General features: G+C 73.5%; 48 protein-coding genes and 2 pseudogenes. 24 read left to right on the top strand and 26 right to left on the bottom strand.

Annotation, left to right across the window (positions count from 1 at the left end; translation table 11 throughout):
• Window positions 1-231, top strand: a pseudogene (locus tag AB0L29_RS21660) (heavy metal translocating P-type ATPase); the annotation flags it as partial.
• Between the two features lie 443 nt (window positions 232-674).
• Window positions 675-1,367: a phosphatase PAP2 family protein gene (locus AB0L29_RS21655; protein ID WP_365829330.1), complete on the top strand. Its 693-nt coding sequence runs from the start codon at window positions 675-677 to the stop codon at window positions 1,365-1,367.
• Window positions 1,368-1,558: 191 nt separating this feature from the next.
• Here the strand turns inward: AB0L29_RS21655 and AB0L29_RS21650 are convergent, their stop codons facing one another.
• A complete protein-coding gene (locus AB0L29_RS21650; RefSeq protein WP_365829329.1) occupies window positions 1,559-2,011 on the bottom strand; it encodes a phospholipase in 453 nt (150 codons plus the stop codon).
• A 327-nt stretch (window positions 2,012-2,338) separates the two neighbouring features.
• Here AB0L29_RS21650 and AB0L29_RS21645 point away from each other — a divergent pair.
• Window positions 2,339-2,554, top strand: a pseudogene (locus AB0L29_RS21645) (hypothetical protein); the annotation flags it as partial.
• 49 nt (window positions 2,555-2,603) lie between these two features.
• Here the strand turns inward: AB0L29_RS21645 and htpG are convergent.
• The 3 genes from htpG to AB0L29_RS21630 form a co-directional block, all read right to left on the bottom strand.
• The gene (htpG, locus tag AB0L29_RS21640; protein ID WP_365829328.1) at window positions 2,604-4,502 is read right to left on the bottom strand and encodes a molecular chaperone HtpG; all 1,899 of its coding nucleotides are present in this window, start codon (window positions 4,500-4,502) and stop codon (window positions 2,604-2,606) included.
• Between the two features lie 174 nt (window positions 4,503-4,676).
• Entirely contained in the window at window positions 4,677-5,369 is a 693-nt protein-coding gene (locus AB0L29_RS21635; RefSeq protein WP_365829327.1) for a class F sortase, read from the bottom strand.
• Window positions 5,370-5,488: 119 nt separating this feature from the next.
• A complete protein-coding gene (locus AB0L29_RS21630; RefSeq protein ID WP_365829326.1) occupies window positions 5,489-6,442 on the bottom strand; it encodes a hypothetical protein in 954 nt (317 codons plus the stop codon).
• 486 nt (window positions 6,443-6,928) lie between these two features.
• On the opposite strand from AB0L29_RS21630, the gene AB0L29_RS21625 reads away from it, so the two are divergent.
• Window positions 6,929-8,380: a glyceraldehyde-3-phosphate dehydrogenase gene (locus tag AB0L29_RS21625; RefSeq protein WP_365829325.1), complete on the top strand. Its 1,452-nt coding sequence runs from the start codon at window positions 6,929-6,931 to the stop codon at window positions 8,378-8,380.
• A gap of 192 nt (window positions 8,381-8,572) precedes the next feature.
• On the opposite strand, the gene AB0L29_RS21620 is transcribed toward AB0L29_RS21625, so the two are convergent.
• The 6 genes from AB0L29_RS21620 to AB0L29_RS21595 all read right to left on the bottom strand — a co-directional run bounded on the left by AB0L29_RS21620 (window position 8,573) and on the right by AB0L29_RS21595 (window position 13,930).
• A complete protein-coding gene (locus tag AB0L29_RS21620) occupies window positions 8,573-9,031 on the bottom strand; it encodes an Rrf2 family transcriptional regulator (protein ID WP_365829324.1) in 459 nt (152 codons plus the stop codon).
• A 53-nt stretch (window positions 9,032-9,084) separates the two neighbouring features.
• Window positions 9,085-10,308, bottom strand: a complete 1,224-nt coding sequence (locus tag AB0L29_RS21615; protein ID WP_365829323.1) for an acyl-CoA dehydrogenase family protein — start codon at window positions 10,306-10,308, stop codon at window positions 9,085-9,087.
• Window positions 10,309-10,516: 208 nt separating this feature from the next.
• Entirely contained in the window at window positions 10,517-11,506 is a 990-nt protein-coding gene (locus tag AB0L29_RS21610; RefSeq protein ID WP_365829322.1) for an ABC transporter substrate-binding protein, read from the bottom strand.
• A gap of 34 nt (window positions 11,507-11,540) precedes the next feature.
• Window positions 11,541-12,293, bottom strand: a complete 753-nt coding sequence (locus AB0L29_RS21605; RefSeq protein WP_365829341.1) for an amino acid ABC transporter ATP-binding protein — start codon at window positions 12,291-12,293, stop codon at window positions 11,541-11,543.
• 8 nt (window positions 12,294-12,301) lie between these two features.
• The gene (locus tag AB0L29_RS21600; RefSeq protein WP_365829321.1) at window positions 12,302-13,318 is read right to left on the bottom strand and encodes an amino acid ABC transporter permease; all 1,017 of its coding nucleotides are present in this window, start codon (window positions 13,316-13,318) and stop codon (window positions 12,302-12,304) included.
• 12 nt (window positions 13,319-13,330) lie between these two features.
• On the bottom strand, window positions 13,331-13,930 hold the full coding sequence (locus AB0L29_RS21595) for a GNAT family N-acetyltransferase (protein WP_365829320.1): 600 nt from the start codon (window positions 13,928-13,930) through the stop codon (window positions 13,331-13,333).
• A 437-nt stretch (window positions 13,931-14,367) separates the two neighbouring features.
• Between AB0L29_RS21595 and AB0L29_RS21590 the strand changes: the two genes are divergently transcribed.
• Together AB0L29_RS21590 and AB0L29_RS21585 are read left to right on the top strand one after the other, a co-directional pair.
• On the top strand, window positions 14,368-15,537 hold the full coding sequence (locus AB0L29_RS21590; RefSeq protein WP_365829340.1) for an MFS transporter: 1,170 nt from the start codon (window positions 14,368-14,370) through the stop codon (window positions 15,535-15,537).
• 361 nt (window positions 15,538-15,898) lie between these two features.
• Entirely contained in the window at window positions 15,899-16,777 is an 879-nt protein-coding gene (locus AB0L29_RS21585; RefSeq protein ID WP_365829319.1) for an SDR family oxidoreductase, read from the top strand.
• Between the two features lie 748 nt (window positions 16,778-17,525).
• Here the strand turns inward: AB0L29_RS21585 and AB0L29_RS21580 are convergent.
• The gene (locus AB0L29_RS21580; protein WP_365829318.1) at window positions 17,526-17,915 is read right to left on the bottom strand and encodes a MarR family transcriptional regulator; all 390 of its coding nucleotides are present in this window, start codon (window positions 17,913-17,915) and stop codon (window positions 17,526-17,528) included.
• Between the two features lie 85 nt (window positions 17,916-18,000).
• Between AB0L29_RS21580 and AB0L29_RS21575 the strand changes: the two genes are divergently transcribed.
• Complete coding sequence (locus tag AB0L29_RS21575; protein ID WP_365829317.1) at window positions 18,001-19,491, top strand: MFS transporter; 1,491 nt, start codon at window positions 18,001-18,003, stop codon at window positions 19,489-19,491.
• Between the two features lie 178 nt (window positions 19,492-19,669).
• Window positions 19,670-19,948 (top strand): DUF6332 family protein, encoded by a 279-nt coding sequence (locus AB0L29_RS21570; RefSeq protein ID WP_365829316.1) that lies wholly within the window; start codon window positions 19,670-19,672, stop codon window positions 19,946-19,948.
• Between the two features lie 281 nt (window positions 19,949-20,229).
• Here AB0L29_RS21570 and AB0L29_RS21565 read toward each other — a convergent pair whose 3' ends face one another.
• The gene (locus tag AB0L29_RS21565; protein WP_365829315.1) at window positions 20,230-21,465 is read right to left on the bottom strand and encodes a geranylgeranyl reductase family protein; all 1,236 of its coding nucleotides are present in this window, start codon (window positions 21,463-21,465) and stop codon (window positions 20,230-20,232) included.
• Window positions 21,466-21,692: 227 nt separating this feature from the next.
• Here AB0L29_RS21565 and AB0L29_RS21560 point away from each other — a divergent pair, with 227 nt between their 5' ends.
• Both AB0L29_RS21560 and AB0L29_RS21555 read left to right on the top strand, forming a co-directional pair.
• Complete coding sequence (locus tag AB0L29_RS21560; RefSeq protein ID WP_365829314.1) at window positions 21,693-23,048, top strand: dipeptidase; 1,356 nt, start codon at window positions 21,693-21,695, stop codon at window positions 23,046-23,048.
• A gap of 63 nt (window positions 23,049-23,111) precedes the next feature.
• Window positions 23,112-23,822, top strand: a complete 711-nt coding sequence (locus AB0L29_RS21555; RefSeq protein ID WP_365829313.1) for an MBL fold metallo-hydrolase — start codon at window positions 23,112-23,114, stop codon at window positions 23,820-23,822.
• A gap of 94 nt (window positions 23,823-23,916) precedes the next feature.
• On the opposite strand, the gene AB0L29_RS21550 is transcribed toward AB0L29_RS21555, so the two are convergent.
• The 3 genes from AB0L29_RS21550 to AB0L29_RS21540 form a co-directional block, all read right to left on the bottom strand.
• Complete coding sequence (locus AB0L29_RS21550; protein ID WP_365829312.1) at window positions 23,917-24,960, bottom strand: NUDIX domain-containing protein; 1,044 nt, start codon at window positions 24,958-24,960, stop codon at window positions 23,917-23,919.
• Between the two features lie 142 nt (window positions 24,961-25,102).
• On the bottom strand, window positions 25,103-25,345 hold the full coding sequence (locus tag AB0L29_RS21545; protein ID WP_365829311.1) for a hypothetical protein: 243 nt from the start codon (window positions 25,343-25,345) through the stop codon (window positions 25,103-25,105).
• Window positions 25,346-25,559: 214 nt separating this feature from the next.
• Complete coding sequence (locus tag AB0L29_RS21540) at window positions 25,560-26,513, bottom strand: ROK family protein (protein WP_365829310.1); 954 nt, start codon at window positions 26,511-26,513, stop codon at window positions 25,560-25,562.
• A 206-nt stretch (window positions 26,514-26,719) separates the two neighbouring features.
• Between AB0L29_RS21540 and AB0L29_RS21535 the strand changes: the two genes are divergently transcribed.
• On the top strand, window positions 26,720-27,769 hold the full coding sequence (locus tag AB0L29_RS21535; RefSeq protein WP_365829309.1) for a LacI family DNA-binding transcriptional regulator: 1,050 nt from the start codon (window positions 26,720-26,722) through the stop codon (window positions 27,767-27,769).
• Between the two features lie 89 nt (window positions 27,770-27,858).
• On the opposite strand, the gene AB0L29_RS21530 is transcribed toward AB0L29_RS21535, so the two are convergent.
• Window positions 27,859-29,154: an aldolase/citrate lyase family protein gene (locus AB0L29_RS21530; protein ID WP_365829308.1), complete on the bottom strand. Its 1,296-nt coding sequence runs from the start codon at window positions 29,152-29,154 to the stop codon at window positions 27,859-27,861.
• Between the two features lie 221 nt (window positions 29,155-29,375).
• Here AB0L29_RS21530 and AB0L29_RS21525 point away from each other — a divergent pair, with 221 nt between their 5' ends.
• On the top strand, window positions 29,376-30,278 hold the full coding sequence (locus AB0L29_RS21525; protein ID WP_365829307.1) for an endonuclease/exonuclease/phosphatase family protein: 903 nt from the start codon (window positions 29,376-29,378) through the stop codon (window positions 30,276-30,278).
• 60 nt (window positions 30,279-30,338) lie between these two features.
• Here the strand turns inward: AB0L29_RS21525 and AB0L29_RS21520 are convergent, their stop codons facing one another.
• The 4 genes from AB0L29_RS21520 to AB0L29_RS21505 form a co-directional block, all read right to left on the bottom strand.
• The gene (locus AB0L29_RS21520; RefSeq protein WP_365829306.1) at window positions 30,339-31,301 is read right to left on the bottom strand and encodes an electron transfer flavoprotein subunit alpha/FixB family protein; all 963 of its coding nucleotides are present in this window, start codon (window positions 31,299-31,301) and stop codon (window positions 30,339-30,341) included.
• 75 nt (window positions 31,302-31,376) lie between these two features.
• Window positions 31,377-32,165, bottom strand: a complete 789-nt coding sequence (locus AB0L29_RS21515; protein ID WP_365829305.1) for an electron transfer flavoprotein subunit beta/FixA family protein — start codon at window positions 32,163-32,165, stop codon at window positions 31,377-31,379.
• Window positions 32,166-32,382: 217 nt separating this feature from the next.
• Window positions 32,383-32,892 carry a flavin reductase family protein gene (locus AB0L29_RS21510; protein WP_365829304.1) on the bottom strand — a complete coding sequence of 170 codons (510 nt, stop codon included), beginning with the start codon at window positions 32,890-32,892 and terminating at the stop codon, window positions 32,383-32,385.
• A gap of 109 nt (window positions 32,893-33,001) precedes the next feature.
• A complete protein-coding gene (locus tag AB0L29_RS21505; protein WP_365829339.1) occupies window positions 33,002-33,421 on the bottom strand; it encodes a thioredoxin family protein in 420 nt (139 codons plus the stop codon).
• A gap of 397 nt (window positions 33,422-33,818) precedes the next feature.
• Here AB0L29_RS21505 and AB0L29_RS21500 point away from each other — a divergent pair, with 397 nt between their 5' ends.
• Window positions 33,819-34,547, top strand: a complete 729-nt coding sequence (locus AB0L29_RS21500; RefSeq protein WP_365829303.1) for a lysophospholipid acyltransferase family protein — start codon at window positions 33,819-33,821, stop codon at window positions 34,545-34,547.
• A gap of 914 nt (window positions 34,548-35,461) precedes the next feature.
• Here the strand turns inward: AB0L29_RS21500 and AB0L29_RS21495 are convergent.
• From AB0L29_RS21495 to AB0L29_RS21485, 3 genes are read right to left on the bottom strand one after another with little or no spacing between them, the layout of a single operon-like run.
• Entirely contained in the window at window positions 35,462-36,532 is a 1,071-nt protein-coding gene (locus AB0L29_RS21495; RefSeq protein WP_365829302.1) for a low specificity L-threonine aldolase, read from the bottom strand.
• On the bottom strand, window positions 36,529-37,278 hold the full coding sequence (locus AB0L29_RS21490; RefSeq protein ID WP_365829338.1) for an SDR family oxidoreductase: 750 nt from the start codon (window positions 37,276-37,278) through the stop codon (window positions 36,529-36,531). The genes AB0L29_RS21495 and AB0L29_RS21490 overlap by 4 nt, the downstream gene beginning before the upstream one ends.
• A gap of 38 nt (window positions 37,279-37,316) precedes the next feature.
• Window positions 37,317-38,714, bottom strand: a complete 1,398-nt coding sequence (locus AB0L29_RS21485) for a DUF6421 family protein (RefSeq protein WP_365829301.1) — start codon at window positions 38,712-38,714, stop codon at window positions 37,317-37,319.
• A gap of 255 nt (window positions 38,715-38,969) precedes the next feature.
• On the opposite strand from AB0L29_RS21485, the gene AB0L29_RS21480 reads away from it, so the two are divergent.
• Window positions 38,970-39,659, top strand: a complete 690-nt coding sequence (locus AB0L29_RS21480) for a glycerophosphodiester phosphodiesterase family protein (protein WP_365829300.1) — start codon at window positions 38,970-38,972, stop codon at window positions 39,657-39,659.
• Between the two features lie 179 nt (window positions 39,660-39,838).
• Here AB0L29_RS21480 and AB0L29_RS21475 read toward each other — a convergent pair whose 3' ends face one another.
• Window positions 39,839-40,375: a GNAT family N-acetyltransferase gene (locus tag AB0L29_RS21475; protein ID WP_365829299.1), complete on the bottom strand. Its 537-nt coding sequence runs from the start codon at window positions 40,373-40,375 to the stop codon at window positions 39,839-39,841.
• A 72-nt stretch (window positions 40,376-40,447) separates the two neighbouring features.
• On the opposite strand from AB0L29_RS21475, the gene AB0L29_RS21470 reads away from it, so the two are divergent.
• The 6 genes from AB0L29_RS21470 to AB0L29_RS21445 all read left to right on the top strand — a co-directional run bounded on the left by AB0L29_RS21470 (window position 40,448) and on the right by AB0L29_RS21445 (window position 45,054).
• Window positions 40,448-40,840 carry a VOC family protein gene (locus tag AB0L29_RS21470; RefSeq protein WP_365829298.1) on the top strand — a complete coding sequence of 131 codons (393 nt, stop codon included), beginning with the start codon at window positions 40,448-40,450 and terminating at the stop codon, window positions 40,838-40,840.
• A 176-nt stretch (window positions 40,841-41,016) separates the two neighbouring features.
• Complete coding sequence (locus AB0L29_RS21465; protein ID WP_365829297.1) at window positions 41,017-41,559, top strand: DUF5134 domain-containing protein; 543 nt, start codon at window positions 41,017-41,019, stop codon at window positions 41,557-41,559.
• 98 nt (window positions 41,560-41,657) lie between these two features.
• Window positions 41,658-42,590, top strand: coding sequence for a M56 family metallopeptidase (locus AB0L29_RS21460; protein ID WP_365829296.1), 933 nt, complete (start codon window positions 41,658-41,660; stop codon window positions 42,588-42,590).
• Between the two features lie 192 nt (window positions 42,591-42,782).
• Window positions 42,783-43,454, top strand: a complete 672-nt coding sequence (locus tag AB0L29_RS21455) for a phosphatase PAP2 family protein (RefSeq protein ID WP_365829295.1) — start codon at window positions 42,783-42,785, stop codon at window positions 43,452-43,454.
• 49 nt (window positions 43,455-43,503) lie between these two features.
• Window positions 43,504-44,193 carry an HAD-IA family hydrolase gene (locus AB0L29_RS21450; RefSeq protein ID WP_365829294.1) on the top strand — a complete coding sequence of 230 codons (690 nt, stop codon included), beginning with the start codon at window positions 43,504-43,506 and terminating at the stop codon, window positions 44,191-44,193.
• 174 nt (window positions 44,194-44,367) lie between these two features.
• Window positions 44,368-45,054 carry a helix-turn-helix domain-containing protein gene (locus AB0L29_RS21445; RefSeq protein WP_365829293.1) on the top strand — a complete coding sequence of 229 codons (687 nt, stop codon included), beginning with the start codon at window positions 44,368-44,370 and terminating at the stop codon, window positions 45,052-45,054.
• On the opposite strand, the gene AB0L29_RS21440 is transcribed toward AB0L29_RS21445, so the two are convergent.
• A complete protein-coding gene (locus AB0L29_RS21440; RefSeq protein WP_365829292.1) occupies window positions 45,042-46,544 on the bottom strand; it encodes a hypothetical protein in 1,503 nt (500 codons plus the stop codon). The genes AB0L29_RS21445 and AB0L29_RS21440 overlap by 13 nt on opposite strands.
• 191 nt (window positions 46,545-46,735) lie before the next feature.
• Between AB0L29_RS21440 and AB0L29_RS21435 the strand changes: the two genes are divergently transcribed.
• From AB0L29_RS21435 to AB0L29_RS21425, 3 genes are all read left to right on the top strand, one after another.
• Complete coding sequence (locus AB0L29_RS21435; RefSeq protein ID WP_365829291.1) at window positions 46,736-47,395, top strand: DUF305 domain-containing protein; 660 nt, start codon at window positions 46,736-46,738, stop codon at window positions 47,393-47,395.
• 92 nt (window positions 47,396-47,487) lie between these two features.
• On the top strand, window positions 47,488-47,880 hold the full coding sequence (locus AB0L29_RS21430) for a VOC family protein (protein WP_365829290.1): 393 nt from the start codon (window positions 47,488-47,490) through the stop codon (window positions 47,878-47,880).
• Window positions 47,881-48,480: 600 nt separating this feature from the next.
• Window positions 48,481-49,827 (top strand): FAD-dependent oxidoreductase, encoded by a 1,347-nt coding sequence (locus tag AB0L29_RS21425; protein ID WP_365829289.1) that lies wholly within the window; start codon window positions 48,481-48,483, stop codon window positions 49,825-49,827.
• A 221-nt stretch (window positions 49,828-50,048) separates the two neighbouring features.
• Here AB0L29_RS21425 and AB0L29_RS21420 read toward each other — a convergent pair whose 3' ends face one another.
• Window positions 50,049-50,405 carry a helix-turn-helix domain-containing protein gene (locus tag AB0L29_RS21420; protein ID WP_365829288.1) on the bottom strand — a complete coding sequence of 119 codons (357 nt, stop codon included), beginning with the start codon at window positions 50,403-50,405 and terminating at the stop codon, window positions 50,049-50,051.
• A gap of 158 nt (window positions 50,406-50,563) precedes the next feature.
• Here AB0L29_RS21420 and AB0L29_RS21415 point away from each other — a divergent pair, with 158 nt between their 5' ends.
• Window positions 50,564-51,643, top strand: coding sequence for an NADH:flavin oxidoreductase/NADH oxidase (locus AB0L29_RS21415; protein ID WP_365829287.1), 1,080 nt, complete (start codon window positions 50,564-50,566; stop codon window positions 51,641-51,643).
• Window positions 51,644-51,682: the final 39 nt, after the last annotated feature.

Here is a 51,682-nt window from a genome sequence, read left to right as displayed (position 1 = left end):
CTCGTACGGGGCGACCTGCGTGCCGCGGCGGACGCCATCCGGCTCGCCCGCCGCACCCTCGGCACGATCCGCTCCAACCTCTTCTGGGCCTTCGCGTACAACGTCGCCGCGCTGCCGCTCGCGGCGGCGGGCCTGCTCAACCCGATGATCGCGGGGGCCGCCATGGCGTTCTCCTCGGTGTTCGTCGTCGGCAACTCGCTGCGGCTGCGCACCTTCCGCGCCGCGGACTGATCCGCCGGGCGGGAACGCGGGGGCACCGCCGGTGAGGCGCACCGGCGGTGCCCCCTCACCGGTGCGCGGCGCCGGAAGAGGTGGCGCGGCCGTGCTCCGGGCAGGACGGCACGGGCCTCGCGGGCGATGCGGAAAGGCCCGTGCTCGTCGTCCCGGCCGCCGGGACGTGCCGGGGCGCGGCACGGTCCCGTTCCCCGGCAACGCCATGGGGGCGCCGGTCCCGGGCGAGACCGGCCGCCACCAGGGTGCCGTCGAGGTAAGGCGTTCTCGCCGGCGGGACGGACCGGGCCCGGCCGCAGGCCTGCGGAGTCCGTTCCGCCGTCACCGTGACCGGAGCCACCGGGTGGGAAGACGCCGGGTGGGGCACTCATTGCCTCCCGGCCCACGGCGGGGCGTGCCCCGCCGTGGGCCCGTGCTCCGGATCGCCACCGCAGGAGAAGCACATGACCGAACCCACTCCGGACGAGGCCACCGCCCGCCCCCTCGCCACGGCCGAGGCCCCCGCCACCGGACCGGGGCGGGCCCTGGCCGCCGTCCTGCACGATCTGCGGGCCGTGGACGGCGCCCTCTACGCCGCGGTGGCCGCCACGCCCACGCCGACCCTGGACCGGGCGCTGCGCCGCCTGTCCCACACGGCCGACCACTCGAAGATCTCGTTCGCCGTCGCCGCCGCTCTGGCCCTGGGCGGATCACGGCCGCGAAGGGCCGCGCTCGCCGGGGTCGGGGCGATCGGCGTGGCCTCGGCCTCGGCCAACCTGCTGGGCAAGCGCCTGGTGCGCCGGGCGCGGCCGGACCGGGAGGCGGCCCGGGTGACCGTGGACCGGCACGTCCCGATGCCGACGTCGGCGTCGTTCCCGTCCGGGCACACCGCGTCGGCGGTCGCGTTCGCCACCGCCGTCGGGGTGGTCCTGCCACCGGCGGCGGTGCCGCTCGGGGTCCTGGCGGGCGCCGTCGGCTACTCGCGCGTGCACACGGGCGTGCACTATCCGGGCGACGTCGCCGCGGGTGCCGTGCTCGGCATCGCGAGCGCCGCGACCGCCCTGGCGGCGGCCGCGGCGGCGGCCGCTCCGTCGTCGAGGTGGCGGGCGGCCCTGGCGTCGAGCGGCGCGCGGCTGCGGGGCGGCTCGGTGAGGTGAGCCCCGGCCGGGGGGGGGGGGGGGCGGGGGCGCGGGGGCGGGGCCGCCCCCGGCGGGGGGGGGGGGGGGGCCCTCGACCGCCGGCGGCCGGGGCCGGCGGGGGTCGGCGCCCCGGGGCGGGGGGGGCCCCGGCCGGGGGCCACGCCCGGTGCCCGGCCCGCGGGCTGCCGGGCGGCGGACCCGCCGGTCCGTCAGCCGAAGGCCTTGACGGCCTGGTAGTACGTCCACGCCGTGCTGTTGCAGGTGGTCCTGGTGGCGCCGCCGTAGCCGGCGCAGACCCTCTTGAGGTCCTCGTAGAAGGCGCTGTCGATGCGGGACTTGTTGGCGCTGAAGGTGCCCGCGGCCTTGTAGTTGCGGTAGCCGAAGTCGTGGCGGGCGCAGGAGGTGGAGAAGGGGAAGCCGAGCGGGTTGTCCGGCGAGGAGGAGCACAGGTCGGTGGACCAGTCGAACCCGTACGCGGCCCACGCGGCCTGGTTCCCGCGGGCGGCGACCCACAGGTTGTAGCTCGACGCGCTGGTCTGCGTCCAGCTCGCGAGGACCTGGGCCTTGTCGGCCGGCGCGGCGTTCGCGGCCGTGGCGGTGCCGACGACGGTGACCAGGGTCAGGGCCGAGGCCGCCAGGCCGGTGGCGAGTCTGCGGTGCATCCCACACCTCCATGAGGCTGCGGCCCGCCCATCGGGCCGCAGGTTCATGACAAAAAAATCACAGGCGGCCTCCAAGGAACCTTCAATTCCCGGTTATTAGGGGGCGTCGAGTATTAGGGGGCGTCGAGGGGTGGACATCCCCGGGCGGCGCGGTCCCCGGCAGCGCTCACCCGTCCCGCCGGCCGCGCCTTGCGAAGAGGCCGAGCCCGGCGGGCGCGGCCTCGCACGCGGTCGCCCCGCCCAGGCGGCCGGGCCCGCCCGCCTCCGGCACGGCGAGTCGGGCGCCGGTGCGTCCGAGACGGCGTCCCCGGCCTTCACGGACGCCGGGTCATCCGCGTCGTCCTCGGCCCGGACGCCGGGCAGCAGCTTCGGCGCGCCCTGCGGATCAGCGACGGCAGCGTCACGGGACTGGCCGGCCCGCCGTTCGCGGTGACCGGGTACGCGGTGGCCGCGCTGATGCCGGCCCGGCCGCTGCCGGGGAAGCCGCCGGCGCGGGGCCGCGCCCGCGTCCGGAGCCCGGCACGAGCGGGGCGCGGGCGGTGACCGAGCCGCCGGCCGTGCGGTGCGGGCGCCGCACAGCCGGCGTGCGCGTCTACAGCGTGCGCTCCAGGCGGTCCGTCACCAGCCTGACGAACCGGGCGGGCTCCTTGGGCTGACCGCCCTCGGCGAGCACCGCCAGGGCGTGGAGCAGTTCGGCGGTCTCGGTGAGCTCCGCCTTGTCCTCGCGCTCCCGGTAGGCCTGGTTCAGGCCCTTCACCAGCGGGTGGCCGGGGTTGAGTTCGAGGATCCGCTTGGTGCGCGGCACCTCCTGGCCCATCGCCCGGTACATGTTCTCCAGGGCCGGGGTGAGGTCCTGCGCGTCGGACACCAGGCAGGCGGGGGACGTCGTCAGGCGCGAGGAGAGCCGGACCTCCTTGACGTCCTCGTCCAGCTGCTCCTTCATCCAGCCGAGCAGGGCGCCGTACTCCTCGGTCTGCTTCTCCCGCTCCTCCCCGGTGTTCTCCTCGTCCTTCGCGTCGAGGTCGATCTCGCCCTTGGCGACGGACCGCAGCCGCTTGCCCTCGTACTCGCCGACGGCGTCGACCCACACCTCGTCGACCGGGTCGGTGAGCAGCAGCACCTCGATGCCCTTGGCCCGGAAGGCCTCCATGTGCGGGGAGTTCTCGATGCTCTGCCGGGACTCGCCGGTCAGGTAGTAGATGTCCTCCTGCCCGTCCTTCATCCGCTCGACGTACTGCTTCAGCGTGGTCGGCTCGTCGCCGTGCGTGCCGGCGAAGGACGCGACGGCGAGGATGGCGTCACGGTTCTCGGCGTCGGTGACCAGGCCCTCCTTCAGGACGGCGCCGAACTCCCGCCAGAACGTGGCGTACCGCTCCGGGTCCTTGGTCATCATGTCCTTGACCGTGGACAGGACCTTCTTCGTCAGCCGCCGCTGCATCATCCGGATGTGCCGGTCCTGCTGCAGGATCTCCCGGGAGACGTTGAGCGAGAGGTCCTGCGCGTCGACGACACCCTTGACGAAGCGCAGGTACGGCGGCAGCAGCGCCTCGCAGTCGTCCATGATGAAGACGCGCTTGACGTACAGCTGCACACCGCGCTGGTAGCCCTGGGTGAACAGGTCGTGCGGGGCGTGCGACGGGAGGAACAGCAGGGCCTGGTACTCGAAGGTGCCCTCGGCCTGGAGCCGGATGGTCTCCAGCGGGTCGCGCCAGTCGTGGCTGATGTGCTTGTACAGCTCGTGGTACTCGTCGTCGGACACCTCCTCGCGCGAGCGCGCCCACAGGGCCTTCTGCGAGTTCAGCGTCTCCGGTTCGGAGGCCTTCCCGCCGTCGTCCGGCTTGTGCGGGACGAGCCGGACCGGCCAGGTGATGAAGTCCGAGTACCGCTTGACGATCTCCTTGATCTTCCACGTCGAGGTGTAGTCGTGGAGCTGGTTCTCCGGGTCCGCGGGCTTGAGGTGCAGCGTGACGGCGGTGCCCTGCGGGGCGTCGTCGACGCTCTCCAGCGTGTACGTGCCCTCGCCGCGCGACGACCAGCGGGTGCCCCGGCTCTCTCCGGCGCGGCGGGTCACCAGGGTCACCTCGTCCGCGACCATGAAGGCGGAGTAGAAGCCCACGCCGAACTGGCCGATCAGCTGGTCGGCTCCGGCCGCGTCCTTGGCCTCCTTGAGCTCCTGGAGGAACTTGGCCGTGCCCGAGTTGGCGATGGTGCCGATGAGCTGCCCGACCTCGTCGTACGACATCCCGATGCCGTTGTCCCGCACGGTGAGGGTGCGGGCGTCCTCGTCGATCTCGATCTCGACGTGCAGGTCGGACACGTCGGCGTCGAGCGTGTCGTCGCGCAGCTTCTCCAGGCGCAGCTTGTCCAGCGCGTCGGAGGCGTTGGAGACGAGTTCGCGCAGGAACACGTCCTTGTTCGAGTAGACCGAGTGGATCATCAGCTGCAGCAGCTGACGGGCCTCTACCTGGAACTCAAACGTTTCGGTCGGCATGGTTCGCGATTACCTCACGGGTCCGTAAGTCGCCGGAACTGGTGTCAGTCACTGTAAAACACCATGTCAGGGCGAGGATGCCGACTTTGGTCAGGAGGCGGCGGGAAATGACGGCCGGCGCACGGGTGTGCCGCGGCCGGTCCGCACACCGGCCGCGGCACACCCGTGCCCGCCTCAGACCAGGTGGGCGAAGACCACCAGGTTCTCCGTGTAGTCCCGGGCCTCGCGGTCGTAGTCGCCCGCGCAGGTGATCAGGCGGACCTCGGCCCGCGGGCCGTCGGCGTACACGCGCTCGTCGGGGAAGCGGTCCTTCTCGAACGACTCCGCTTCGTCCACCACGAAGGTGGCCTTGCGCCCGTCGGCGCGCAGCACGTGGAACCGGTCGCCCTTCTCCAGCACGCTCAGGCCCGCGAACACGGCCGGGGACGTCGCCGTGTCCACGTGCCCGGCGATGATCGACGTACCCACCTCGCCGGGGGAGGCGCCCTTGGCGTACCAGCCGACCAGGTTGGTGTCGTCGGCCGGCGGGGGTTCGAGCTGGCCCGTACTGCCGATGGCCAGGTCGGTGAAGGGAGCGTCGACGGCGATCTTGGGGATGAGCAGGCGGACGGGCTTGGACCGCGGCAGGTGCTTACCCGGGCGGGCGGCGTCCGCCCGGCCGGTCCCCTCCTTCAGGGGCGGAAGGACCGACACGGCGCCCGCCCGCGGTGCCGGGCCGGTGTCCGGCGGCTCGGCACGGCCGCCGATCAGGCTCACCACCAGCCACAGGGCAGCCGTGCTCCAGAAGAGCACCGTCACGCTTCGGTGGGATCTGCGCTGCGGAGGCACCGGGTCGGGAGCGGGAGCGGTAGGAGGGTTGGCTGCCATCGGACACCACCTCACTCGGGCACGGCAGCGGACACGACACGCGGAAGGATGCGCCGGGCCGCCGCCGCGCGAGGGGCGCGTGCGGCGGCGGCCACGGCCGTCAGGAGACCGGACAGCGGTCAGGCCACGCCTTCCGCCGCCTTCTTGCGCCGCAGCGCGTAGATGCCGGTACCGGCCACCGCGAGGGCGGCCAGCCCACCGGCGGTCACGCCCGGCGTGCCGGCGAGCGCGCCGCCACCGGTGTGCATGCCGCCGCTCGGCTTGTCGTGGTTCCAGGACTCCTTGTCGTGCTTGCCGTTCCCGGACTCCTCGGACTTCTCGCCGTCCTTCTTGTAGGTCTCCGAGTCGTACTTCGAGTCCTTCTCGCTGCTCCAGTCGTCCCCGATCAGCGCCGCGAGCGCGCCGCCACCGGTGTGCACGCCGCCGTGCGGCTTGTCGTACTCCTTCTTGTCGGAGTCCTCCTTCTTGTAGGAGTCCTCCTCCTTCTTGTCGTAGGACTCGTCCTTCTTGTCGTAGGACTCGTCCTCCTTCTTGTCGTAGGACTCGTCCTCCTTCTTGCCGTAGGAGTCCTCTTCCTTCTTGTCGTAGGACTCCTCGTCCTTCTTGTGGGAGTCCTCCTCCTTGTAGGAGTCCTCCTCCTTCTTGTCGTAGGACTCCTCCTCCTTGCCGTGGGAGTCCTCTTCCTTCTTGTCGGAGTCCCAGTCGCCCCCGGTCACCGTCGTGAGCGCGCCGCCACCGGTGTGCACGCCGCCGTGCGGCTTGTCGTGCTTGCTGCCCTTGTCGTGCTCCTTGCCGTAGGAGTCCTCCTCCTTCTTGTAGGAGTCCTCCTCCTTCTTGTCGTGCGAGGAGTCCTCCTCCTTCTTGCCGTAGGACTCGTCCTTCTTGTCGTAGGACTCCTCCTTCTTGTCGTGCGAGGAGTCCTCCTCCTTCTTGCCGTGTGAGGAGTCCTCGTGCTCCTTGCTGTAGGAGGAGTCCTCGTGGTCCCCCCCGGCGTAGGCGAGCGGCGCGGTGAGCGCGAGCGCGGCCGCGGCCGTGGCCGTTGCGGTGGCGAGCAACATGCGGGCAGAGCGCATCTGAGAATCCTTCCGTCATAGCCGCGCTGCTGACGCTTTATCAGCTGATCTGTTCGCGGCCCCGACGTGATCCACCGTCAGCCCTTCCGACGGTTCGCACCATTCGAGACGTTCACTCGGGTTACGAAGCCACTCCTACGGCGGTATCCGGCGCTCCTCACAAGCCCCTCCGGCATCGGCCGGATCGGCCCGCGAGCAGATGAAAACGCCTGCTCACACCGCTCGTCCCGGCCTTCGGCACGAGAATGGGGACGATCTTCACCCCGGCATCCCCCGCAGGGACGCCGCAGCCCTCGACGAGAGGCAGGGGTGCTGCCGCCGGCGGTCGGGCGACACGTACGGCACTCCGGCGCTCCCCCGGCGCGGGCGCGGGCCGCACCGCGGGCGACGAGGCGCCGGGCCCGCGCCCGCACCCGCACCCCCTACAACCGGCCCGGAGAGGGCATGGTTATCATATGAGCGCCGACTAGCTCGAAAGATGGACCCGTGACTGTCAACGACGACTCGTTCACCAACTGGAAGAACCGCGAGGAGATCGCGGAGTCGATGATCCCGATCATCGGGAGGCTGCACCGGGAGCGGGACGTCACCGTCCTCCTCCACAGCCGCTCCCTGGTGAACAAGTCGGTGGTCAGCATCCTGAAGACCCACCGGTTCGCCCGGCAGATCGCCGGTGAGGAGCTCTCCGTCACCGAGACGATGCCGTTCCTCCAGGCGCTCACCGCGCTCGACCTGGGCCCGTCCCAGATCGACATCGGCATGCTGGCCGCGACGTACCGCAGCGACGACCGCGGACTGACGGTGCACGAGTTCACCGCCGAGGCCGTCGCCGGCGCCACGGGAGCCAACAAGATCGAGCGCCGGGAGCCGCGCGACGTCGTCCTGTACGGCTTCGGCCGCATCGGCCGGCTCGTGGCCCGGCTGCTCATCGAGAAGGCCGGCTCCGGCAACGGCCTGCGCCTGCGCGCCATCGTGGTGCGCGGCGGCGGCCGGGCCGCCGAGGATCTCGTCAAGCGGGCCTCACTGCTGCGCCGCGACTCCATCCACGGCCAGTTCCAGGGCACGATCACCGTCGACGAGGCGACCAGCACGATCGTCGCCAACGGCAACGAGATCAAGGTGATCTACGCGGGCGACCCGTCGGAGGTCGACTACACGGCGTACGGCATCAAGAACGCCATCCTCATCGACAACACCGGCAAGTGGCGCGACCGCGAGGGGCTGTCGCAGCACCTGCGCCCGGGCATCGACAAGGTCGTCCTGACCGCGCCGGGCAAGGGCGACGTCCCGAACATCGTGCACGGCGTCAACCACGACACCATCAAGCCGGACGAGCGGATCCTGTCCTGCGCCTCCTGCACCACCAACGCGATCGTCCCGCCGCTGAAGGCGATGGAGGACGAGTTCGGCGTGCTGCGCGGTCACGTCGAGACGGTCCACTCGTTCACCAACGACCAGAACCTGCTGGACAACTACCACAAGTCCGAGCGCCGGGGCCGTTCCGCGCCGCTCAACATGGTCATCACCGAGACGGGCGCCGCCTCCGCCGTCGCCAAGGCGCTGCCCGACCTCAAGGCGAAGATCACCGGCAGCTCGATCCGCGTCCCGGTGCCGGACGTGTCGATCGCGATCCTCAACCTCCAGCTCGCCCGCGAGACCACCCGCGAGGAGGTCCTGGACTACCTCCGGGGTGTCTCGCTGACCTCGCCGCTCAAGCGCCAGATCGACTTCATCAGCGCCCCGGACGCCGTCTCCAGCGACTTCATCGGCTCCCGCCACGCCTCGATCGTCGACGCGGGCGCCACCAAGGTCGAGGGCGACAACGCCATCCTCTACCTGTGGTACGACAACGAGTTCGGCTACTCCTGCCAGGTCATCCGCGTCGTCCAGCACGTCTCCGGAGTGGAGTACCCGACCTACCCGGCCCCGGCGGTCTGATCCCGAAGCCGCCCGGCCCGCCGTCGGGGCGGGCGGGCACCGCGGGGAGAGGGCGACCGATCCGGATGAGGGGTCCGGCCGCCCTCCCCCGCGACCGCCGGCGACCGGGCGCGGCGGCCGGCTCGGGCGCGCGGCGGTCCGGTCCGCGCGGGCGCCGCGGACCGTGTCCCGCAGGCCGGGGTCCGGCGGACGTCAGGGGTTGGTCCAGGCCTCCGGGTCCTCGGCGAGGCCGAGGACCTCGTCGGGCAGCGCGGCCGTGGCCACGTCGGCCAGCGTGACCTCGCCGAGGATCTTGCGGACGTTGGCGCGCACCGCGATCCACAGCGGCAGGAGCGACTCGGCCGGACCGGTGTAGGTGAGCTGCGGCGGGCGCACGCCCCGTACCGACACGAGCGGTCCGTCCGCCGCGCGGATCACGTCGGCGATGGCGATCGAGTCCGCCGGGCGGGCCAGCCGGTAGCCGCCGTTCCCGCCGCGCCGGCTGACCACGAGTCCGCTGCGGCGCAGGTCGCCGAGGATGCCTTCGAGGAACTTGTGCGGAATGCCCTGGGCCGTGGCGATCGTCTCGGCCTTGAGGGAGGCGTCGTCGCCCGCCGCGGCCAGTTCCAGCGCGGCCCGCACCGCGTAGTCCGCCCTGGCCGAGATTCGCATGCCCCGATTATCCGCCACCGCCGGCACCCCTTTGTCACCGGCCGCGTCCGCCGTCAGGCGGGGAGGATGAACACGGGATGCGTGCCGTTGAGGAAGTAGTCCCCGACCTCCCGCAGCCGTTGGGCGGCCGGCTCCCGCAGGGTGTGGGTGCGGGCGTCGCGCCAGAAGCGGTCGAGTCCGAGCCGCGCGGAGGCGGCACGCGCACCGATCACGTCCAGGGCGCGGGTGGTGATCTCCTGCACGGCCCGGGAGGCGGCGGCCTCGGCGGCGCTCGCGAGGACGGCGGTCCGCGCGCACTCCTCGTCGTCGAGCTCCTCGCCCCGTCCGAGGGCCCGCAGGAGCGCCTCGACCGCCTGGTCGGCGAGCGCGGCCGCGGCGCGCGCGGAGACGGTCAGCTCCCCGTAGGCGCTCAGCGCGTACGGGTCCTGTGCGGGACCGCCGGCCCAGGGCTGGTGCGCGGACGGCCGCCGGACGGCGTTGGCGGCCCTGCGGCACTCGCGGGTCTCGGCGAGCAGGCCCTCGGCGACGCCGAGACAGAACTGGGCGGAGACCAGACGCGCGGTCGGTGCCGCGAGCGCCGCGAAGGGCGACAGGACACCCTCGTCCGGGGAGAGGGAGCCGAACACGGCGTCGGCGGCGACCGGCACGGAGTCGAACAGCACGCTGCCGCCGGCCGCCAGCCGCCCCCCGAAGGTGTCCGCGTCGTGGGTGTGCACGACGCCCGGGTGAGCGGGGTCGACGAGGACGGCCAGGGGTTCCCCGGTGCCGGCCCGGGCGGCGCGGACGACCAGCCGGTCGGCCACCCCCGCCGCGACGGTGTGGCTCTGGTGGCCCTCCAGGACGTAGCCGTCCCCGGCGGGCACCAGGGTGAGCGTCGCCTCCCGGGAGGCGACGCCGCCTCCCCAGCACCACTGCCCGGCCGCCGACTCGCGCTCCACGCGCGCGGCGAGGGCGGGGCTCGCGAAGAACCGGGCGGTGCAGGACAGGAAGTAGTGGATGCCGAGCAGGTGGCCGATCGTGCCGTCGGCCGCCGCGACGGTCCGCACCACCGCGTAGGCCGTGCGCCAGTCGGCGCCGGCGCCGCCGTGCGCCGAGGGGACGAGCAGGGTCAGCAGCCCCGCCTCGCGCAGCCGCGCGACCTCGTCGAACGGTGCCTTGCCGGCCTGTTCGCGCTCGGCCGCGTCCGTGGCGAGGTCGTCCGCCAGGTCCCGGGCCGTGCGCAGCCAGTGCGCCGGCCCGGCCCCTGCTTCGGTCGGTGCCGGTGGGGCCTCGGTCATGGCGGTCGTCCTTCGCAGCGGGAGGGGGCGTGTCGTCATGCTCACGCGGCCGCCGACCGGCGTCAACACTTCCCTAGTAAATCAGTAGGAAAACTGGGGAAATGATTCCCCTGTGGCCGAAGTCCGCCCCCGGCCGGGGAGTCCGCGGCAGCGGGAGGAGCGGACCGCCCGGACGGCGGCGGGCGGGGGCGGTGGCCTCGCGGCCCCATCAGGACCGCTGCCCGCCGGTCTTCGGCAGGCCCGGAGGGTTGATCTCCGAGGTGCCGACGGCCTCGCCGGCCAGACCCCAGCGCTCCAGCACCTTCGCGTACGTGCCGTTGCCGACGACCTCGTCGAGCGCGTCGGCGAGCGCGTCGACGAGCCCGTTGTCCTTCTTGGTGGTGGCCGCGATGAGCCCCTGGAGGGTGGCGCCGGCGCCGGAGTACGTGCCGACGACCTCCGTCTTCCCGGTGGTGGCCGCGTGGTAGGCGGCGGTCGGGTGCGGGCCGAGGTAGAGGTCGATGCGGCCGGACTGCAGGGCGAGGTAGGTGTCGCTGTCGTCCTGGTAGTACTTGATGTCCACCGGCTCGCGGCCGGCCTTCTCGTTCTCCTCGCTCCACTCGACGAGCAGCTTCTCCTGGTTGGTGCCGCTGGACACGGCGACCGTCCTGCCCGCCACGTCCTTGGGTCCCTCGACCTTCAGACCGCTGCCCTTCCTCGCCTCGAAGGCCAGGTTGTCCTCGCGGTAGGTGGCGAAGTCGTACTTCTCCTTGCGCTCCTCGGTGACGGTGATGTTGCTGAAGCCGACGTCGTACTTGGCGCTGTCGAGGCCGACGAAGATGTTCTCCCAGGACACGGTGGTGATGCGCGCCTTCAGGCCGAGGACGTCGGCGACCAGGTGGGCGATGTCGGGTTCGACGCCGATGACCGTCTTGTCGTCGGTGGCGTGGAAGGTCAGCGGCGCGGCGGAACCGGAGGAGGCGACGATCTCCAGGGTGCCTCTCCTGCGGATCCGCTCCGGGACCTCGGCGGCTATGGAGTCGACCCTCTTCGTGGTGACGCGGTTCTGGTCGGGACTGGTGTTGATCTTCGTCTTGGTGCCCGCGGCGTTCGCGACCTCGGTGGTGGTGCCGTCGGAGGGGTTGGCGCAGGCGGCGAGGACGAGGGCGGTGGCGAGCGCGAACGCGGTTGCGGCGGTGCGGCGGACGTGGGTGGACACGGTCGTTCTCCTTGCGCAGGGACAACAGGGCGGGTCAGAGGACCTTGGAGAGGAAGGCGCGGGTGCGTTCGTGCCGGGGGTCGTCCAGGACGGCCGCGGGCGGTCCCTGCTCCACCACGACACCGCCGTCCATGAAGACCACGGTGTCGGCGACCTCGCGGGCGAAGCCGATCTCGTGGGTCACGACGATCATGGTGGTTCCGGTGCGGGCCAGGTCCCTGACGACGTCGAGGACCTCGCCGACCAGTTCGGGGTCGAGCGCCGAGGTGGGCTCGTCGAGGAGCAGCACCTTCGGTTCCAGGGCGAGCGCGCGGGCGATGGCCACGCGCTGCCGCTGGCCGCCGGACAGCTGCCGCGGGTAGGCGCCGGCCCGGTCGGCCAGGCCCACCCTGTGCAGCAGCCGGCGGGCGGCCTCCTCGGCCTCCCCGCGCGGACGGCGCAGCGCGTGGACGGGGGCCTCGAGAAGGTTGTCCAGCACGGTGAGGTGCGGGAAGAGGTTGAAGTCCTGGAAGACGAACCCGATGCGGGTGCGCTGCCGCAGGAGGTCCTTCTCCCTCAGCTCGTACAGCCTGTCGCCGGAGCGGCGGTAGCCGATGAGCTCGCCGTCGACGCCGATCCAGCCGCGGTCGGCCTTCTCCAGGCGGTTGACGGCGCGCAGCAGCGTGGACTTGCCGGAGCCGGACGGGCCGAGGATCACCGTGACCTCGCCGGCGTGCACCCGGAGGTTCACGCCGCGCAGCACTTCCAGCGTGCCGAAGCTCTTGTGGACGTCGCGGACGTCCACCATCACCCGGCTCACCGGCCCTCCCCCGGAATCCTCGGGAGCGCGACGGGCCGGTCGCGCCGGTCCGCCGCCGCGCGCAGGCCGGCGACGAGGCCCCGGACGCGCCGGAGCGGGGCGGGCGGCGGGGTGCGGCCGGTGCCCCGGGCGAAGCGGCGTTCCACGTAGTGCTGCGCGACCGACAGCAGGGAGGTCAGCACCACGTACCAGGCGGTGGCCACCAGCAGCAGCGGGACGACCCGGCCGTTGCGGCCGTAGATCACCTGCACCTGGTAGAACAGCTCGCCGATGGACATCACGTAGACCACCGACGTGCCCTTCAGCAGGCCGATGACCTCGTTGCCCGCGGTGGGCAGGATGGCCCGCATGGCCTGCGGCAGCACGATCCGGCGGATCTGCCGCAGCCGGGGGATGCCCAGCGCGGCGGCGGCCTCCAGCTGCCCCGGATCGACCGAGACGACGCCGCCCCGGACGATCTCGGCGGCGTAGGCGGCCTGATGGAGCGTCAGTCCGATGACGGCGGCGCCGATGGTGCCGATGAGGCTGTTGCTGTCGACGGACCAGAACACCGGCCCGAAGGGGATGCCGACCCCCAGCTCCCTGTACAGGGCGCTCAGGTTGAACCAGAACACCAGCTGGACGATCATCGGGATGGACCGGAAGACCCAGACGTAGGCCCAGGCGACGGTGCGCAGCACCGGGCTGCGCGACAGCCGCATGAAGGCCAGGACGGTGCCGAGGAGGAAGCCCAGCACCGTGGCGTACGCGGTGAGCTGGAGGGTCACCCACACGGCCTGGACGATGGTCTCGGACAGGACGTAGTCGCTGAAGACGCCCCACTCCCAGACGGGGTTGGTGGCCAGGCCGTGCACGAACTGGGCGACCAGCACGGTCACGGCGGCGGCCGCCGCCCACCGGGCGCGGTGGCGCACGGGGACGACCTTCAGCGAGGCCGGGTCCCCGGGGAGGGCCGGCGCGTGCGGTGCGGGCGCGCCGGGTGGCGCGGAGGCGGGGTCGGTGGTGAGTCCCATCGGCGTTCCTGCTCAGGTGGTCGTGCTCGGGCGGGGTGCGGGCGCGGCCGGGGCCGGGGCCGCCGTGCGGACACGGGCGGCGAGGTGTTTCTCGAAGGGGAGCGGGCCGATGGTCTCCGGGTCGGCCTCCTGGTCGAACAGGGGTGTGTAGCCGGTGGCCAGGTACAGGCCGCGGGCCTCGGGCTGGCGCGGTCCGGTGGTGAGGTAGACGCGGCGGTAGCCGCGGGCGGCCGCCTCGCGCTCCAGCTCGGCGACGACCCGGCGGGCCAGGCCGCGCCTGCGGTGGGCCGAGTGGGTCCAGATCCGCTTCAGTTCGGCGGTGGTCGCGTCGTACCGGCGGAAGGCGCCGCCCGCGACGGGCTCGGCGCCCTGCAGGAGCAGGAGCAGGACGCCGCCGTGCGGGGCGGTGAACTCCTCGTCGGGATAGCGCGCGAGCTCGGCGTGGGCGTCCTTGCCGTAGCGCGCCGAGTACTCCTCGCCGAGTTCGCGCAACAGGGGTTTCACCCGGGGGTCGCGGACCGCGACCTCGACGAACGTCAGGCCGGGGGCGGGGGAGAGCGCGGCCGATGCGGCCGCGGACCTGGATCCGGGCATGCCGGTGCGAGAAGTCATCGATGCCTTCGGGGAAGGAGAGGGCCGCCGGGTGGGGGCGAGGCCCCGGACGGCGGGGAGCGGCGAGGGACGGCCGGGGCGCGGCGGGGCGAAACGGGTGCCGGAAAGAGACGGGCGCCGAGAAGGGAGGCGGCACCCCCGGGGGACTCAGCTACACACCGCGGTGGCGACGCGCATCAGATCGATGGCCCGCCGCTTGTGGAAGCGCTCGAAGATCCGCATACCGGCGAACCTAGCCAGGGGTCGAAAGCCGGTCAATGCAAGTGGCTTCCCCCGGCCGGCACTGCAACGACACCTTCGTGGGCATGCCATGTACGTGTTACAACCCGCCCGGCGGCCGGCGGACCCGGGGGACGCCCGGCTCCCTTGCCCCCGTTCCGGCCCGCCCTTAGCCTGATTTTGTGCCGGAAATAAACAAAATCCGCCCGCACAGTGCCGTGCCGGGCCACTCCCCCGACCTCACCCGCCTCCGCATCGCCCTGACCGCCTTCTTCGCCCTCGACGGCTTCGTCTTCGCCGGGTGGGTCGTCCGCATCCCCGCCATCAAGGACCAGACCGGCGCCTCCGCCAGCGCCCTCGGGCTCGCCCTCCTCGGCGTCTCCGCCGGAGCCGTCGTCACGATGACGCTCACCGGCCGCCTGTGCCGCCGCTACGGCAACCACCAGGTCACCGTCGTCTGCGCCGTCCTGCTCTGCCTCAGCGTCACCCTGCCCCCGCTCACCCACTCCGCCCTCGCCCTCGGCGCCGTGCTGCTGGTCTTCGGCGCCGCCTACGGCGGCATCAACGTCGCCTTCAACAGCGCCGCCGTCGAGCTGGTGGCCGCGCTGCGGCGGCCGGTCATGCCGAGCTTCCACGCCGCCTTCAGCCTGGGCGGCATGATCGGCGCGGGGCTCGGCGGGCTCGTCGCCGGTTCCCTCTCCCCCGCCCGGCACCTGCTGGGCCTCGCCGTCGCCGGACTGCTGGTGACCGCCGTGGCGGGGCGCGCGCTCCTGCGGTGCGAGCCGCCCGCGGCACCGGACCGGACGCCCCGCGAGGCCGGCGCCCCGCGCCGCGTGGACGGTCGTACCCGCGCGCTCGTGATCGTCTTCGGCCTGATCGCCCTGTGCACCGCGTACGGCGAGGGGGCCCTGGCCGACTGGGGCGCCCTGCACCTCGAACAGGACCTCGGCGCCTCCCCGGGAGCCGCCGCCGCCGGCTACTCCTGCTTCGCGCTGGCCATGACGGTGGGACGGCTGACCGGGACGGTGCTGCTCGAACGGCTCGGCCGGACCCGGACCGTGGTCGCGGGCGGCGCCACCGCGGCGACCGGGATGCTGCTCGGCTCGCTCGCCCCTTCCCTGTGGGCGGCCCTGCTCGGTTACGCGGTCGCCGGGATCGGCCTCGCGAACCTCTTCCCGGTGGCCGTCGAGCGCGCCGGCACCCTCGCCGGCCCCGGCGGGGTGGCCACCGCCTCAACGCTCGGCTACGGCGGCATGCTGCTCGGACCGCCCGCGATCGGGTTCATGGCGGACTGGTTCACCTTGCCGACCGCGCTCACCAGCGTGGCGGCACTCGCGGCGCTGGCCGCGGTCATCGGGTTCGTGACGCGCCGGGCGGCCGGGGACTGACGCGGGCGGCCCGGTGGGCCGGCCTCGATCCGGGTGCGGCCGTGGGCCGACGACGGGGGCCGTCCTCCTTCGAGCGCGCTCGCCCCGTGAGCCGCCGGGGCCGACGGCGGACGGCCGCCCTCCCCCGGCCGCGCCCGGCCCGTCCGCGGCCGGACGCCCACGACGGGCAGCCACCCCGGCCGGCCGGGCCCGCCCCGCCCCCGTCCGAAGCCCGGGCACACCGCACCCCGCCCTCCGTGGGCCCGGAAGGGTGCCGTGTGCGGCTCACCTGATCGACACCGCGATGTCCGGGGTACTCGATCCCCCGTCGTCGAGCACCGGTGATCCCACCGGGTACCCCCACCGACAAGGAGACGAGCCCGTGACCGACCAGCAGCACCCCACCGAGCAGCACGCGCAGCCCGACTTCCCCTCCCAGGACCAGCCGCACCCCGGCTGGACCGGCCCGATGGACCCGCCCCCGGACCACGGGGAGGAGTCGTACCGGGGCAGCGGCCGGCTGACGGACCGCAAGGCCGTGATCACCGGCGGGGACTCCGGCATCGGACGGGCGGTCGCCCTGGCGTTCGCCCGTGAGGGGGCGGACGTCCTCTTCACCTACCTGGAGGACGAGAAGGACGACGCCGCCGAGACCGTCCGGCTGGTGGAGGAGGCCGGCCGGCGGGCCGTGCCCGTCTCGTGCGACATCCGGGAGGAGGAGAACTGCCGGGCGCTCGTCGAGCGCGCGGTGTCCGAGTTCGGCCGGATCGACATCCTGGTGAACAACGCGGCGTACCAGATGTCGCAGCCCGACGGCATCGAGGCGATCTCCACCGAGCAGTTCGACCGGGTGATGCGCACCAACCTGTACGGCATGTTCTGGCTGTGCAAGTTCGCCCTGCCGCACATGCGCGAGGGCGGCAGCATCATCAACTCGACCTCGGTGCAGGCGTACAAGCCCAGTCCGCACCTGCTGGACTACGCGACGACCAAGGGCGCGATCGTCACCTTCACCCAGGGGCTGGCGCAGATGGTGATCGACCGGGGCATCCGCGTCAACGCCGTGGCGCCGGGCCCGGTGTGGACGCCGCTGATCCCGGCGACCATGCCCGACACTCAGGAGTTCGGCAAGCAGGCGCCCATCGGGCGGCCCGCGCAGCCGGCCGAGATGGCCCCCGCGTACGTCTTCCTCGCCTCCCAGGAGGCGTCGTACATCACGGCGGAGATCGTCAACGCGACGGGCGGGACGCCGCTGCCGTAGGGCCCCGCGCCCGGCCTTGCGGGAGGGGCGGCTCGGCCGCGGGAACGGCGTCGTGCCCCGCGGGCTGCTGCCTGCGGCGGACCCGGCGCCGTGGAGACCGTCCGGTTCCCCGAAATCCCGGACGAAGAAGGCCGGTTGCGGGCCATTGCCGCCGAACAGGCCGGGGCGGAAGCCGAAGTGCCGTCCTGCTCCGGCCGGCAGGTGCGCGCCCCGCCGGAGCACACCGGCGTGGTGCGCCGCCCGGCCCGGACTGCTTCACCTTCCTGCCCGCGCCCTCCCCGCCGGCCTCCGGGCCCGGCGCCGGGCGTACGGGACCGCCGTGCGCCGGTCCGACGCGAAGGCGGCGCGCGGCGGCGAGTCCACCGCCTTCGCGTGGACTTCGCGGTGCAGGGCACCGGCGAACCGCTGCGCGGCTTCCACGCCCGCCCCGAGAGCCGGGTCCGCACCGGGAGCCCCGCGCGTCCTGCGGGTACGCACGAGAGTCCGCACGTGCCGCGGGTGCGCGCCGAGGACGCGGACGCGGTGTGGACCGTATGGCTGTCCCCGGAGCCGCCCGTGGCCGCGCGGGGCGCCGGCGGGGACGCCGGGTACGACTGCCCGGCCGGAGCGGCCGGAGTGGCCGGGCAGTCGTACCCGGCACCGTGGCGCAGGATCCCCGTACCGGCCGCGACGGGCGGCCCGGCGCCCGCCGCCCCGTGGCGGGAGACCTCGGCCGTCGTCCAGGGCCCCTCCCCGGATCAGCCCCGGGTCAGCCGTCCGCGAGCGTCCGCGCCAGCACCGCGCGCTGCACGGGCAGCACCTCGCCGTGCAGCGCGCGCCCCTTCGCGGTGAGCGCGACCCGTACGCCCCGCCGGTCCTCCGGGCACATGCAGCGCTGGACGAGCCCGTCCTTCTCCAGGCGGGCGATCAGCCGCGACAGCGCGCTCTGGCTGAGGTGGACGCGCCCGGATATCTCCTGGACGCGGTAGGCGGGGCCGCCCTGTGCGCACTCGGCCAGTACGTCGAGGACCTCGAAGTCGCTCGCGCACAGGCCGTGGCCGCTCAGGGCACGGTCGAGTTCGCCCTGGGTGCGCGCGTGCAGCGCCAGGATGTCCCGCCACTGTTCCACGAGCGCCTGCTCGGCCCGCTTCACCGACATGGCCGCACCGTAACAGAGAAGAAGGATTGTTGCACGGTAATTAAATGCACTTGCATCTCATGCACGTGCATGTAGCCTCTCGGCCATGACCTCTCCGCTCACCGCTCCCGCGTCCGACGGACGCTGGACTCCCCGGCTGTGGGGCACCCTGCTGGTGCTCTGCGCCGCGATGTTCCTCGACGCCCTGGACGTGTCGATGGTCGGCGTGGCGCTCCCGTCCATCGGCGCCGACCTGGGCCTGTCCACCTCGACGCTGCAATGGATCGTCAGCGGCTACATCCTGGGCTACGGCGGCCTGCTGCTGCTCGGCGGACGCGCCGCCGACCTGCTGGGCCGGCGTCAGGTGTTCCTGGTGGCCCTGGGCGTGTTCGCGGTCGCCTCGCTGCTCGGCGGGCTCGTCGACTCCGGTCCGCTGCTGATCGCGAGCCGCTTCGTCAAGGGCCTGAGCGCGGCCTTCACGGCCCCCGCCGGCCTGTCCATCATCACCACGACGTTCCCCGAGGGCCCGCTGCGCAACCGCGCCCTGTCCATCTACACGACCTGCGGCGCCACGGGCTACTCGATGGGGCTCGTCTTCTCCGGCCTGCTGACCGAGGCCGGCTGGCGGTTCACGATGCTGCTGCCCGTGCCCGTCGCCCTGATCGCCCTGGCCGCCGGCCTGAGGCTGCTGCCGCGCACCGAGCGCGAGCGCGGCGGCGGTGGCTACGACATCCCCGGCGCCGTCCTCGGCACCACCTCGATGCTGCTGCTCGTCTTCACCGTCGTCCAGGCGCCCGAGGCCGGCTGGGGCTCGGCCCGGACGGTCCTGTCCTTCGCCGCCGTCGTGGCCCTGCTGGCCGCCTTCGTGGCCGTCGAGCGCCGCAGCCCCAGCCCGCTGGTCCGGCTCGGGGTGCTGCGCTCCGGCCCCCAGGTACGGGCCCAGCTCGGTGCGTTGACCTTCGTCGGCAGCTACATCGGCTTCCAGTTCATGGTGACCCTGTACATGCAGCAGCTGCTCGGCTGGTCCGCGCTGCACACGGCGCTGGCCTTCCTGCCTGCGGGCGCGCTGGTGGCGCTGTCCGCGACCAAGGTCGGCGCCGTCATCGACCGGTTCGGCACGGCACGGCTGATCGTGCTCGGCTTCGCCCTGATGGTGACCGGCTACCTGCTGTTCCTGCGCATCGACCTCGACCCGGTCTACGCGACGGTGATCCTGCCGACCATGCTGCTGGTGGGCGCGGGCTTCGCCCTGACCTTCCCCTCCCTCAACGTCCAGGCCACCAACGGCGTGGACGAGCACGAGCAGGGCATGGTCTCGGGCCTGCTCAACACCTCGGTACAGGTGGGCGGCGCGATCTTCCTGGCCGTGGTGACGGCCGTGATCACCGCGAACACCCCCGGCGACGCCGCGAACGCCACCCCGCAGGCCGTCCTCGACGGCTACCGGCCCGGGCTGGTGGTGGTGACGCTCGTCGCCGCCGCCGGTCTGCTGCTCAGCCTCTCCGGACTGCGGACCCCCCGGCCCCGGCCGTCCGTGGTCGTCGCCAGGTCCACCGCCACGGAGGCGGAAGCGGAGCGTGTGCCGGTCCGCGACTAGGCCGTCGTCGAACTCCCGTCGTCCGCCCGGAGGGCGGGCCCGGCGGCGCGGGTGCGTGCTCCCGGCGTGCCGAGCGGGCGGGAGCCCGGCGACAGGGCCCGGGGGGAGGGACCGCCTCCTGCCGTGCGCCCGGCGGGGCCGCTTGCCCCGCCGGGCGCACGCCTGTTTCACTCACGGCATGACGACGAGCCACGGGGGACGGCGGACGCAGGCCGACCGGGACGCGATCACCGTCGAGATCGGTTACGCGCTGTGCAGCGCGGCCTTCGCCGCGGCGGTGGTCTTCGGGGCCGCCGCCGGTCCCGCCCTGCTCTTCGACCTGCCGGACGGCGTGGCGGACGTCCTGCTCGGCACGGGCACCGGACTCGCGGCCGTGCTGTTCGTCGCCCGGGTCGTCGCCGTGCTGGTCCGCTTCCGGACCCGGGGCCCGGCGGGAGCCGGTGACGGCGGGCGGTAGGCGGCTCCGTCGCTCCGGGCCCGTCCCGCGAGCCCGGAGTGATGGACGACAGCGCCTGGGTGTCGTCCCGGGACGTCGGTGACGGATGCGCTGCGCGCGAGGGCGTCGTGCGGTTCGCGGGCGATCCGCGGCCGTTCCCGGTCCGTGCGCCGCCACGCCGCCCGGGCCCGCTCGGTCCGCTCCCTCGCCCACCGCCCGCGCCGCGCCCGGGCCGGCTCGGACACCGCCACGACCGCCACCGCCCGGGTGACGGTCACGGGCCGGCCGTCACCCGCCGGCCGTCACGGACGCGGTTCGCCGCTCGCGGCCGGGTGGCGGTCCAGCACGGTCAGGGCGCGCTGGGCCAGGGGGTGGGTGCGGACGATCTCGCCCAGCGAGGTCGAGCCCCGCGTGATGTCCCTGAACGCCTTCCACGCCGGCCGGAAACCGGTCAGCGCCGCGTGGAAGAGGCCGGGGCGGCGCTGGAACGCCGCCAGCATCCGCTTGCCGACGCTCATCTCGACGCCGAGTCCCGCCTTGACGGCGAAGGCGTAGTTCAGGGCCTGCCGGCGGGCGTCCACCGCGTCGTGCGCCTCGGCGATCCGCACCGCCCACTCCCCCGCCAGCCGTCCCGAGCGCAGCGCGAACGAGATGCCCTCGCGCGTCCACGGCTCCAGCAGCCCCGCGGCGTCCCCGCACACCAGCACCCGGCCGCGCGACAGCGGCGAGTCGTCGGCGCGGCAGCGGGTCAGGTGGCCGGAGGAGATGCTGGGCTCGAAGCCGGCGAGCCCGAGTCGGCCGATGAACTGCTCCAGGTACCGCTTGGTCGCGGCGCCCTCGCCGCGCGCCGAGATCACGCCGACCGTCAGGGTGTCCCCCTTGGGGAACACCCAGCCGTAACTGCCGGGCAGCGGGCCCCAGTCGATGAGCACCCGGCCCTTCCAGTCCTCGGCGACCGTCTCGGGCACCGGGATCTCCGCCTCCAGGCCCAGGTCCACCTGGTCGACCTTCACCCCGACGTGTGCTCCTATCCGGCTGGCGCTGCCGTCCGCGCCGACGACGGCCCGCGCGAGCAGCACCTCGCCGCCCTGCAGGACGACGGCGACCGTACGCCGGTCCGGCACCGTCGAGCCGTGCTGCTCGACCCGCTGGACGGTGACGCCGGTGCGCAGCTCGGCGCCCGCCTTCTGCGCGTGCTCGACGAGCTGCTGGTCGAACTCCGGCCGGTTGATCAGCCCGAACAGCATCTGCCGGGAGCGGCGGGTGCGGGTGAAGCGGCCGTTGTTCGAGAACGTCACCGCGTGCACCCGGTCCTTCAGCGGCAGCTCGAAGCCGGGCGGGAGCGCATCGCGCGAGGGGCCGATGATGCCGCCGCCGCACGTCTTGTACCGGGGCAGTTCGGCCTTCTCCAGCAACAGCACGCGCCGCCCCGTGACCGCCGCCGCGTAGGCGGCCGAGGCGCCCGCGGGTCCCGCGCCCACCACGACGACGTCCCACACCTGCCGCACGTCGTCCGCCGAAGAGTTCTCGCTGCTCACGATGGTCTACTGCTCCCGATCAAGCCGCCTGCCGCTCCCCCGGACGCTCGGCTTGGCTCGAGCGGGGGACCCGTCTCCCGCATCCTACGGCGGCGATCACCACGAGCCGCTGTGGGAGGATCGGCGGCGCGGGCACCCCCCTGCACCGGGGCACGCCCGCGTCGCGCGATCATCACGTACGCAGAAGCACTCACAAGGACAACGTCGCACCCACAAGGAGCGTGCCCATGTCGTCGAATCCGCTCGCCGAGACCGTCGCCTCCCTGATGCCCAGGGCGAAGGCGGAGCTCACCGAACTGGTGGCCTTCAAGTCGGTGGCGGACTTCGGCCAGTTCCCGAGGAGCGAGAGCGAGGGCGCCGCGCGCTGGATCGCCGACGCGCTCACCGCCGAGGGCTTCGAGGACGTGGCGCTGCTCGACACCCCCGATGGCACGCAGTCGGTGTACGGCCACCTGCCGGGCCCGGCGGGCGCGAAGACCGTCCTGCTGTACGCCCACTACGACGTGCAGCCGCCGCTGGACGAGGCCGGCTGGACGACACCGCCGTTCGAGCTGACCGAACGCGACGGCCGCTGGTACGGGCGCGGCGCCGCCGACTGCAAGGGCGGTGTGATCATGCACCTGCTCGCGCTGCGCGCCCTGAAGGCGAACGGCGGGATACCCGTCCACGTCAAGGTGATCGCCGAGGGCTCCGAGGAACAGGGCACGGGCGGCCTGGAGCGGTACGCCGAGGAGCACCCGGAGCTGCTGGAGGCCGACGCCATCGTCATCGGCGACGCCGGCAACTTCCGCGCCGGCCTGCCGACGGTCACCTCCACCCTGCGCGGCATGACCCTGGTACGCGTCCGGGTCGACACCCTCGAGGGCAACCTGCACTCGGGCCAGTTCGGCGGTGCGGCGCCCGACGCGCTGGCCGCCCTGATCCGCGTCCTGGACTCGCTGCGCGCGAAGGACGGCTCGACCACCGTCGACGGCCTGGCCGGCGAGGCGACCTGGGAGGGGCTGCAGTACGACGAGGAGCAGTTCCGCGCGGACGCCAAGGTGCTGGACGGCGTCGAACTGATCGGCTCCGGCACGGTCGCGGACCGGATCTGGGCGCGTCCGGCCGTCACCGTCCTCGGCATCGACTGCCCGCCGGTCGTCGGCGCCACGCCGTCCGTGCAGGCGAGCGCCCGCGCGCTGGTCAGCCTGCGCGTGCCGCCGGGGGTGGACGCGGCCGAGGCGACCGGGCTGCTCCGGGCGCACCTGGAGGCGCACACGCCGTGGGGCGCACGGGTGAGCACCGAGCAGATCGGCCAGGGCCAGGCCTTCCGCGCCGACACCACCAGCCCGGCGTACCAGGCCATGGCCGACGCGATGGCGGTCGCCTACCCCGGCCAGGAGATGAGCTACGCCGGCCAGGGCGGCTCCATCCCGCTGTGCAACACCCTCGCCGCCCTCTACCCGCGCGCGGAGATCCTGCTGATCGGCCTGAGCGAGCCGGAGGCCCGGATCCACGCGGTGAACGAGAGCGTCAGCCCGGACGAGCTGGAGCGGCTGTCGGTGGCGGAGGCGCTGTTCCTGCGCAACTACGCGGCGGGCTGAGCCGCTCTGCCCCCAGCAGAAGGCCTCGCCCCCGGGCGGGGGCCTTCTCTACGGTCGTCCCCCATGGACGTCATCGCACTCCTCCCCCGGCTGCACCTGCTGCGCTTCCCCGTCGGCCAGGCCTACCTCTGGCGCGACGGGGACGCGCTGACGCTGATCGACGCCGGGCCGAAGGGCTCCGGCGCGCCGATCGCCGGGGCCGTGGCCGCCCTCGGCCGGGACCCCCGGGACGTGCGGCGGATCCTGCTGACCCACTTCCACGAGGACCACGCGGGCGGGGCGGCCGAGTTCGCGGCCCTCAGCGGTGCCGAGGTGCTGGCCCACCGTCTGGACGCGCCGGTGGTCCGGGGCGACGCGCCCGGCCCGCCGCCGGTGTTCGAGGACTGGGAGCGCCCCCTCCACGAGCAGGCGGTGAAGCTCCTGCCACCGGGGCCCTACGCGCGGCCGCCGGCGGTCACCGAGCTGTCCGACGGCGACGTCCTCGACGTGGGCGGCGGGGCGCACGTCGTCCACGTCCCGGGCCACACGGACGGCAGCATCGCGCTCCACCTCCCCGGGCACGGCGTGCTGTTCACCGGGGACACGATCGCGGCGTCGCCGGTGGACGGCACGGTGCTGCCGGGCGTGTTCAACCTCGACCGCTCCCGGGTGCTCGCCGCCTGCCACCGGCTGGCGGCCCTCGACACGGACGTGGCCTGCTTCGGCCACGGCGATCCGGTGACCGAAGGGGCGTCGGCGGCGCTGCGCGGGATGGCGGACCGGACACCGGTCTGACACCGCCACCAGAGCCGGTGCCCAAGACCTCCCGCGGACCGCCCGGGAACCGCTCGCGGAAGGGAAGGGGAGGGCCCGCGGCCCGGCGACGGCGTCATCCGACCGGTGCCCCGGCCTCCAGGTAGAGTGCCGCCCCGCGTTCCCGCGCCCGCAGCGCCCAGCGCAGCCGTTCGAAGCGCACCGGGGGCAGCAGACCGGCGGCCTCCTCCTCGGTGACGAAGCGCCAGTCGCGCAGCTCCGGCCCCGGCAGCAGCAGCCGGCCGGCCTCGGCCGTGCCGAGGCGGCCACCGTCGAAGAGCAGGCGCAGGCCGCCGAACCCGGGGGGCGCCGGCGGTTCCCAGTCGACGACGAGCAGCCTCGGTACGTCGCCGAGCCGGATCCCGGTCTCCTCGGCGACCTCGCGCATCCCGGCCCGCGCGGGTGCCTCGCCGGGCTCGACGACACCGCCCGGGAACTCCCAGCCGGCCTTGTACGTGGGGTCGACGAGCAGCACCCGGTCGTGCTCGTCGAAGAGGAGGACGCCGGCGGCGAGCGTCTCGGCGGTGGGCTCGGGCGTCTGCACGATCTCGCAGGCGGGCACGGAGCCGTCGCTCACCGCCTCGGCGATGCGGGCGGCCGCCTCGCGGGGGGTGAGCGCGCTGGTGTCGATCGGGTGGGCGTCGGCGGTGAGCCAGGAGACGAGGGCGGTGCGGTAGGGCTCGATGTGGTCGTAGGACCACTGCCGCACGCGCATCTCCCCCTCGGGAAGGTCCCGCGGTATCTCACGGCTCGCTATTCGCTCCCGCAGGATCGTTTCGGTCGGCGCCAGCAGAATGTGCCGGACCGGGATCCGGCGCGCGGCGAGACCGCCGAAGATCTCGTCGCGGTACTCCTGGCGCAGCAGGGTCATCGGGACCACGAGGGTCCCGCCGAGCTCGGCGAGCATCGCCGCCGCCGTGTCGATCACGAGACGTCGCCAGATCGGCAGGTCCTGGAAGTCGCCGACCTCGGCCAGGCGCTTGGCCGGCAGCAGGTGCTGGAGCCCTCCGCCGATGACCTCGGGGTCGAAGAGCGTGCTGTTCGGGATCAGGTCGATCAGTTCCCGTGCGATGGTGGTCTTCCCCGCACCGAACGCACCGTTGATCCAGACGACGGTCACAGGTCCCCCTCTTCTGTTGGCCCCCTGTGGCTTGCCCGCTCCACCCTGCCACGGAAACCAGCCCCAGTTGAGGGTGCACGACAACGGCGCCGGCGCCCCTCCCTGCGGGGCGCCGGCGCCGCGGTCCGGCTGTGCGAGCCCGTCAGCCGCCCTTCTTCCCGGCCTTCCCGGCGCCCTTCTTCCCGGCCGCGTTCCCGGCCTTGTCCCCGGTGAGGTCCTCCAGCCCGAGGCTGTCCCCGGCGACGGCGGCCTTGTCGAGGGTGCCGAGGGCGTCGTCGACGCCGAGGGCGCCCAGACCGTTGCCGAGGGCGTGGGACGGAGTGACCGCCGCGACGACGAAGCCGGTGGCGAGGGAGGCGATGGCGAGCATGCTGCGCTTCTTCATGCCCGTCACAACTGCGGGGAGGGGCCCGGGGTCACGCACCCGTCCGGCCGGACCCGGTGGCCGCCCGCGCCCGGCGCACTCACCGGTACGGCGCGGCGGCCGTGTTCGCTCCCGCAGCCGGCGCGCTCGTGCCGTCCCCGCCAGTCGGCTCCGTCTGAAAGTTCCTGCGGACGTCGCCTGAACGTTCCTGCGGACGCCGCGGCGGCCCGCGGGCTCACACTCCGGCCGCAGCCGCGTCCGCTCTCTTCCCCAGCGCGGCCGCCGCCGCGCCCACCAGTCCCGCGTCGGTCCCCATCCGGGCCGGTGCCACGGTCAGGCGCTGGACGAAGGAGAGGGTCGCGTAGCGGGTGAGGGCCTCGCGCAGCGGGGCGAAGAGGACGTCGCCCGCCTTCGCCACTCCCCCGCCGATCACGGCGATGTCTATCTCGACCAGGGTGGCGGTCGCCGCGATGCCGGCGGCCAGGGCCTGGGCGGCGCGTTCGAAGGAGGCCACGGCGGCCGGGTCGCCGAGCCGGGCGGCGGCGGCCACCGCGGCGGCGGAGGCGTCGCCGTCCGGGCCGGGCCGCCAGCCGTTCTCCAGCGCCCGCCGGGCGATGTTGGGGCCGCTGGCGAGGCGCTCCACGCAGCCGCGCGCGCCGCACGGGCAGGGATCGCCGTCGAGGTCGACGCTGATGTGACCGATGTGGCCCGCGTTGCCGGTGGGTCCCGGGTGCAGCCGCCCGCCGAGGACCAGGCCGCCGCCGACGCCCGTGGAGACGACCATGCACAGGGCGTTGTCGTGGCCGCGGGCGGCGCCCTGCCAGTGCTCGGCCGCCGTGATCGCCACGCCGTCGCCGATCAGCTCGACGGGCAGGCCCCCGGCGGCGGCACGCACCCGCGCGACGAGCGGGTAGTCGCGCCAGCCGGGCACGTTCACCGGGGACACGGTGCCGGCGGAGGCGTCCACGGGGCCGGCGCTGCCGATGCCGACGGCCGTGGCGCGTCCCCACAGCGGTGCGGCGGTGAGCTCGCCGAGCACCTCCTCGACGGCCCCCATCACCCGCTCGCCGTCCTCCTGCGCGGGCGTCGGACGCTGGGCGCGGACCAGGATCCGGCCGTGGCCGTCCACGAGAGCTCCGGCGATCTTGGTGCCGCCGATGTCGAGCGCGGCCACGAGGTCGGTGTGCATCAGTGTCGGATCTCCCCGTCAACCTTGAAAAGGGCTGGCCGGTCCAGCGGTGGGGACGTGGGCCGGAGATTGCGGTGGACAGTCTCCCTCGCGCGTGACAACGTTGTCCAGGCTCTATGCTCGACGCCACATCCTCATACAAGACACGGCCCGCCGCATCCCCGCCGACGCATCCGCACCCGACGAACAGGACAGGACACCGCATCGTGCCCGACACCGCCCGCCGAGCAGACCGCCTCTCCGGAACGCGTTACGGCAACCGTCCCACCATGAAGGACGTCGCGGCCCGCGCCGGTGTCGGACTGAAGACCGTCTCCCGCGTCGTCAACGGGGAGCCCGGGGTCACCCCGGAGACGGAGCGGCGCGTCCAGGAGGCCATCGAGGCCCTCGGCTTCCGCCGCAACGACAGCGCCCGGGTACTCCGCAAGGGCCGCACGGCGAGCATCGGACTGGTCCTGGAGGATCTCGCCGACCCGTTCTACGGGCCCCTGAGCCGCTCGGTGGAGGAGGTGGCCCGCGCGCACGGCGCGCTGCTGATCAACGGCTCCAGCGCGGAGGACCCGGACCGCGAACAGGAGCTGGTGCTCGCGCTGTGCGCGCGGCGCGTGGACGGGCTGGTGGTGATCCCGGCCGGTGACGACCACCGGTATCTGGAGCCGGAGCTGAAGGCGGGCGTGGCCACGGTGTTCGTGGACCGGCCGGCCGGGAGGATCGACGCCGACGTCGTCCTGTCGGACAACTACGGCGGCGCCCGCGACGGTGTGGCCCACCTGATCGCCCACGGGCACCGCCGGATCGGGTTCATCGGCGACATGCCCCGCATCCACACGGCCGCCGAGCGGCTGCGCGGCTACCGGGCCGCGATGGAGGACGCGGGCATAGCGGTGGACGACGCCTGGATGTCCCTGGGCGTCACCGATCCCGAGCGGGTGCGCCGGGCGGCCGAGGAGATGCTGCGCGGTCCGCGGCCGGTCACCGCGATCTTCGCCGGCAACAACCGGGTGACGGTCACCGTGATCCGGGTGCTCGCCGAGCAGGCCCGTCCCGTCGCCCTCGTCGGGTTCGACGACATCGAGCTCGCCGACCTGCTCCAGCCGGGCGTCACGGTCGTCGCGCAGGACGCGGCGGCCCTCGGCCGCACCGCCGCCGAGCGCCTCTTCCGCCAGCTGGACGGCGACCTGCCCGTCCCGGAGCGCATCGAGCTGCCGACCCGGCTGATCACCCGCGGCTCGGGCGAGCTGCCGCCGGCGGACTGAGCGGCCCGCGGGGCAAACGCCGGTCCACCACCCGCCGGCGGCCGGCCGACGGCGCCGGCCGTGACGAAGCCGCGCCCCGGCGGCGCCCGTCAGGCGGGGGCCACCGGGCCGTCCCGGCGCGGTGCCGCGAAGCCCTCCAGGCCGGCGCGGGTCAGGCCGGTCAGCCGGGTGACCTCGGCGAGGTCGAGGGCGCCGCAGTCCAGGCCGCGCAGCAGGTGGCCGCCGAGGGCCTTGGCGGTGGCGGGTTCGTCCATGACGTCGCCGCCGGCGCGGCGGGCGTAGCGGGCCAGGCGGCCGGCGGCCTGCTCGAAGCCCTCGCGGTAGAAGGCGAAGACGGCCGCGTACCGGGTCGGGAGGTGGCCGGGGTGCATGTCCCAGCCCTGGTAGTAGGCGCGGGCGAGAGCCCGGCGGGTGAGAGCGTGGTGCAGGCGCCAGGCGGCGTGGACCTTCTCGGTGGGGCCGACGGGCAGGACGTTGGTGGAGCCGTCCGAGACGCGTACGCCGGTGCCCGCGGCGGCGACCTGCATGATCGCCTTGGCGTGGTCGGCGGCCGGGTGGTCGCCGGCCTGGTGCGCGGCGGAGACGCCGAGGCAGGCGCTGTAGTCGAAGGTGCCGTAGTGCAGGCCGGTGGCCCGCCCCCCGGCGGCCTGGATCATGCGGGCGACGGTGGCGGTGCCGTCGGCGGCGAGGATGGCCTGGCTGGTCTCGATCTGGATCTCGAAGCCGATCCGGCCGGGCCGGAGCCCGTGCGCCTCCTCGAAGGCCTCCAGCAGCCGCACCATGGCGGTGACCTGCTCGGCGTACGTCACCTTGGGCAGGGTCAGGACCAGCCCGTCGGGCAGGCCACCGGCCTCCATCAGGCCGGTGAGGAAGACGTCCAGGGTGCGGATGGCCCGGTGGCGCACCGGTGCCTCCAGGCACTTCGTGCGGATGCCCATGTACGGTGCCGCCGTGCCCTCGGCGTACGCCTCGGCGATCAGGCGGGCGGCGCGGGCGGCGGCCTCGTCCTCCTCGGCGGCGGGGCGGTGGCCGTAGCCGTCCTCGAAGTCGACGCGCAGGTCCTCTACCGGCTCGCGCTCCAGTTTGGCGCGCACGCGCGCGTGGACGGGCTCGGCGAGCTCGTCGGACAGGCCGAGGACGGCGGCGAACGAGGCCGGGTCCGGGGCGTGCGCGTCGAGGAGGGCGAGCGCCCGGCCGCCCCAGGAGCGGATCGTGCCGGCGGTGAAGGCGTCGCCGGGGACGTACACGGTGTGGACGGGCTGGCGGGTGCCGGGGTCTCCGGGGTAGCGGCGCTCCAGATCGGCGTCGACCGGTGCGAGAAGGGCGCCGATCTCCTCGCTGACGGTACCCGCGAGGCTCGTGGCCACCTTCTCCTGCCGGCCCATCCGACATCCTCCCGTTTTCCGCTTTGCGGAATCGGCGATCCGTGAAGTGAAGCTATCGGGCGGCCTTCTCGCCGGTCAACACCGTCCCGCGTCCCGATCCGCTCCCACGTCTCGGCATGTTCACGTCTTTCTGGCACCGTCTTCCGCAGAACCGCGCGCCAGCGCGCTTCGTCCCCGCACGGCTCGCCCGGAAGCCGCCCCGGCTCGCAGAAGGAGCTCCTGTGCCCGACCACAGCCGAGTCACGCGCCGTCTGGGCCTGAGGACCGCGCTGGCGGCCGCGGCCACCCTTCCGCTCTCCAGTACAGCACCCGCCCCCGCGCCCGCCTCCGCGGAGGGGCGCCGGGGCGGGCCCCTGGAGGTCATGTCGTTCAACCTGCGCTTCGCGAGCACGGCCGAGCCCAACAGCTGGGCCGCCCGCCGACCGGTGATGCGCGACCTGCTGCGCCGCGAGCGCCCTCATGTCATCGGCACCCAGGAGGGCCTCTACCGGCAGCTGCGCGACATCGAGGCCGACCTCGGCGCGCACTACGACTGGATCGGCACCGGGCGCGCGGGCGGCAGCCGTGACGAGTTCATGGCGATCTTCTACGACACGCGCCGGCTCGCCCCGCTGGAGTACGACCACTTCTGGCTCTCCGACACCCCGGAGGTGATCGGCTCCAACACCTGGGGCGGCGCCTCGATCCGCATGGTCACACAGGTGCGCTTCCGCGACCTGCGCGACGGCGACCGGGAGTTCCACGTGCTCGACACCCACCTCGACAACGCCGGCCCGTACGCACGCGCGCGGGCCGCCTCCCTCATCGGCCGGCGGATCAGGGCGCTCGACGGCTCCCTGCCGCTCGTGGTGACCGGCGACTTCAACGCCGCGGCGCACGGCGACCCCGTCTACGACATCATGCTGGGCGCCGGCCTCGTCGACGCCTGGGACGCGGCGGCCGAACGGAGCGAGCCGTACGGGACCTTCCACGGGTACGAGCCGCTGGTGCCGGGCGGCCCCCGCATCGACTGGATCCTGGTCACGCCGGGCGTCACGGTGCACCGGGCGTCGACCAGCACCTTCGCGGTGGGCGGGCAGTTCCCGAGCGACCATCTGCCGGTGCGGGCCACGCTGAGCCTGTGACGGCGCGAGGCCCCCGCGACCGGTGCCGGTCGCGGGGGCCTCGCAGCGCTTCGGAGCCGATCAGCCCTTGCGGGCCTTGATCTCCTCGGTGAGCTGCGGCACGACGTTGAACAGGTCGCCGACGACGCCGTAGTCGACCAGGTCGAAGATCGGGGCCTCGGGGTCCTTGTTGATGGCCACGATGGTCTTCGAGGTCTGCATGCCGGCGCGGTGCTGGATCGCGCCGGAGATGCCGGAGGCGATGTACAGCTGCGGCGAGACCGACTTGCCGGTCTGGCCGACCTGGTTGGTGTGCGGGTACCAGCCGGCGTCGACGGCGGCGCGCGAGGCGCCGACGGCCGCGCCGAGGGAGTCGGCGAGCGCCTCGATGACCGCGAAGTTCTCGGCGCCGTTGACGCCGCGGCCGCCGGAGACCACGATCGCGGCCTCGGTCAGCTCCGGACGGCCCGTGGACTGGCGCGGCGTACGGCCGGTGACCTTCGTGCCGGTCGCCTGGTCGGAGAAGGTCACCGACAGGGCCTCGACCGCGCCGGCGGCCGGAGCGGCCTCGACGGCGGCCGAGTTCGGCTTGACGGTGATGACCGGGGTGCCCTTGGAGACGCGGGACTTGGTGGTGTAGGACGCGGCGAACACCGACTGGGTAGCCACCGGGCCCTCGTCGCCGGCCTCCAGGTCGACGGCGTCGGTGATGATGCCGGAGCCGATGCGCAGCGCCAGACGGGCGGCGATCTCCTTGCCCTCGGCGGAGGACGGCACCAGCACCGCGGCCGGGGACACCTGCTCGCAGGCGGCCTGCAGGGCGTCCACCTTCGGCACGACCAGGTACTCGGCGTACTCGGACGCCTCGTGGGTGAGGACCTTGACCGCGCCGTGCTCGGCGAGCGTGGCGGCGGTGTCGGCGGCGCCGTTGCCGAGGGCGACGGCGACCGGCTCGCCGATGCGGCGGGCCAGGGTCAGCAGCTCCAGGGTCGGCTTGCGGACGGCGCCGTCCACGTGGTCGACGTAGACGAGAACTTCAGCCATGGGATTGCACTCCTGCTTGCGGAAGATGAGGGGCGGTCAGTGCATGCGCGCGCGGCGGGACGTCCGGCGCGCCGCTCAGATGAACTTCTGGCTCGCGAGGAACTCAGCGAGCTGCTTGCCGCCCTCGCCCTCGTCCTTGACGATCGTGCCGGCCGTGCGGGCCGGGCGCTCGGCCACCGTCTCGACCTTGGTGTAGGCACCCTCGAGACCGACCTCCTCGGCGTCGATGTCCAGGTCGGACAGGTCCCAGGACTCCACCGGCTTCTTCTTGGCGGCCATGATGCCCTTGAAGGAGGGGTAGCGCGCCTCGCCCGACTGGTCGGTGACCGACACGACCGCCGGAAGAGAAGCCTCCAGCTGCTCGGAGGCGGCGTCGCCGTCGCGGCGGCCCTTGACCGTGCCGTCCTCGACGGACACCTCGGACAGCAGGGTGACCTGCGGAACGCCCAGGCGCTCGGCGAGCAGCGCGGGGACGACGCCCATGGTGCCGTCGGTGGAGGCCATGCCGGAGATGACCAAGTCGTAGCCGGCCTTCTCGATGGCCTTGGCCAGGACCAGGGAGGTGCCGATGGCGTCGGTGCCGTGCAGGTCGTCGTCCTCGACGTGGACGGCCTTGTCGGCGCCCATGGACAGCGCCTTGCGCAGCGCGTCCTTGGCGTCCTCGGGGCCCACCGTCAAGACGGTGATCTCCACGTCGTCGTCGGAGTTCTCGGAGATCTGCAGCGCCTGCTCGACCGCGTACTCGTCCAGCTCGGAGAGCAGACCGTCCACGTCGTCCCGGTCGACGGTCAGGTCATCGGCGAAGTGCCGGTCGCCAGTGGCGTCGGGCACGTACTTCACAGTGACAACGATCCTCAAGCTCACGCCGGCTCTCCTACTGCATCGTCATTTCTCGGCTGCCTGCCTGCAGGCAGCATAGGCGCCTCGGGCGGCCGATCCCGGTCGGGGCGACCCACGCTCCGAGCGAAATATTACTCGCCAGTACATCCAGTCCATGCCCGCTAAGCAAGCGCTTTGAACTGTGACCTTCGCAACGCAGCGTAACCGGAACTCGACGACCGCGCAGCAGGAGAGGCGGGGCTCAGTCCCGCAGGCCGCTGAAGCGCCCCTGGTGGTACAGCAGAGGCCGCCCGGCGCCGGTGGGATCGCCGAGCAGGACCTCGGCGAGCACGACGCGGTGGTCCCCGGCGGGCACGCGCGCGACGACACGGCACACCATCCACGCGAGGACGCCGCCGAGCACGGGGACGCCCTCGGGCCCCTCCTGCCAGGCGGTGGACGCCCCGAAGCGGTCGGCGCCGCTGCGGGCGAAGGTGGCGGCCAGCTCCTGCTGGTGCTCGCCCAGGACGTGCACGCCGACGTGGTCACTCGTCGCTATCGCCGGCCAGCTGGAGCCGCCGGTGCCGACGCCGAAGGAGATCATCGGGGGTTCGGCGGAGACGGAGGTGAGCGAGGTGGCCGTGAAGCCGACCGGACCGGCCTCGCCGCGGGCGGTGATCACCGCGACGCCCGCCGCGTGCCGCCGGAAGACGGAGCGCAGCAGGTCGGGTGTGGCGGGACGGGCGGTGTCGAGGTCGGGCGCGGCCGTCATGAAGCGGTCCCGAGGTCGTGCCCGGGCAGCGGGAGATCCGAAGGCATACCGTCAGGCTGACGATAGATGCTCGGTGCAGTCAAGTCGGCTCCGGGAGCCGGGAGGCGGCTCACGGCCGACGCCCGTCCGTCCGCACCGCCTCGCCCAGCGCGGCGATGACGTCGGCCTTGCGCGGCTGGCCGGCGGCGCGCCGCACCAGGCGGCCGTCGGCGTCGAGGACCAGCACGGTGGGGGTCTTGAGGATCTCCAGTCGCCGTACGAGGTCGAGCCGGGCCTCGGCGTCGATCTCGACGTGGGTCACCCCGGGGACCATGCCGGCGACCTCGCCGAGGATCCGCCGGGTGGCCCGGCAGGGCGCGCAGAAGGCGCTGGAGAACTGCACGAGCGTGGCGCGCTCGCCGAGCTCCGCGCCGATCTCGGCCGCACCGAGCCGCCTGCCGTCGTCCCGCCCGCGCACCCGCGCTCTCCCGTTCCGCCGCCGCCGCGGCACTCCGCCGGCGCTCGCCGCCGCGAGCACCGGCACGCACATCACCAGTCCGGTCGTCACCTGCGTGCAGCGTTCACGGGACCGCAAAGATTCCCGGTTCCCCGGGAGGTGCCGCCGCGCGATCCGCGCCCCCCGTGGACGCCGCCGTGCGGGGGCCGGGCTCGCGGCGCCCCTCCTGAACACGGCGTTCGGGCGCCGCCCGGGTGCGGGACGTATCCGCCGGTGCGGCGGGTGACGGTAGGAGCGGAATAAAGGCGGGGCAAAAGGCCGAGGTGGGTCACGGGTTCGACGTGACGAGAATCTCGCCCCCCATGGGCACGGGGGCTGGCTACCCGGCCGTTCTTGGGGCACGATCTGCGACATGCCGTAAACCTACGGCTGCGTAACTTGCCGCCGGGAAAACTTCCCCGGCAGGGAGAAGGAAGGGTCCGTCCCGCCCATGGCAGAACTCGTCTACCGTCCCGTCATCGGTCTAGCCCGCACCCTGTTCAAGGTATGGGACCTCAAGATCGACTGCAGGGGGTCGGAGAACATCCCGCGCTCGGGCGGCGCCGTGTTGGTGAGCAACCACATCAGCTATCTGGACTTCGTCTTCAACGGCCTCGCGGCACTGCCGCAGAAACGTCTCGTTCGCTTCATGGCGAAGGAGTCCGTCTTCCGTCACAAGGTCTCCGGGCCGCTCATGCGCGGGATGAAGCATATCCCCGTGGACCGCGAGCAGGGCGACGCCGCCTACGCGCACGCCCTGGACTCGCTGCGGTCGGGCGAGATCGTCGGGGTCTTCCCGGAGGCGACGATCTCGCAGTCGTTCACCCTGAAGAGCTTCAAGTCGGGTGCCGCGCGCCTGGCCCAGGAGGCCGGCGTGCCGCTGGTCCCGATGGCGGTGTGGGGCACCCAGCGCCTGTGGACCAAGGGCCAGCCGCGCAACTTCAAGCGCAGCCACATCCCGGTCACGATCCGGGTCGGCGAGGCGCTCGAGGCCTCCCGCGACCAGTACGCGGGCGCCCTGACCCGCCGACTGCGCGAGCGCGTGCAGGAGTTGCTGGAGGCGGCGCAGCGCGCCTACCCGGTGCGGCCCAAGGGTCCGGACGACACCTGGTGGATGCCGGCGCACCTGGGCGGAACGGCTCCGACGCCGGAGCAGGTCCGCGCGGGCGGGGCCCACTGACGCACCCCGTGCCCGGCCGACGGCGTCCCGTCCGTGACCGGGGAGTCCGGCGGTCCCGGCGGCCCGCCCGTCCGGTGGGGCCGGGACGTGGCCGCCGCCCGGGCCGGACGCGGACGGCGGCCCGGGCGAGCGCACCCTTCCGGTGCGGCTCACCCGCGACGACATCGAGAACTGCGTGCCGGCCGGCCGACCGTGGACGTGAGCGGGACGGCCGCCCGCGCGCGGGTGTCGTGGCCCGCCGGCCGCGCGCCGGAGCCGGGGTTCGAGGCGGTCCGTGACGTCCCGGAGACGCCGGCCGGGACGCAGGGCGTGCCGGCCGGCGAGCTCGCGCCGCGCGCGCTGCCGGACGCGGACCCCGACGCCTCGGGACACGTGCGCTGCACGGCCGCCGCCGGGGAGATGACGGCCTCTCCGCAGGAGACCCGGATCACCGTGGGCAACGGACCGGAACCTCGCGCTCGGCCGGGCGGGCCACCAGCGGCGGCTCAGGCTCGGCACCGGCACCGGCACCGGCACCGGCACCGGCACCGAGGTGCGGACGACCGTCGCCGGCAACGGAAACCGGGGTGCGGAGCGCACGCCGCCGTGGACCGACGCCTCGTACGGGCCGCGGTTCCAGGAGGGGCGCCCTCCCCCTGCGCGTACCGGCAGCACGCCACCGGCGGACCCGCGGGGCCCCTCGGCCGCGACGTACTTCCGCGGGACGCCGATCAGACCGCACGACAAGGCGTTCCACGCCATCGGGGTGCCGCTGCGGGTCGACCGGATGGTGCCGGGGCACCCGCCACCGTCGTCGGCGACGCCCCGGAGACGGACCCCGGGAAGCTCGCCCGGACCCGCGCGACGGCACGGCGGCGGTCGCCGTCAACGGCTGAGCGCCGCGCGGGGTCCGGCACCCGGGCCGGGGAGACGGCTCAGCGGGCCATCTCCTCCTTGAGGGCCGCCACGAAGGTGTCGACGTCCTCCTCGGTCGTGTCGAAGGCGCACATCCAGCGGACGTCGCCCGCGGCCTCGTCCCAGAAGTAGAAGCGGAACCGCTTCTGCAGGCGCTCGCTCACGTCGTGCGGCAGGCGGGCGAAGACCGCGTTGGCCTGCACGGGGTGGAGGATCTCCACTCCGTGCACGGCCCGCACGCCCTCGGCCAGGCGCTGGGCCATCTCGTTGGCGTGGCGGGCGTTGCGCAGCCACAGGTCCCGGGCCAGCAGGGCCTCCAGCTGCACCGACACGAAGCGCATCTTGGAGGCGAGCTGCATGGACAGCTTGCGCAGGTGCTTCAGGTGGCTGACGGCGTCCTGGTTGAGCACGACGACCGCCTCGCCGAACAGGGCGCCGTTCTTCGTGCCGCCCAGCGAGAGGATGTCGACGCCGACCGCGTTGGTGAACGTCCGCATCGGGACGTCCAGGGTGGCGGCGGCGTTGGCCAGCCGGGAGCCGTCCAGGTGCACCTTCATGCCGCGCGCGTGGGCGTGCTCGCAGATGGCGCGGATCTCGTCCGGGGTGTAGACCGTGCCCAGCTCGGTGGCCTGGGCGATCGAGACGACCTGCGGCATCGCCCGGTGCTCGTCGTCCCAGCCGTACGCCTGCCGGTCGATCAGCTCGGGGGTGAGCTTGCCGTCGGGCGTCGGGACGGTGAGCAGCTTCAGGCCGCCGACCCGTTCGGGCGCGCCGCACTCGTCGACGTTGATGTGGGCGCTCTCGGCGCAGATCACCGCGCCCCAGCGGTCGGTGACCGCCTGGAGCGCGACGACGTTCGCGCCGGTGCCGTTGAAGACCGGGAACGCCTCGGCGGTGGCGCCGAAGTGACTGCGCACGACCCGCTGCAGGTTCTCGGTGTACGCGTCCTCACCGTACGCGACCTGGTGCCCGCCGTTGGCCAGGGCCAGGGCGGCGAGCACCTCCGGGTGGGCCCCGGCGTAGTTGTCGCTGGCGAAACCACGGACGTCCGGATCGTGGTGGCGCCTGGCGTCGGTCCTGGCGGGGTTCACGGCTTCTCGGTGAGCCACAGACGGTTTCCGTTCACTTCCGCGGCGGGCTTCTCCCAGACTCCCGCGATGGCATCGGCGAGGTCCTCGACGTCCGTGAAGCCCGCGAACTTCGCGTTGGGGCGCTCGGCGCGCATCGCCTCGTGCACCAACGCCTTCACGACCAGGATGACAGCAGCGGACGTGGGCCCCCGCTCGCCCCCGGCCTTGCGGAAGTAGTCGGCCAGGGCCAGCGTCCACGCCTCGGCGGCGGCCTTGGCGGCGGCGTAGGAGGCGTTGCCCGCGGTGGGCCGGCTGGCCCCGGCGGCGCTGATCAGGACGTACCGGCCGCGGTCGCTGCGCTGCAGCGCCTCGTGGAAGGCGAGGGAGGTGTGCTGCACGGTCCGCACCAGCAGCATCTCCAGGAAGTCCCAGTCGTCGAGGCTGGTCTTGGTGAAGGTCTCGCTGCCGCGCCAGCCGCCGACGAGGTGGACCAGGCCGTCGACGCGGCCGAAGTCCTTCTCGGCGCGGGCGGCCCAGTCGCGGGTGGCCTCCAGGCTGAGCAGGTCCACCGTCTCGCCGGTGACGGTCGCGCCGCCGGAGGCGTAGCTCGCCGCGTCCACGGCCTCCGCCAGCCGCTCCGGGTCGTTGTCCGCGCCGACGACGGTCGCTCCCGCCTCGGCGAGCCGGAGCAGCGCCGCCCGGCCGGCGGGTCCGCCCGCCCCGGCCACCGCGATCACCGCACCGCTGAGCGCCCCGTTCCCCGCCATGATCTTCGCCTCCTGAGCAGTGGTGTCGGTGCGGTCGCTCACGCGGCGACCCGCTCGGCGCCGTCCGCCGTGATGCCCTTGGTGGCGGCGATCACGTTCTTCAGCTTCTTGGACAGTGCCTCATAGAACATGCTCAGCGGAAACTCGTCCGCAAGCACGTCGTCGACGAGCTTGCGCGGCGGCTGCGTCAGGTCCAGGGCGTCGGGGCCCTTGGCCCACTTGGAGGCCGGGTGCGGGGCGAGGTAGGTGGAGACGAGCTCGTAGCCGGCGAACCAGTGGACGAGCTTGGGCCGGTCGATGCCGTCGCGGTACAGCTGCTCGATCTCGGCGCACAGCCGGTTGGTGACCTGCGGAGCGCGCTCCCAGTCGATGGAGAGCTTGTTGTCGGTCCAGCGGACGACGTCGTGCTTGTGCAGGTAGGCGAAGAGCAGCTGGCCGCCGAGGCCGTCGTAGTTGCGTACGCGCTCGCCGGTCACGGGGAAGCGGAACATGCGGTCGAACAGCACCGCGACCTGCACGTCACGGGCCTGCGGGACGCCTTCCTCGGCCAGCTTCACGGCCTCCTTGAAGGCGGTGAGGTCGCAGCGCAGCTCCTCCAGGCCGTACATCCAGAACGGCTGGCGCTGCTTGATCATGAACGGGTCGAACGGCAGGTCGCCGTGGCTGTGGGTGCGGTCGTGGACCATGTCCCACAGCACGAAGGCCTCCTCGCAGCGCTTCTGGTCGTGGACCATGGCGGCGACGTCCTCGGGCAGTTCCAGGCCCAGGATGCCGACGGCGGCCTCGGTCACGCGGCGGAAGCGGGCGGCCTCGCGGTCGCAGAAGATGCCGCCCCAGGTGAACCGCTCGGGGGCCTCGCGCACGGCTATGGTCTCGGGGAACAGGACGGCGGAGTTGGTGTCGTAGCCGGCCGTGAAGTCCTCGAACGTGATGCCGCAGAACAGCGGGTTGTCGTAGCGGGTGCGCTCCAGCTCGGCCAGCCAGTCCGGCCAGACCATGCGCAGCACGACCGCTTCGAGGTTGCGGTCGGGGTTGCCGTTCTGCGTGTACATCGGGAAGACGACCAGGTGCTGCAGGCCGTCCTGGCGGTTCCGGGCGGGCTGGAAGGCCAGCAGCGAGTCGAGGAAGTCGGGTACCTCGAAGCCGCCGTCGGCCCAGCGGCGCAGGTCCTTGACCAGGGCCTCGTGGTAGGCGCGGTCGTGCGGCAGCAGCGGGGACAGCTCCTGGACCGCGTCGGCGACCTGGCGCACGGCCAGCTCGGCGTCGGCCCGGTCCGGGGCGCCCTCGGCGTCGAAGTCGATCGATCCGTCCTTGGACTGCCAGGGCCGGATCCGCTCCACGGCATCCTTGAGCACGGGCCACGCCGGGTGCTCCACCACCCTCGTCGCCGGAGGAGCCTTCTCCTCCGCACCCACCTGCACAAGAATTTCCGTCATGTCCCATCCTCCACAGGAGAACCTCGCGTAAGAAGACCGTATACACACGAGGTTTCTCTCAGCAAGGGGAGTCTCGGGAAATCATCCTGCGTAACCCCCTCCTTCACCTCACTTTTTCCTGTCGGGCACGGTCCGGACGGCGACTACGCCGAACGGGTCATGTTCCGCGCGCCGCCGCCGGCTCGGGCGATACGGTCCCCGGGGGCCGCCGGGCCGCGGCCCGCCATCGCCGCCGTCGACGGAAGCGAGTCGGTCTTGAACTTCCTCACCATCGGACACCGCGGAGTCATGGGTGTCGAACCGGAGAACACCCTGCGGTCCTTCGTCGCCGCCCAGGAGGCGGGTCTGGACGCCATCGAACTCGATCTGCACCTGAGCAAGGACGGCGCCCTCGTCGTCATGCACGACACCGAGGTGGACCGGACGACCGACGGCACCGGGCCGATCGCCGAGAAGACCCTCGCCGAGCTGCGCGCCCTGGACGCGGGCGGCGGCGAGCGCGTCCCGGTCTTCGAGGAGGTCCTGGCGGCCGTGCGGACACCGCTGCAGGCCGAGATCAAGGACGTGGCCGCGGCGCGGGCCCTGGCCGAGGTCATGAGGGAACGGGACCTGGTCGACCGGGTCGAGGTCTCCTCGTTCCACGACGAGGCGGTCGCCGAGATGGCCCGGCTGGTGCCGGGCGTGCGCACCGCGCTCATCGCGAGCCGGTACGGCGCGGACATCGTGGACCGCGCCGTCGACGCGGGCGCCCGGACGGTCTGCCTCAACATCCGCCGGCTCACCCTGGAGGTCGTGGAGTACGCGCGCAAGGCCGATCTGAGGATCATCGGCTGGGTGGTGAACACCCAGGAGCACCTGCGGCTCGTACACGCCCTGCGGCTGGACGGCGCGACCACCGACTACCCGGAGATCAAGCGCCCGGCCGCTGCACGGCGTGAGAGCTAGAGCCAGGCCTGTCGTCGAACTCCCGTCGTCCGCCCGGAGGGCGGGCCCCGCGGCGTCGGGTGCGTGCTCCCGGCGTGCCGGGCGCGGGCCCTCGTAGCCGGATGTACCCGGGTCCGCGCCCGGTGCGGCGAGAGGGCGTGCAGGGCGTCGCGGGGCAGGCGGGAGTGCGACGACAGGCCCTAGCCGAGTTCCTTGACCAGCAGCTCGAAGCGCAGGTCGTCGCGGCGCGGGATGCCGAAGCGCTCGTCGCCGTACGGAAAGGGGCTGGTGCGTCCCGTACGGCGGTAGCCACGGCGCTCGTACCAGGCGATGAGGTCGTCGCGGACGGAGATCACGGTCATGTGCATCCGCGTCACGCCCCACATCTCGCGCGCCTGCCGCTCGGCCTGCGCCAGGACGGCCTTGCCGAGGCCGCCGCCCTGGAGGGCGGGGCTGACCGCGAACATCCCGAAGTACGCGTACTCACCGCGGTGTTCGAGCTGGCAGCAGGCGACGATCCGGCCGTCGCGCTCCACCGTCAGCAGCCGGCTGCCGGGCGACCTGACGACGGCCAGCACGCTCTCCGGGTCGGTGCGCCGCCCGTCCAGGATGTCCGCCTCCGTGGTCCACCCGGCCCGGCTGGCCTCCCCCCGGTACGCGGATTCGACCAACGCGACCAGTTCGTCCACGTCGGCGTCGGTGGCGTCGCGGAAGGTCACTCCGGTGGCGGTCTGCATGGGCGCAACTCCGAACGGTCGGTCGAGGTTCGAGCAGGGACGAGCGTAGCCCTGCCGTTAGGCTCCGGACGCATGGTGCATGTACTCAGCAGCCGGATCCTGCTCCGCCCCACCGACCCCGAGCGCTCCCGCGCCTTCTACGGCGAGCAGCTGGGCCTCGCCGTCTACCGCGAGTTCGGTACGGGCCCGGAGCGCGGCACCGTCTACTTCCTCGGCGGCGGCTTCCTGGAGGTCTCGGGCCGCTCCGAGGCGCCGCCGCCCCCGGCCGTACGGCTGTGGCTGCAGGTCGCGGACGTGGCCGCGGCGCACGAAGAGCTGCGGGCGAAGGGCGTCCGGATCGTGCGGCCGCCGGTGACGGAGCCGTGGGGCCTGGTCGAGATGTGGATCGCGGATCCCGACGGGACGCCGATCGTGCTGGTGGAGGTGCCCGCGGACCACCCGCTGCGGTACCGGCCCGGCATCTAGGCGTGCTGTCCGAAGAGGCCTACGACGTCAGCAGGTGTTCTGCACGCGGAAGACGGGTGCCGGCCTCCCGCGCTCCCCCGGATGCCCCCCGCGTACATCCTTGCGCTCGCTTGCGCGCCGCCGGGCCCGGGCATCCCTTGACCGATTCGTGGAGCGGGCCGAGCGGGGAGGGGCGTGTGCACGGACCGGCGTCGTCCGGCTGGCTGCTGGTCGCGCTGTGCGCGGCGACCGGCGTGTACTGCCTGCTGCGGATGCGCAGCAGCGTCGAGGAGCAGCGCCGCGCCGCGGGCGGCGAGGCGCTGATGGGTTTCGGGATGGCCGCGATGGCCGTGCCCGCGGTGGTGTTCACGCCGCCGCGGTGGACCTGGACCGCCTACGCGGTGGTGTTCGGCGCGGCGGCGGTGCGCGCGCTGTGGGCGTCGCGGACGAGCCCGCACCACCTGCACCACCTGGTCGGGTCCGCGGCCATGGTGTACATGGCCCTGGTGATGGGCTCCTCCCCCACGCACGGACACGGGAGCTCGGGGGTCCCCGCCCTGACCGGGGCGCTGGCGCTGTACTTCACCGGGTACGTGCTGCTGAGCGGCGCGCGGCTGGTGCCGGTGGCCGCCGCGGCCGGGGACCCCGGGGCCGCCGGGTGGGGGGACCGGCCGGAACTGGCGCGGGCCTGCCGGCTGTCCATGGGGATCGCGATGGTGGCGATGCTGCTGGCGATGTGAGCGGCGGTGTGCGTCCCGTCCGTCCGGTGCCGTCGACAGCGTCACTTCGTCCCGGCGGGCCGTACCCCTGGGCGGTGCGCCGCCCCTAGGCTGCCCGCATGATGCTCCCCGCGGCCCTACTGCTGCTCGGCGCCCTGGCCTGCCTCCTCGCTCCCCGGCTGCTCGCCCGCGCCGACTGGCCGGACCGCGAACCGGTGGTGGCCCTGTGGGTGTGGCAGTGCGTGATCGCGGCCGTACTGCTGTGCTGCGCGCTGTCGATGACCCTCAGCGCGGCGGCGGCCTGGCACGCGGTGGGCGGCCCCGTGTTCGCGACGGCGCCGCGCGCGGTCGCGGAGTCCTACGTGCTCGGGACGGCCGGCCCCTGGGCGGCGACGACCGCGGTCGCGCTGGCGTGCGGCGGGCTGTGGACCGCGGCGATGCTGGTGCGGGAGGTCGTACGGGCGCGGGTCCGGCGCGGACGGCACCGAGCCGAACTCCACGTGCGCGCCCCGCTGCTGCCCGGTGAGACGGCCTCGAACCGGCTCGTCGTGCTGGAGGGTGAGCGCCCGGACGCCTGGTGGCTGCCCGGCGCGCCGCCCCGGCTGGTGGTCACCACGGCAGCGCTGCGCCGGCTGAAGGGGCGGCAGCTGGACGCCGTGCTCGCCCACGAACTGGGCCACGCGCAGGCGCGGCACCACTGGCTGCTGCACTGCTCGGCCGCGCTGGCGGACGGGTTCCCGCGGGTGCCGGTGTTCGCGGTGTTCCGCGAGGAGATGCACCGGCTGGTCGAACTCGCCGCCGACGACACGGCCTCCCGCCGTTTCGGCCGGCTGACCACCGCCCTCGCCCTGGTCGAACTGAACGAGCACCGCGGGGTGTTCGGCCCGTGTCCGGCGCCCGGGGCCCAGGTGCCGCGGCGGGTGCGCCGGCTGCTCACGCCCCCGGACCGGCTGCCGGCGGTACGGCGGCTGCGGCTGACGGCGGCGGCCACGCTGGTGCCCGTGGTCCCCCTGCTGGTGGCCTTCGGCCCCGGGCTGCGCGCACTGGGGTAGCCGGGTGCCGCGGGGCACGGGACGCGGACGGTGGCGGCCCGGGGCGGCGATCCGGGGCACCGGGCGACCGCCCCGGCCACCCGCCACGGCCGCCGGTCACGGTCACGGTCACGGTCACGGTCACGGCCGAGACTCCTCCTGATCGTGCCCCGGAATTGGATCCCCGGCCCGTCCGTCGGGAAGGATCGCATCATGCACACCCCGCCTGTCGAGTCCCCGCCCCGTCCCCCCGCCCACCGCACGGCCGCCCGGTCCGCCGGTGTCCTGGCGCTGTGCTCCGTGCTGCTGCTGGTGCTGGTCGCCGCGCGCTGGCGTCCGTTGATCGCGGTGGACGAGGACGTCTCCCGCACCACGCACCGCTGGGCGGTCGGCGAACCCGCGGTGACCCAGGTCTGCCGCATCCTGACGGACTGGGTGTGGGACCCGTGGACGATGCGGCTGCTGTGCGCGGCGGCGGCGGTCTGGCTGGCGTGGCGGTACGCGGCCCGGTGGACGGCGCTGTGGCTGGTGACGGCCTGCGCGGTGGGCACGCTGGTCCAGCAGGCGCTCAAGGCGGCGGTGGACCGCGCCCGTCCGGTCTTCCCCGATCCCGTGGACTCCGCCCACTACGCGGCGTTCCCCTCCGGCCACGCCATGACCGCCACGGTCGTCTGCGGTCTCCTCCTGTGGCTCCTGCGCCGCCGCGGCGTCGGCCGCGCCGTGTGGTACACGGCCCTGGGCCTGGCCCTGGTCTCCGTGCTCGGCGTCGGCCTGACCCGCGTGTGGCTCGGCGTCCACTGGCCGACGGACGTCCTCGGCGGCTGGCTCCTGGGCGCCCTGGTGGTGGCCCTGGCGGTCCGGGCGCACCGCACCCGGCGGCCCTGATCACTCCCGGACGCCCCGGAAGCGGTCACGGCCTCATAGGATCACCGGCATGACCGCCGTGCTGTTCGACTTCTCCGGGACGCTCTTCCGTGTCGAGTCCGCCGAGTCCTGGCTGCGCGGGGCGCTGACCGAGGCCGGAGTGCACCTGCCGGAGGCGGAGCTGACCGCCGCCGCCCACGCGCTGGAGACGGCCGGGGCGCTGCCCGGCGGCGCGCACCCCGTGGAGCTGCCGGAGGAGCTCGCCGGCCTGTGGGCGGTCCGGGACCGGAGCGCCGAACTGCACCGGGCCGCCTACACCGGCGCCGCCCGCCGGGTCCCGCTGCCCGATCCGGTGCTGTACGACGTGCTCTACGACCGCCACATGAGCCCGGCCGCCTGGGCGCCGTACCCGGACGCCGCAGAGGTCCTGCGCACGCTGCGGGAACGGGGCGTGGCCGTCGGCGTGGTCAGCAACATCGGCTGGGACCTGCGCCCGGTCTTCCGCGAGCACGGGCTCGACGCGTACGTCGACGCGTACGTCCTGTCCTGCGAGCACGGCGTCCAGAAGCCCGATCCGCGGCTGTTCGCCGCCGCCTGCGAGGAGCTCGGCGCCGATCCGCGCGCGACGCTGATGGTCGGCGACGACCGGCACGCGGACGGCGGCGCGGCCGCGCTGGGGTGCGGGGTGCACTTCGTGGACCACCTGCCGGTGACCGAGCGGCCGGACGGGCTGCGGCCGGTGCTGGACCTGGCCGGCTGACAGGACCGGGAAGTGGCCTCAGGCCACCATCGGGGCCATCGGAGGGAGTGCGTCCGCCTCGGGCGATCCCCCGCGTCGCCCGAGGCGGACAGCAGCCCGGATCAGACCTGCGACGGCCTCACCGGACTCCATGAGTATAGTTGGCTGGCAGCCAGCCAACGCAGGAGTTACAGCATGTCCCCGCGCAGCGCCTCGGTCAATGAAGAGTTGCGGAGGCGTTCCAAGGAGCGGCTCCTGCAGGCGGCGGTCGAGCTGGTCGGCGAGCGCGGCTACGAGGCGACGACGCTCGGCGACATCGCCGACCGGGCGGGGTCGGCGCGCGGCCTGGTGTCGTACTACTTCCCGGGCAAACGCCAGCTCGTGCAGTCCGCCGTGCACCGGCTGATGCACCGCACGCTCCAGGAGGCGCTGGAGCGCGAGCCGCGCACCGAGGACGGCCGGGAGCGGATGGCCCGGGCCATCGACGCGATCCTGGGCCTGGCCCGGGACCGGCCCGTGCTGATGCGCCAGCACATGGCCGGGCTGCTGCAGGCCGAGGGGTTCGTGCCGTGCCCGGAGCAGCGGCGCCTGGCCGAGCTGCTGCGGGACACCGTCGCCCGGCACGGTTCGTGCGACGTCGACAGCGACTACCCGATGCTGCGCGCGCTGCTGATGGGCTCCGTGTACGCGGCGCTGGTGCCGGGGGCGCCGATGCCCGTGCCGGTGCTGCGCGCCGAGTTGTTCAAGCGCTACCGGCTGGACTGGGGAATGGGTGCCCCGCCGGACGCCGAGGCGCCCGGCGGGGGGTGCGACACGGACCTGTCGCGGTTCTTCGCGACCGGGTCCGCACCGGGGTGCGCGGCGGAGGATCAGTCGAAGTAGTCCGGCTGTGTCTGCACGTTGAGCTCGTGCAGGTGGACCCGCCTGGCCGGGTCCGTACGCCGGTCGTCGATCCTCAGGACGTCGAGACCCTTGGCGATGTCGTTCGAGTAGATGTGGCCGTTGTAGTAGTACGCCGACCAGGAACCGGCGGTGGTGACCTGGTCGGTGGTCAGCGGGCCGCGCTCGAAGTAGGCGATCTCCCTGGGCTTCGAGGAGTCGGTGAAGTCCCAGACGGAGACGCCGCCCTGGTACCAGGCCTGGACCATCAGGTCCTTGCCCTTGACCGGGATCAGGGAGCCGTTGTGGGCCACGCAGACCTCGGTGTCCGCCTGGTGGCGGTCGATCTTGAAGTAGCTGCGGAAGACCAGCTTGCGGTGGTCGCCCCTGCCGACGATGTCGTAGATGCCGTCGGCGCCGCGGTTCGGGCCGATCTCCGCGTTGCAGGTGGCCGCGCCGCCGCCGCCCAGCTCGTCGGTGAACACGACCTTGTTCGCCTTCTGGTTGAAGGTCGCCGAGTGCCAGAACGCGAAGTTGACGTTGTCCTGCACCCGGTCGATGACCTTCGGGTTTTCCGGGTCCTCGATGGAGAACAGGATGCCGTCGCCCATGCAGGCGCCGGCGGCCAGGTCCTTGGAGGGCAGCACCGTGATGTCGTGGCAGCCGGTGGTCTTGGAGACACCCGGGTTGGCGGGCGCGCCCGGGTTGCCGCCGCCGTCCGGGCCCTCACCGGGGAACAGCACCGGGAAGCCGACGAGCGCGGCCTTCTCGGGGGCCTTGCGCGGCACCTTGATGACGGAGATGCCGTCGTGCGGCGGCTGGCAGTCGGGGTAGGCGGCGTTCGGCGAGTACGAGGAGACGTAGATGTAGACGTTCCTGCGCTCGGGCACCAGCGTGTGGGTGTGCGAGCCGCAGGCGGTCTCGACGGCGGCGACGTACTTGGGGTTCCTCTTGTCGCTGATGTCGAAGACCTTCATGCCCTCCCAGGAGGACTTCTCGGTCGCCGGCTGGGTGGTGCTGTTGCAACTGCTGTCGCTGCGCGAGGAGTCGGTGGACAGGAACAGCAGATCGCCCGAGACGGAGATGTCGTTCTGCGAACCGGGGCACAGCACCTGGGCGACCGTCTTCGGCGCCTTCGGGTCGCTGATGTCGAAGATGCGGAAGCCGTCGTAGTTGCCCGCGAAGGCGTACCTGCCCTGGAAGGCCAGGTCCGAGTTGGTGCCGGGCAGCGCGTCCTTGGGGACGTTGGCGAGGTGCTCGATGTTGGCGGAGTGGACGATCTCGTCCTGGCCGGGGATCTCGCCGCTCGCGATGGCCTCCCGCGCCTCGGCCTGCACGCTCTTGGAGACCTCCTTGGGTGCCGCCGGAGCGTCCCCGGGGTCGGGGGTCGCGACGGCCGGCGCGGCCGTCAGCAGCGCGGCCAGCAGTCCGGTGGCGGCCGTGGCAACTCCCAGACGTCTGCGCCGTGTTCGGGGTCCGTGCAACAGGATCACTGTTTCCTCCCTAGTTCCGTTCACCGCGGAACGGTTCACGCACCCCGCAGTATCGTCTTCATCATGCACACACCAACAGGGGGAAACATACTCGCAATGAAGTTTTTCGATCAGTGGCCCGCGGAAGCGTGCTAGGACGGTCATCGACACTCACGAGGTGTCCGTGAATCCGCCTGCCACAGGAGGTCGTTGTGCTCTTCCGCCGTGCGTCCCGCGCGCCCTTGGCCGTGACCGCTCTGACTGCCCTGGCCGTGTCGGGACTCGGGGCGTGCGACTCCGGTCCGGACGCCGAGTCGGCGGCCTCGAAGGGGCCTTCGGTCATCGCCCCGGGCAGACCCGGCGAGGCGAACCGGACCCTCTCCGCCCAGGACGCGGCCGAGCAGCGCGCGGAGGACGACTCCCCCAACTCCGCCGACGTCTCCTACGCGCGCATGATGATCCGGCACCACGCCCAGGCCCTGCGGATGACCGAACTGGTCCCGCGGCGCGCCGAGTCCACCGGGGTCGAGCGGCTCGCCGAGCGGATCGCCGCCGCCCAGGCCCCGGAGATCAAGGCCATGCAGGGCTGGTTGCAGGAGCACGGCAGGGCGGAGCGGGACGACCGGCACGGGCACGACCACGCCGCGATGCCCGGCATGGCGACCGAGGCCCAGCTGAAGAAGCTGCGCGCGGCCGAGGGCAGGGCCTTCGACCGGCTCTTCCTCACCCTGATGATCACTCACCACGAGGGCGCCGTCACCATGGCCACGGAGGTGAAGGCGCAGGGCAACAACATCCGGATCGAGGAGATGGCCGACGACGTGATCGCCCAGCAGACGAGCGAGATCACACGGATGCGGGACATGCTCTGAGCCGGCCGTCCGGCGTCTGCGCCGGACGGCCGCCGACGTCCGGGCCTGCCTGCGCCGGCCGCGGCGGCCCCGCGTCCTGCGAGGATCGCTCCATGACAGGCACCCACCCGAAGATCAAGGATCTCGTCGTCGACTGCGTCGACCCGGAACGGCTGGCCTCGTTCTGGGCGGAGCTCCTGGGCAGGCCGATCGCGGCCAGGACGGGCCCGTACGTCTGGCTCGCGCGTGGCGACGGTCCGGGGCTGGGTTTCCAGAAGGTCCCCGAGGCGAAGGCCGGCAAGAACCGCGTCCATTTCGACATCGCCTCGCCGGACCCGGCTTCCGAGCAGGCGCGGGTCGAGGAGCTGGGCGGCCGGCTGCTCGACCGGTACGCGGCCGGGGGCTTCCTGGTCATGGCCGATCCCGAGGGGAACGAATTCTGCATCATCCCGCCGGGACCGTTCGAGGTCGACGACGACGGGCACGCGGGCTACCTCGGCGGCTGAAGCCCCCCGGGCCGACCGGCCCTCGGCGCCGGGCCGGCGCGCGCCTCGGACCCGCTCGCCCGCACGGGCATCCGCCGGACCCGGCGGCGGCCCCGGCCCGGTCCCGTGCCCCGCCGGGCCGGAAATCCGGATCCGCGTGCCCCGGGGATCCGGCCCGGCGTCCCGGCGGCCGACGCCGGACGCGGACCGCCGGGCCACCGACGCGTCGGCGTTCGTGACAGCCGGGTGCGGCCGGCCCGGGAGCCGTCCACGGTCGACGGCGGGTGACGGGAAGCCTCCGTTCGCACAGCGGCGGCACCCGGTGCGCACCGTCGGCGGCGCGACCCGCGATCTCCCGGAGGCCGCGCTCGCCGAGCCCGGGGCCGTCCGGTCCTGTGGGCGCGGCTTCCCCCGCCTCAGGTGCCCCTCGGCACGGGGAGGCTCCCACGGCACCGTCCCCCGGCGCGCCCGGCGCAACCGCGTGATCACGTTCCCCGTGAACGGGCGGGCGCGGCCGGACGGCCCACAGCACCCTGTCAGCGGAGCCCCGGCGGTGCGATGCTGGAGACGTCAGCGATCTCCTGACGATCCCTCGGGATCCCTCGGATAAGGAGTTCCGCCGTGCTGCGAGTCGCCGTCGTGGGCTCCGGGCCGAGCGGGTGCTACACCGCGCAGAGCCTGGTCCAGCAGGACTCCGAGGTGCGCGTCGACGTCCTGGACCGGCTGCCGTGCCCGTACGGCCTGGTCCGCTACGGCGTGGCGCCGGACCACGAGAAGATCAAGTCGCTGCAGGGCACCCTGCGCGCGGTCCTGGAGCACGACCGGGTGCGGTTCCTGGGCGGTGTCCAGGTCGGCCCCGGCGGGGTGCCGGCCGCCCGGCTGCGGGAGCTGTACCACGCGGTGGTGTACTGCGTGGGCGCCGCCACCGACCGGCATCTGGGGATCCCCGGCGAGGACCTGCCGGGCAGCTGGTCGGCGACCGAGTTCGTGTCCTGGTACAGCGCGCACCCGGACGCCGCCGGCGGCGGCTTCCTGCCGGGCGCGCGGTCGGCCGTGGTCATCGGCGTGGGGAACGTCGCCGTGGACGTCACCCGGATACTGGCCCGGGGCGTGACGGAACTGGCCCCCACCGACATGCCCCAGGCGGCCCTGACCGCCCTGGCCGCGAGCGGGGTGACCGACATCCACATGGTGGGCCGGCGCGGCCCGTCCCAGGCCCGCTTCACCACCAAGGAGCTGCGCGAACTGGGCGCCCTGCCGGACACCGACGTGGTCCTGGACCCGGCCGAGCTGGCGCTGGACCCGGGGTACGGGGATCCCTCCGCGCTGCCCGCCGCGCAGCGCCGCAACGTGGAGGTGCTGCGCGCCTGGGCCGAGAGGGCCCCGCGGGGCGCCCCGCGCCGGATCCGGCCGCGGTTCTTCCTGCGCCCGGTGGAACTGCTCGCCGAGCGGGGACGGGTGGGCGCCGTGCGGTTCGAGCGGACGGCACCGGACGGACGCGGCGGGGTGCGGGGCACGGGCCGGTACGAGGACATCGGGGCCCAGCTGGTGCTGCGCTCGGTGGGCTATCGCGGGGTGCCGCTGGAAGGGCTGCCGTTCGACGCGGACAGCGGCACCGTGCCCCACCTGGCCGGCCGCGTCCTGCGCGAGGGCGTGGTCACGCCCGGCGAGTACGTGGCGGGCTGGATCAAGCGCGGCCCGACGGGCGTCATCGGCACCAACCGGCCGTGCGCCAAGGAGACGGTGCTCTCCCTGCTGGAGGACGCCCCCGTCCTCGAACGCCAGGACGTGCCCGAGGACCCGCTCACGGCGCTGCGCGCCGCGGGGGCCGAGCCGGTCGGGTGGCCCGGATGGCAGGCCATCGAGCGCGCCGAGGCGGACCTCGGGGCGTCGCTCGGGCGGAGCGTGGTCAAGCTCCCGGACTGGGAGTCGCTGCTGGCGGCGGCGCGGGCGGCGGGTTCCTGGTAGGGCTTGCCGGAGCGGGCGCCGGGCGCGGCCGGCGGGCTGCCGGACCTCCTCGTGTCCGCGACCGTCCTCATGGCCGCCGGCATGCCGCCGGTGGGGGACCGACGGTCCACGGCGGGTTCCCGGGCCGGTTCCGGACGGTGATGTGCGGCGGCATCGGCGCGGGCCGCCTGGCGGCGACCGCGCCGAACCCGGTGTTCCGCCCCCTTCCCGGGCGGGCGGGTTCAGTCGGTGCCGAGGCGGGCGGTCTGCCGGGCGGCGGCGGCGAGCAGCGCGTCGAGAAGGCCCGGGAAGAGATCGTCCAGGTCGTCCCGGCGCAGGCCGTTCATCTTGGCCGTGCCCCGGTAGGCCTGCCGGATCACCCCGCTCTCCCGCAGCACCCGGAAGTGGTGCGTGGTGGTGGACTTGGTGACCGGCAGGTCGAAGTGCGAACAGGACAGCTCGTCGCTCCCGGCGGCGAGCTCGCGCACGATCCGCAGCCGCACGGGGTCGGAGAGCGCGTGCAGGACGCCCTCCAGCCTGATCTCCTCGCGCGCCGGGTGCGGCAGGTCGCGGCTGCTGGCGGGGGCGGTGGTCGTCACGGCGGCGGCTCCACATCGGTCCGGGAGTCCTCATTGTACGAGAGTTCTCGAATTTCCGGCCCGGGATCTAGTACGAGCGGCATCGTATTTTGACATCTCCCGTACTACGATGCTTACCGTACTACTCGACAACGGCCCCGTGACGAATGGAGTCCGCCGTGAGTGCGCTCTTCGAGCCCTGCACCCTGCGCGATGTGACGATCCCCAACCGGGTGTGGATGCCTCCCATGTGCCAGTACTCGGCCGCGCCCGAGGGGCCCGGGACCGGGGCCCCCACCGACTGGCACTTCGCGCACTACGCCGCCCGCGCGACCGGCGGCACGGGCCTGATCATCGTCGAGGCCACCGCCGTGTCGCCCGAGGGCCGGATCTCCCCCTACGACCTGGGCATCTGGAACGACACCCAGGCCGAGGCGTTCCGCCGGATCACGCGCTTCCTGGCCTCCCAGGGCACGGTGCCGGCGATCCAGCTGGCGCACGCCGGCCGCAAGGCCTCCACCGACCGCCCCTGGAAGGGCGGCGCGCCCGTCGGCCCCGAGGCGCACGGCTGGCAGCCGGTGGCGCCGAGCCCGCTCGCCTTCGACGAGCGGCACCCGGTGCCGGACGAACTGACGGCCGACCGGATCAGGGACGTGGTCGGCGAGTTCGCGGCCGCCGCCCGGCGCGCGCTCGCCGCCGGCTTCGAGATCGCCGAGATCCACGGCGCCCACGGCTACCTCATCAACGAGTTCCTCTCCCCGCACTCCAACCACCGCACCGACGCCTACGGCGGCTCGTACGAGAACCGCACGCGTTTCGCCCTCGAAGTCGTCGACGCCGTACGGGAGGTGTGGCCGGACGACAAGCCGCTGTTCTTCCGCATCTCGGCGACCGACTGGCTGGAGGACGGCGGCTGGACCCCGGACGACACGGTCCGCTTCGCCGCCGACCTCCAGGCCCACGGCGTCGACCTCCTCGACGTCTCCACCGGCGGGAACGCCTCCGGCGTCCGCATTCCGGCCGGCCCCGGCTACCAGGTGCCCTTCGCGGCACGGGTGAAGGCGGAGACGACCCTGCCGGTCGCCGCGGTGGGGCTGATCACCGGGGTCGAGCAGGCGGAGAAGATCCTCGCCAACGGGGAGGCGGACGCCGTCCTGCTGGGCCGCGAGCTCCTGCGCAACCCCTCCTGGGCCCGGCTCGCGGCACGGGAGCTCGGCGCCGAGGTGCGGGTGCCGGAGCAGTACCACCGCTCCGTATGAGCCACTGGCGCCGGGCGGGGACCGCGGTCCCCGCCCGGC

The organism is Streptomyces sp. NPDC052701, assembly GCF_040678355.1.
In the GTDB taxonomy this organism is placed as follows: Bacteria; Actinomycetota; Actinomycetes; order Streptomycetales; family Streptomycetaceae; genus Streptomyces.
This window is presented reverse-complemented; position numbering and strand designations above follow the sequence as displayed.

Excerpts from the sequence above, each read along its gene's own strand:
- AB0L29_RS21655 (WP_365829330.1), top strand. The coding sequence starts at position 675 with ATGACCGAACCCACTCCGGACGAGGCCACCGCCCGCCCCCTCGCCACG.
- AB0L29_RS21650 (WP_365829329.1), bottom strand. The coding sequence starts at position 2,011 with ATGCACCGCAGACTCGCCACCGGCCTGGCGGCCTCGGCCCTGACCCTG.
- htpG (WP_365829328.1), bottom strand. The coding sequence starts at position 4,502 with ATGCCGACCGAAACGTTTGAGTTCCAGGTAGAGGCCCGTCAGCTGCTG.
- AB0L29_RS21635 (WP_365829327.1), bottom strand. The coding sequence starts at position 5,369 with ATGGCAGCCAACCCTCCTACCGCTCCCGCTCCCGACCCGGTGCCTCCG.
- AB0L29_RS21630 (WP_365829326.1), bottom strand. The coding sequence starts at position 6,442 with ATGCGCTCTGCCCGCATGTTGCTCGCCACCGCAACGGCCACGGCCGCG.
- AB0L29_RS21620 (WP_365829324.1), bottom strand. The coding sequence starts at position 9,031 with ATGCGAATCTCGGCCAGGGCGGACTACGCGGTGCGGGCCGCGCTGGAA.
- AB0L29_RS21615 (WP_365829323.1), bottom strand. The coding sequence starts at position 10,308 with ATGACCGAGGCCCCACCGGCACCGACCGAAGCAGGGGCCGGGCCGGCG.
- AB0L29_RS21605 (WP_365829341.1), bottom strand. The coding sequence starts at position 12,293 with ATGGTGGACGTCCGCGACGTCCACAAGAGCTTCGGCACGCTGGAAGTG.
- AB0L29_RS21600 (WP_365829321.1), bottom strand. The coding sequence starts at position 13,318 with ATGGGACTCACCACCGACCCCGCCTCCGCGCCACCCGGCGCGCCCGCA.
- AB0L29_RS21595 (WP_365829320.1), bottom strand. The coding sequence starts at position 13,930 with ATGACTTCTCGCACCGGCATGCCCGGATCCAGGTCCGCGGCCGCATCG.
- AB0L29_RS21580 (WP_365829318.1), bottom strand. The coding sequence starts at position 17,915 with ATGTCGGTGAAGCGGGCCGAGCAGGCGCTCGTGGAACAGTGGCGGGAC.
- AB0L29_RS21575 (WP_365829317.1), top strand. The coding sequence starts at position 18,001 with ATGACCTCTCCGCTCACCGCTCCCGCGTCCGACGGACGCTGGACTCCC.
- AB0L29_RS21570 (WP_365829316.1), top strand. The coding sequence starts at position 19,670 with ATGACGACGAGCCACGGGGGACGGCGGACGCAGGCCGACCGGGACGCG.
- AB0L29_RS21560 (WP_365829314.1), top strand. The coding sequence starts at position 21,693 with ATGTCGTCGAATCCGCTCGCCGAGACCGTCGCCTCCCTGATGCCCAGG.
- AB0L29_RS21555 (WP_365829313.1), top strand. The coding sequence starts at position 23,112 with ATGGACGTCATCGCACTCCTCCCCCGGCTGCACCTGCTGCGCTTCCCC.
- AB0L29_RS21545 (WP_365829311.1), bottom strand. The coding sequence starts at position 25,345 with ATGAAGAAGCGCAGCATGCTCGCCATCGCCTCCCTCGCCACCGGCTTC.
- AB0L29_RS21540 (WP_365829310.1), bottom strand. The coding sequence starts at position 26,513 with ATGCACACCGACCTCGTGGCCGCGCTCGACATCGGCGGCACCAAGATC.
- AB0L29_RS21530 (WP_365829308.1), bottom strand. The coding sequence starts at position 29,154 with ATGGGCCGGCAGGAGAAGGTGGCCACGAGCCTCGCGGGTACCGTCAGC.
- AB0L29_RS21520 (WP_365829306.1), bottom strand. The coding sequence starts at position 31,301 with ATGGCTGAAGTTCTCGTCTACGTCGACCACGTGGACGGCGCCGTCCGC.
- AB0L29_RS21510 (WP_365829304.1), bottom strand. The coding sequence starts at position 32,892 with ATGACGGCCGCGCCCGACCTCGACACCGCCCGTCCCGCCACACCCGAC.
- AB0L29_RS21505 (WP_365829339.1), bottom strand. The coding sequence starts at position 33,421 with ATGTGCGTGCCGGTGCTCGCGGCGGCGAGCGCCGGCGGAGTGCCGCGG.
- AB0L29_RS21500 (WP_365829303.1), top strand. The coding sequence starts at position 33,819 with ATGGCAGAACTCGTCTACCGTCCCGTCATCGGTCTAGCCCGCACCCTG.
- AB0L29_RS21490 (WP_365829338.1), bottom strand. The coding sequence starts at position 37,278 with ATGGCGGGGAACGGGGCGCTCAGCGGTGCGGTGATCGCGGTGGCCGGG.
- AB0L29_RS21485 (WP_365829301.1), bottom strand. The coding sequence starts at position 38,714 with ATGACGGAAATTCTTGTGCAGGTGGGTGCGGAGGAGAAGGCTCCTCCG.
- AB0L29_RS21475 (WP_365829299.1), bottom strand. The coding sequence starts at position 40,375 with ATGCAGACCGCCACCGGAGTGACCTTCCGCGACGCCACCGACGCCGAC.
- AB0L29_RS21470 (WP_365829298.1), top strand. The coding sequence starts at position 40,448 with ATGGTGCATGTACTCAGCAGCCGGATCCTGCTCCGCCCCACCGACCCC.
- AB0L29_RS21460 (WP_365829296.1), top strand. The coding sequence starts at position 41,658 with ATGATGCTCCCCGCGGCCCTACTGCTGCTCGGCGCCCTGGCCTGCCTC.
- AB0L29_RS21455 (WP_365829295.1), top strand. The coding sequence starts at position 42,783 with ATGCACACCCCGCCTGTCGAGTCCCCGCCCCGTCCCCCCGCCCACCGC.
- AB0L29_RS21450 (WP_365829294.1), top strand. The coding sequence starts at position 43,504 with ATGACCGCCGTGCTGTTCGACTTCTCCGGGACGCTCTTCCGTGTCGAG.
- AB0L29_RS21445 (WP_365829293.1), top strand. The coding sequence starts at position 44,368 with ATGTCCCCGCGCAGCGCCTCGGTCAATGAAGAGTTGCGGAGGCGTTCC.
- AB0L29_RS21430 (WP_365829290.1), top strand. The coding sequence starts at position 47,488 with ATGACAGGCACCCACCCGAAGATCAAGGATCTCGTCGTCGACTGCGTC.